The organism is Pseudomonas sp. TH37 (assembly GCF_016650735.1).
GTDB classification, from domain to species: Bacteria; Pseudomonadota; Gammaproteobacteria; order Pseudomonadales; family Pseudomonadaceae; genus Aquipseudomonas; species Aquipseudomonas farris.
In genome coordinates, this window is sequence record NZ_JAEKFD010000003.1 from 399,551 (window position 1) to 456,516 (window position 56,966).

52 protein-coding genes, 4 tRNA genes and 1 pseudogene (1 of these 57 cut by a window edge) are annotated in these 56,966 nt (G+C 59.2%); 39 read left to right on the plus strand and 18 right to left on the minus strand.

The window, feature by feature from the left end:
• Positions 1-2,027, plus strand: the 3' portion of a protein-coding gene (locus tag JFU11_RS11010; RefSeq protein ID WP_201060617.1) for an autotransporter outer membrane beta-barrel domain-containing protein. The gene continues 268 nt to the left of window position 1, outside the view; only the last 2,027 of its 2,295 coding nucleotides appear in the window; its start codon lies off the left edge, out of view; the stop codon is at positions 2,025-2,027.
• 280 nt (positions 2,028-2,307) lie between these two features.
• On the opposite strand, the gene xopAW is transcribed toward JFU11_RS11010, so the two are convergent.
• The 3 genes from xopAW to JFU11_RS11025 all read right to left on the minus strand — a co-directional run bounded on the left by xopAW (position 2,308) and on the right by JFU11_RS11025 (position 5,196).
• Positions 2,308-3,150, minus strand: a complete 843-nt coding sequence (gene xopAW, locus JFU11_RS11015) for a XopAW family type III secretion system calcium-binding effector (RefSeq protein WP_123723036.1) — start codon at positions 3,148-3,150, stop codon at positions 2,308-2,310.
• A 235-nt stretch (positions 3,151-3,385) separates the two neighbouring features.
• On the minus strand, positions 3,386-4,438 hold the full coding sequence (locus JFU11_RS11020; protein ID WP_201060618.1) for a HAMP domain-containing sensor histidine kinase: 1,053 nt from the start codon (positions 4,436-4,438) through the stop codon (positions 3,386-3,388).
• Entirely contained in the window at positions 4,438-5,196 is a 759-nt protein-coding gene (locus JFU11_RS11025; RefSeq protein WP_052964899.1) for a response regulator, read from the minus strand. The genes JFU11_RS11020 and JFU11_RS11025 overlap by 1 nt, the downstream gene beginning before the upstream one ends.
• Before the next feature lie 292 nt (positions 5,197-5,488).
• On the opposite strand from JFU11_RS11025, the gene pyrF reads away from it, so the two are divergent.
• Positions 5,489-6,187 carry an orotidine-5'-phosphate decarboxylase gene (pyrF, locus tag JFU11_RS11030; RefSeq protein ID WP_008011684.1) on the plus strand — a complete coding sequence of 233 codons (699 nt, stop codon included), beginning with the start codon at positions 5,489-5,491 and terminating at the stop codon, positions 6,185-6,187.
• Between the two features lie 129 nt (positions 6,188-6,316).
• Here the strand turns inward: pyrF and JFU11_RS11035 are convergent, their stop codons facing one another.
• Complete coding sequence (locus JFU11_RS11035) at positions 6,317-7,321, minus strand: NADP-dependent oxidoreductase (RefSeq protein WP_201060619.1); 1,005 nt, start codon at positions 7,319-7,321, stop codon at positions 6,317-6,319.
• A gap of 236 nt (positions 7,322-7,557) precedes the next feature.
• Here JFU11_RS11035 and JFU11_RS11040 point away from each other — a divergent pair, with 236 nt between their 5' ends.
• From JFU11_RS11040 to JFU11_RS11050, 3 genes are all read left to right on the plus strand, one after another.
• On the plus strand, positions 7,558-8,319 hold the full coding sequence (locus JFU11_RS11040; protein ID WP_201060620.1) for an SDR family oxidoreductase: 762 nt from the start codon (positions 7,558-7,560) through the stop codon (positions 8,317-8,319).
• A 326-nt stretch (positions 8,320-8,645) separates the two neighbouring features.
• Positions 8,646-10,022, plus strand: a complete 1,377-nt coding sequence (locus JFU11_RS11045) for a PLP-dependent aminotransferase family protein (RefSeq protein WP_201060621.1) — start codon at positions 8,646-8,648, stop codon at positions 10,020-10,022.
• A 178-nt stretch (positions 10,023-10,200) separates the two neighbouring features.
• Entirely contained in the window at positions 10,201-12,165 is a 1,965-nt protein-coding gene (locus JFU11_RS11050) for a methyl-accepting chemotaxis protein (protein ID WP_201060622.1), read from the plus strand.
• Between the two features lie 70 nt (positions 12,166-12,235).
• On the opposite strand, the gene JFU11_RS11055 is transcribed toward JFU11_RS11050, so the two are convergent.
• Positions 12,236-12,994: a hypothetical protein gene (locus tag JFU11_RS11055; RefSeq protein WP_187326507.1), complete on the minus strand. Its 759-nt coding sequence runs from the start codon at positions 12,992-12,994 to the stop codon at positions 12,236-12,238.
• 394 nt (positions 12,995-13,388) lie between these two features.
• Here JFU11_RS11055 and JFU11_RS11060 point away from each other — a divergent pair.
• The 4 genes from JFU11_RS11060 to JFU11_RS11075 all read left to right on the plus strand — a co-directional run bounded on the left by JFU11_RS11060 (position 13,389) and on the right by JFU11_RS11075 (position 13,801).
• A tRNA-Glu gene (locus tag JFU11_RS11060) sits at positions 13,389-13,464 on the plus strand.
• Between the two features lie 2 nt (positions 13,465-13,466).
• Positions 13,467-13,542: transfer RNA gene (locus JFU11_RS11065), tRNA-Gly, on the plus strand.
• Between the two features lie 104 nt (positions 13,543-13,646).
• Positions 13,647-13,722: transfer RNA gene (locus JFU11_RS11070), tRNA-Glu, on the plus strand.
• 3 nt (positions 13,723-13,725) lie between these two features.
• Positions 13,726-13,801 (plus strand) — tRNA-Gly (locus JFU11_RS11075).
• 278 nt (positions 13,802-14,079) lie between these two features.
• Here JFU11_RS11075 and JFU11_RS11080 read toward each other — a convergent pair.
• On the minus strand, positions 14,080-14,946 hold the full coding sequence (locus JFU11_RS11080; protein WP_201060623.1) for a DNA-binding response regulator: 867 nt from the start codon (positions 14,944-14,946) through the stop codon (positions 14,080-14,082).
• Between the two features lie 409 nt (positions 14,947-15,355).
• Here JFU11_RS11080 and JFU11_RS11085 point away from each other — a divergent pair, with 409 nt between their 5' ends.
• The 11 genes from JFU11_RS11085 to JFU11_RS11135 all read left to right on the plus strand — a co-directional run bounded on the left by JFU11_RS11085 (position 15,356) and on the right by JFU11_RS11135 (position 25,292).
• Positions 15,356-15,547 carry a Flp family type IVb pilin gene (locus JFU11_RS11085; protein ID WP_123723044.1) on the plus strand — a complete coding sequence of 64 codons (192 nt, stop codon included), beginning with the start codon at positions 15,356-15,358 and terminating at the stop codon, positions 15,545-15,547.
• 29 nt (positions 15,548-15,576) lie between these two features.
• Positions 15,577-16,107, plus strand: coding sequence for a prepilin peptidase (locus tag JFU11_RS11090; protein WP_123723045.1), 531 nt, complete (start codon positions 15,577-15,579; stop codon positions 16,105-16,107).
• 2 nt (positions 16,108-16,109) lie between these two features.
• The gene (locus JFU11_RS11095) at positions 16,110-17,444 is read left to right on the plus strand and encodes an AAA family ATPase (protein WP_123723046.1); all 1,335 of its coding nucleotides are present in this window, start codon (positions 16,110-16,112) and stop codon (positions 17,442-17,444) included.
• A 15-nt stretch (positions 17,445-17,459) separates the two neighbouring features.
• On the plus strand, positions 17,460-18,266 hold the full coding sequence (gene cpaB, locus JFU11_RS11100) for a Flp pilus assembly protein CpaB (protein ID WP_123723047.1): 807 nt from the start codon (positions 17,460-17,462) through the stop codon (positions 18,264-18,266).
• 71 nt (positions 18,267-18,337) lie between these two features.
• Positions 18,338-19,681: a TadE/TadG family type IV pilus assembly protein gene (locus tag JFU11_RS11105; RefSeq protein WP_123723048.1), complete on the plus strand. Its 1,344-nt coding sequence runs from the start codon at positions 18,338-18,340 to the stop codon at positions 19,679-19,681.
• 8 nt (positions 19,682-19,689) lie between these two features.
• Positions 19,690-20,169: a TadE/TadG family type IV pilus assembly protein gene (locus tag JFU11_RS11110; RefSeq protein ID WP_123723049.1), complete on the plus strand. Its 480-nt coding sequence runs from the start codon at positions 19,690-19,692 to the stop codon at positions 20,167-20,169.
• Positions 20,169-20,663, plus strand: coding sequence for a TadE/TadG family type IV pilus assembly protein (locus JFU11_RS11115; RefSeq protein WP_123723050.1), 495 nt, complete (start codon positions 20,169-20,171; stop codon positions 20,661-20,663). The genes JFU11_RS11110 and JFU11_RS11115 overlap by 1 nt, the downstream gene beginning before the upstream one ends.
• Positions 20,657-21,877 (plus strand): AAA family ATPase, encoded by a 1,221-nt coding sequence (locus JFU11_RS11120; protein ID WP_123723051.1) that lies wholly within the window; start codon positions 20,657-20,659, stop codon positions 21,875-21,877. Before JFU11_RS11115 ends, JFU11_RS11120 begins: the two co-directional genes overlap by 7 nt.
• A 3-nt stretch (positions 21,878-21,880) precedes the next feature.
• Complete coding sequence (locus JFU11_RS11125; protein ID WP_201060624.1) at positions 21,881-23,314, plus strand: CpaF family protein; 1,434 nt, start codon at positions 21,881-21,883, stop codon at positions 23,312-23,314.
• Entirely contained in the window at positions 23,311-24,297 is a 987-nt protein-coding gene (locus tag JFU11_RS11130) for a type II secretion system F family protein (RefSeq protein WP_201060625.1), read from the plus strand. Before JFU11_RS11125 ends, JFU11_RS11130 begins: the two co-directional genes overlap by 4 nt.
• Before the next feature lie 29 nt (positions 24,298-24,326).
• A complete protein-coding gene (locus tag JFU11_RS11135; RefSeq protein WP_123723054.1) occupies positions 24,327-25,292 on the plus strand; it encodes a type II secretion system F family protein in 966 nt (321 codons plus the stop codon).
• 904 nt (positions 25,293-26,196) lie between these two features.
• Here the strand turns inward: JFU11_RS11135 and JFU11_RS11140 are convergent.
• The 6 genes from JFU11_RS11140 to JFU11_RS11165 form a co-directional block, all read right to left on the minus strand.
• Positions 26,197-26,466 carry a DUF3613 domain-containing protein gene (locus tag JFU11_RS11140; RefSeq protein ID WP_201060626.1) on the minus strand — a complete coding sequence of 90 codons (270 nt, stop codon included), beginning with the start codon at positions 26,464-26,466 and terminating at the stop codon, positions 26,197-26,199.
• An 18-nt stretch (positions 26,467-26,484) separates the two neighbouring features.
• Positions 26,485-27,195 carry a tetratricopeptide repeat protein gene (locus JFU11_RS11145; protein ID WP_123723056.1) on the minus strand — a complete coding sequence of 237 codons (711 nt, stop codon included), beginning with the start codon at positions 27,193-27,195 and terminating at the stop codon, positions 26,485-26,487.
• A gap of 113 nt (positions 27,196-27,308) precedes the next feature.
• Positions 27,309-28,538 carry a type II and III secretion system protein family protein gene (locus JFU11_RS11150; RefSeq protein ID WP_123723057.1) on the minus strand — a complete coding sequence of 410 codons (1,230 nt, stop codon included), beginning with the start codon at positions 28,536-28,538 and terminating at the stop codon, positions 27,309-27,311.
• A gap of 743 nt (positions 28,539-29,281) precedes the next feature.
• On the minus strand, positions 29,282-29,839 hold the full coding sequence (locus tag JFU11_RS11155) for a hypothetical protein (RefSeq protein ID WP_201060627.1): 558 nt from the start codon (positions 29,837-29,839) through the stop codon (positions 29,282-29,284).
• Between the two features lie 82 nt (positions 29,840-29,921).
• Complete coding sequence (locus JFU11_RS11160; protein WP_123723060.1) at positions 29,922-30,725, minus strand: putative hydro-lyase; 804 nt, start codon at positions 30,723-30,725, stop codon at positions 29,922-29,924.
• Between the two features lie 91 nt (positions 30,726-30,816).
• Positions 30,817-31,764, minus strand: a complete 948-nt coding sequence (locus JFU11_RS11165; RefSeq protein ID WP_123723061.1) for a LysR family transcriptional regulator — start codon at positions 31,762-31,764, stop codon at positions 30,817-30,819.
• A 274-nt stretch (positions 31,765-32,038) separates the two neighbouring features.
• Between JFU11_RS11165 and JFU11_RS11170 the strand changes: the two genes are divergently transcribed.
• Positions 32,039-33,322: an MFS transporter gene (locus JFU11_RS11170; RefSeq protein ID WP_038983634.1), complete on the plus strand. Its 1,284-nt coding sequence runs from the start codon at positions 32,039-32,041 to the stop codon at positions 33,320-33,322.
• Positions 33,323-33,442: 120 nt separating this feature from the next.
• Positions 33,443-34,684, plus strand: coding sequence for an OprD family porin (locus JFU11_RS11175; protein WP_201060628.1), 1,242 nt, complete (start codon positions 33,443-33,445; stop codon positions 34,682-34,684).
• A gap of 65 nt (positions 34,685-34,749) precedes the next feature.
• Here the strand turns inward: JFU11_RS11175 and JFU11_RS11180 are convergent, their stop codons facing one another.
• The 3 genes from JFU11_RS11180 to JFU11_RS11190 all read right to left on the minus strand — a co-directional run bounded on the left by JFU11_RS11180 (position 34,750) and on the right by JFU11_RS11190 (position 36,880).
• A complete protein-coding gene (locus JFU11_RS11180) occupies positions 34,750-35,388 on the minus strand; it encodes a LysE family transporter (RefSeq protein WP_052964877.1) in 639 nt (212 codons plus the stop codon).
• A gap of 1 nt (position 35,389) precedes the next feature.
• Positions 35,390-36,160, minus strand: a complete 771-nt coding sequence (locus JFU11_RS11185) for a 2OG-Fe(II) oxygenase (RefSeq protein ID WP_123357826.1) — start codon at positions 36,158-36,160, stop codon at positions 35,390-35,392.
• A 93-nt stretch (positions 36,161-36,253) separates the two neighbouring features.
• Entirely contained in the window at positions 36,254-36,880 is a 627-nt protein-coding gene (locus tag JFU11_RS11190) for a hypothetical protein (protein WP_201060629.1), read from the minus strand.
• 90 nt (positions 36,881-36,970) lie between these two features.
• Between JFU11_RS11190 and JFU11_RS11195 the strand changes: the two genes are divergently transcribed.
• Entirely contained in the window at positions 36,971-37,969 is a 999-nt protein-coding gene (locus JFU11_RS11195) for a LysR family transcriptional regulator (RefSeq protein ID WP_201060630.1), read from the plus strand.
• A 68-nt stretch (positions 37,970-38,037) separates the two neighbouring features.
• Here the strand turns inward: JFU11_RS11195 and JFU11_RS11200 are convergent, their stop codons facing one another.
• A complete protein-coding gene (locus JFU11_RS11200; protein ID WP_007905217.1) occupies positions 38,038-38,445 on the minus strand; it encodes a PA2817 family protein in 408 nt (135 codons plus the stop codon).
• 109 nt (positions 38,446-38,554) lie between these two features.
• Positions 38,555-41,002, minus strand: coding sequence for an acyl-CoA dehydrogenase (locus JFU11_RS11205; protein ID WP_201060631.1), 2,448 nt, complete (start codon positions 41,000-41,002; stop codon positions 38,555-38,557).
• A gap of 248 nt (positions 41,003-41,250) precedes the next feature.
• On the opposite strand from JFU11_RS11205, the gene JFU11_RS11210 reads away from it, so the two are divergent.
• The 4 genes from JFU11_RS11210 (at position 41,251) to JFU11_RS11225 (ending at position 44,419) form a co-directional block, all read left to right on the plus strand.
• Positions 41,251-41,910 carry a transglutaminase family protein gene (locus JFU11_RS11210; RefSeq protein ID WP_123723066.1) on the plus strand — a complete coding sequence of 220 codons (660 nt, stop codon included), beginning with the start codon at positions 41,251-41,253 and terminating at the stop codon, positions 41,908-41,910.
• 43 nt (positions 41,911-41,953) lie between these two features.
• Complete coding sequence (locus JFU11_RS11215) at positions 41,954-42,577, plus strand: glutathione S-transferase (protein WP_123723067.1); 624 nt, start codon at positions 41,954-41,956, stop codon at positions 42,575-42,577.
• Between the two features lie 133 nt (positions 42,578-42,710).
• Complete coding sequence (locus JFU11_RS11220) at positions 42,711-43,643, plus strand: ABC transporter ATP-binding protein (protein WP_123723068.1); 933 nt, start codon at positions 42,711-42,713, stop codon at positions 43,641-43,643.
• A complete protein-coding gene (locus JFU11_RS11225; protein WP_052964869.1) occupies positions 43,640-44,419 on the plus strand; it encodes an ABC transporter permease in 780 nt (259 codons plus the stop codon). The genes JFU11_RS11220 and JFU11_RS11225 overlap by 4 nt, the downstream gene beginning before the upstream one ends.
• 171 nt (positions 44,420-44,590) lie before the next feature.
• Here JFU11_RS11225 and JFU11_RS11230 read toward each other — a convergent pair whose 3' ends face one another.
• Positions 44,591-45,106 carry a DUF2062 domain-containing protein gene (locus JFU11_RS11230; protein ID WP_123723069.1) on the minus strand — a complete coding sequence of 172 codons (516 nt, stop codon included), beginning with the start codon at positions 45,104-45,106 and terminating at the stop codon, positions 44,591-44,593.
• Between the two features lie 136 nt (positions 45,107-45,242).
• Here JFU11_RS11230 and JFU11_RS11235 point away from each other — a divergent pair.
• From JFU11_RS11235 to JFU11_RS11290, 12 genes and pseudogenes are all read left to right on the plus strand, one after another.
• A pseudogene (locus JFU11_RS11235) lies at positions 45,243-47,477 on the plus strand (DNA internalization-related competence protein ComEC/Rec2).
• A gap of 96 nt (positions 47,478-47,573) precedes the next feature.
• Positions 47,574-48,209, plus strand: coding sequence for a MotA/TolQ/ExbB proton channel family protein (locus JFU11_RS11240; protein WP_008067747.1), 636 nt, complete (start codon positions 47,574-47,576; stop codon positions 48,207-48,209).
• Positions 48,206-48,634, plus strand: a complete 429-nt coding sequence (locus JFU11_RS11245) for a biopolymer transporter ExbD (RefSeq protein ID WP_007904055.1) — start codon at positions 48,206-48,208, stop codon at positions 48,632-48,634. Before JFU11_RS11240 ends, JFU11_RS11245 begins: the two co-directional genes overlap by 4 nt.
• The gene (lpxK, locus tag JFU11_RS11250) at positions 48,634-49,644 is read left to right on the plus strand and encodes a tetraacyldisaccharide 4'-kinase (protein WP_201060633.1); all 1,011 of its coding nucleotides are present in this window, start codon (positions 48,634-48,636) and stop codon (positions 49,642-49,644) included. Before JFU11_RS11245 ends, lpxK begins: the two co-directional genes overlap by 1 nt.
• Positions 49,645-49,669: 25 nt before the next feature.
• On the plus strand, positions 49,670-49,855 hold the full coding sequence (locus JFU11_RS11255) for a Trm112 family protein (protein ID WP_003174668.1): 186 nt from the start codon (positions 49,670-49,672) through the stop codon (positions 49,853-49,855).
• Positions 49,852-50,616, plus strand: coding sequence for a 3-deoxy-manno-octulosonate cytidylyltransferase (kdsB, locus tag JFU11_RS11260; RefSeq protein WP_123723071.1), 765 nt, complete (start codon positions 49,852-49,854; stop codon positions 50,614-50,616). Before JFU11_RS11255 ends, kdsB begins: the two co-directional genes overlap by 4 nt.
• The gene (locus JFU11_RS11265) at positions 50,616-51,080 is read left to right on the plus strand and encodes a low molecular weight protein-tyrosine-phosphatase (protein WP_201060634.1); all 465 of its coding nucleotides are present in this window, start codon (positions 50,616-50,618) and stop codon (positions 51,078-51,080) included. The genes kdsB and JFU11_RS11265 overlap by 1 nt, the downstream gene beginning before the upstream one ends.
• On the plus strand, positions 51,077-52,096 hold the full coding sequence (gene murB, locus JFU11_RS11270) for a UDP-N-acetylmuramate dehydrogenase (protein ID WP_123723073.1): 1,020 nt from the start codon (positions 51,077-51,079) through the stop codon (positions 52,094-52,096). The genes JFU11_RS11265 and murB overlap by 4 nt, the downstream gene beginning before the upstream one ends.
• 236 nt (positions 52,097-52,332) lie before the next feature.
• Positions 52,333-52,803 carry a (2Fe-2S)-binding protein gene (locus JFU11_RS11275; RefSeq protein ID WP_038982082.1) on the plus strand — a complete coding sequence of 157 codons (471 nt, stop codon included), beginning with the start codon at positions 52,333-52,335 and terminating at the stop codon, positions 52,801-52,803.
• Positions 52,800-55,121 carry a xanthine dehydrogenase family protein molybdopterin-binding subunit gene (locus JFU11_RS11280; RefSeq protein WP_201060635.1) on the plus strand — a complete coding sequence of 774 codons (2,322 nt, stop codon included), beginning with the start codon at positions 52,800-52,802 and terminating at the stop codon, positions 55,119-55,121. Before JFU11_RS11275 ends, JFU11_RS11280 begins: the two co-directional genes overlap by 4 nt.
• Positions 55,121-56,104, plus strand: a complete 984-nt coding sequence (locus tag JFU11_RS11285; RefSeq protein ID WP_201060636.1) for an XdhC family protein — start codon at positions 55,121-55,123, stop codon at positions 56,102-56,104. The genes JFU11_RS11280 and JFU11_RS11285 overlap by 1 nt, the downstream gene beginning before the upstream one ends.
• Positions 56,101-56,694, plus strand: coding sequence for a nucleotidyltransferase family protein (locus JFU11_RS11290; RefSeq protein ID WP_123723076.1), 594 nt, complete (start codon positions 56,101-56,103; stop codon positions 56,692-56,694). Before JFU11_RS11285 ends, JFU11_RS11290 begins: the two co-directional genes overlap by 4 nt.
• Positions 56,695-56,966 lie beyond the last annotated feature (272 nt).

A 56,966-nucleotide genomic window follows, 5' to 3' on the forward strand; every position in this document is an offset into this window, starting at 1 on the left:
GACGTCTGGGTAATGCCGGGGTTTCGATCACCAATGCCAGTGGCAACCTGACCGATGCCACAGTGACCGGAACCCGAATGGGCATGCTCATCAATCGGGTCAGCGGAACCACTACCGGTTCGAACGTAGTGATCAGCGGCAGCCGGATCACCGGCATAACGGCCGGGATCGAAACCGGTGGCGGCAGTCTCATTCAATTAACCGATACTCAGGTGACCGGTAGCGGGCCGACCGGCATCGGTCTGAACTCGTTTGGCGCAGATGTCAGGGCCGCAGGTGGCAGCATCACCGGTGGTGCGACCGGTGTTCGACTGCGGGCTGACGCAGAAGGTGTGGGAGGGGGCGCCAATCTGTCGTTGAGCAATGTCCAGGTGCAGGGGCAGACCGGGTCGGCGATTCTCGCTGATGCCGGCGTGACCACACAGATACAAGTGCTGAACAATACCCGTCTGCTCGCCGGCAACAACATTCTGCTCGACGTGAAGGACGCCTCGACCGTCACCATGACCGTCGCCAACAGCACCCTGCAAGGCAACATCAACATCGACGGCAACAGCACTGCCAACCTCACCTTCGATCAGGGCCACATGACCGGTGATGTGGTGTTGGTCGATGACCCCTCAACAGCCACCGTCACCCTGCAAAACAATTCGACGTTCACCGGCCGCCTGGACCAGGTCAACGGCGTGACGATCAACAGCGGGTCGACCTGGACGCTGACCGGCAATGACACCGTGGGTGCGCTGGCCATGGGCGGCGGTAATCTCAAGTTTGGCCCCGACGATCAACCCGATACGTTTTACCAACTCAATGTCGGGACGCTGGTCGGTAATCCGGGCACCAACCTGATCATGATGAAAGGTAACTTCGCCAGCGGCGAGCACGATTTCCTCAACGTAACCGGAGTGGCCACCGGTGATTTCGGCTTGGCGGTCAGTGCGTCCGGTCTGGATGCCGTTTCGCCTCAGGCGTTGACTCTGGTGCGTACCGGCAGTGGGCCTGCTCAATTCTCCCTGGTCAATGGGCCGGTGGCGCTGGGCGCCTGGTCCTACCAACTGGCCAGTCGCTCTAACGGCGAAGCCACTGAGTGGTACCTGGACCCGACCACCAAAACCGTCAGCCCCGGCGCGCGTTCGGTGTTGGCGTTGTTCAATGCCCCGGCGACCATCCTGTACGCCGAGGGCGCGACCTTGCGCAGCCGGATGGGTGAGTTGCGCTTCAACGGTGGCGATTCGGGCTTCTGGATGCGCACTTACGGCAACAAATACAATGTCGCCGACGGTTCCGGCGTGGCGTATCAGCAGACCCAACAGGGTCTGTCCCTCGGTGCGGATGTGCGCTTGGGTGACAGCCAGTGGCTGGCGGGTGTGATGACCGGTTACAGCCATTCCGACCTGAACATCGAGCAGGGCACTTCCGGGACGATCAAGAGTTACTACCTGGGGCCTTATGTGACCTGGCTGGATGACGAGAGTGGCTATTACTTCGACGCTCTGCTCAAGTTCAACCGTTTTCACAACGACGCCAAGGTCGGCATGAGCGACGGCACCCGGGCCAAAGGCGATTACACCAGCAACGGCGTCAGCGCTTCAGCGGAGTTCGGGCGCCACATCAAGCTGGAGCAGGACTACTTCATCGAACCCTACGGCAAACTGACGACTGCCGTGATTCAAGGCAAGAACTACGACCTGGACAACGGCATGCACGCCGACGGCGATCGCACCCGCTCGGCGCTCGCCGAAGCCGGCATGACCGTTGGCCGCAACTTCGCCCTGGGCAATGGCCGCGTGGTTCAACCCTATGTGCGTGCAGCGGTGCTGCATGAATTCATCAACAATAACCGGGTCACGGTCAACGAGAACAACGTGTTTAATAATGACTTGTCCGGTACGCGCGGGCAGTTTGGAGTGGGGGTGGCGCTGGCGCTGTCCGAGGCGTTCCAGGTGCATGCCGATTTTGATTATGGCAAGGGCGAGCATATTGAGCAGCCGTATGGGGTGAATGTGGGGTTGCGTTATAACTTTTGAGTTATTAGTGCCAAGCTTAAAGCCCCTGAAAAAAACGCCTCGTAGTGACGAGGCGTTTTTTTACTTGAGACCCACACCCAATGTATGGGGGCCGTTCGCATACGTACCCACAGGTGCTTCCCCACCTGTTATTACGCCTGCGCGGGGGAGAGGCTGACTACTGTCAAATCTGATAGTAGCGATGAGTGGTTAGGTCCGTCGGGTCCCAAACAACGAAAAAAGCCCATTGAGCCTGTGGAGGTCAATGGGCTTTTTGCCGGGCTTGGAGATCTATCGCGACTCAAGTCGCCTCGTTCAGGTATTTGCCCACGGTCGCCACGTTGTCGAGCGAGTACTGTTTGCTCAGGTTGGCGATCATTTTGTTCAGGGCTTCGGTCACGTTGAACTGGTTGGTGGAGCTGTCAGTGTTCTGCTCGCGACCGGTTTGCAGGGCGGTTTTCAGTTCATCGCTGCTGACGCCACCGCTGCTGTCGCTATCCAGGATCTTGAGCAATGCGGCGCTGGTGTCGGTGCTGGTCGACGAGGTGCTGTCGCTGGCCAGGGCGCTGCTCAGTTCGGTGGCGGTGACACTGCCGTCGCTGTCGGTATCGAGCTGGCTGAACAGCTCTTCGCTGGACATCTGCTGAGGTGGCGGTGGCGGTGGGGTCAGGCTGGCGACGAGTTCGTCCTGGCTGACGGTGCCGTCTTCGTTCTTGTCCAGGGCCGAGAAGATTTCTGCGCTGTCGGCCGTGCTGCCGGCGCTGGTGAGGCCGTTGCTCAGCTCATCGCTGCTGATGGCGCCGTCGCCGTCTGTGTCCAGAGCGCTGATCAGCGCGTCGGCCAGTTCGGTGCTCGGTGCCTGATCATGCGGCGGCGGAGGGGCCATCGCGGCCATTTCTTCGCTGCTCAGGCTGCCGCTTTCGTCGCTGTCCAGGTCGCTGAAGTTTTTGCTCAGGCTGACCAGCAGACCGTCATCGGTTTTCTGCGACAGGGCGCTCGTGAGCTCGTCCTGATCCACCGCGCCGTCGCTGTTGCTGTCGAGTTTGGCGAGCAGTTCTTTCTGGAATTGCTGGCTGCGGGCGCTGTTGGTGGAGGTGCTGCTGGTGCTGGTATAGCTCGTGTAGTTGCTGACACTACCGATCATTGTGCTCACTCCTTGGAATGGGAAAACCGGTGAGTGCACCGGCTCATGCAGCCTCAAGGGGTGAGTTGTCGTGGGTATGTGAGGTTTGTACCGATTGGTACACACAAGTAATTGGCCGGGCTCAGATCCTGTGGGAGCGGGCTTGCCCGCGATGAGGCCGGCACATTCAACATCGATGTTGGCTGTCAGACTGCTATCGCGGGCAAGCCCGCTCCCACAGGAGAGTCGTTGTGACTTAGAGGCGGGGTAGGCGGATGACCGCCGTCAGGCCTCCACCGGAGGTCTCTTCCAGGCTCAACTGCCCGCCCAGACGCTCCGCTGCTTCCCGGGCGATGGTCATGCCCAGGCCGACGCCGCCGGAGTTGCGATTACGTGAACCTTCCAGGCGAAAGAACGGTTCGAACACCGCTTCACGTTTATCCGCTGCGATACCCGGGCCATGGTCGATGACCCGGATCACCAGCTCCTCGCGGCTGTCCTCAAGCGTGATCAGCGCGTCCCCGGCATAACGCAGGGCGTTGTCGAGCAGGTTATTGATGCACGAGCGCAAGGCCATCGGCTGAACCTGCAACGGGGCGCAATGGCCGCTGGCCTGGACGTTGGAACCCTGGTCCTGGGCGTTTTCACTCAGGGATTCCACCAACGCCTGCACGTCCATCCATTGTGGCGCTTCGCTGGTGCGCTGTTCGTGCAGGTAGGTGAGGGTGGAATCGAGCATGCTGATCATGTCGTCCAAGTCCTGACGCATCTGGCCTTGCAGCTTGTCGTCGTCGATCTTCTCCAGTCGCAGCTTGAGTCGCGACAGCGGCGTGCGCAGGTCATGGGACACCGCGCCAAGCATCCGCGAGCGCTGCTGCATTTGTTCAAGAATGCGTTGCTGCATCAAATTGAAGGTGTGGGCCGCTTGCCGCGCTTCCCGTGGGCCGGACTCATCCAGCGGTGGACTGTCGAGATTTTCACTCAGGCGCTCGGCGGCGTCGCTCAGGCGTTGAATCGGACGGGTCAGCAGCTTGGCGCCGTACCAGGCGGCGATGATCAGCGAGACAAACTGAAAGGTCAGCGGCACCAGCGGCCCGCCAAACCAAGGCCGTGGCGGCCGGTTGCCGAAGCGCGGGTCCGATGGTGGGCGTTGTCCGTCGAAGCGCTCGGAAAACTCCGACGGCGGAGGAGGGGGAGGCGGTGGACCGTAATGCTTGAACCAGAGGAACGCCAACAGGTGCGCCAGTACGATCGCCAGCAGCAGCACGCCAAACAGGCGGCCGAACAGCGTATCGAAGCGCGCACGCATCAGCCGATGTCTCGTGCGTCGAACAGATAACCCTCGCCGCGAACGGTCTTGATCAGTTGTGGGGCTTTCGGGTCGTCACCGAGTTTCTGGCGCAGGCGCGAGACGAGCAAGTCGATGCTGCGATCAAACGCTTCGATCGAGCGACCACGGGCGGCGTCCAGTAGTTGTTCGCGGCTGAGTACCCGGCGCGGACGTTCGATGAACACCCAGAGCAAACGGAATTCGGCGTTGGACAACGGCACCACCAGGCCATCGGCGGCGATCAACTGGCGCAGCACGCTGTTGAGGCGCCAGGTGTCGAAGCGAATATTCGCACGCTGTTCGGTACGATCATCGCGCACCCGACGCAGAATGGTCTGAATCCGTGCGACTAGCTCTCGCGGCTCGAATGGCTTGGCCATGTAGTCGTCGGCACCCAGTTCCAGGCCGATGATCCGGTCGGTGGGTTCGCAGCGGGCGGTGAGCATCAGGATCGGGATGTCCGATTCGGCGCGCAACCAGCGGCACAGCGACAAACCGTCTTCGCCCGGCAGCATCAGGTCGAGCACCACCACGTCGAAATGCTCGGCTTGCAGGGCCTGACGCATGGCGGCGCCATCGGTGACGCCGCTGGCGTGGATACTGAACCGGGCCAGGTAGTCGATCATTAATTCACGGATCGGGACGTCATCGTCTACGATCAGGGCGCGAATGCTCCAGCGTTTATCGTCGGCCGGCGCTTTTTGATCGTCGTTCTGAGGTGCTGGGGAGTTGTGCATGCGTGCGTTCATCTGCCAGATAGGCTGCCAACCACAAAGATAGGCTGCGAGGTTGTGGCTTCAGCATAGGCGTCCGGCCGTGAGGCGGGAAGTGCTGTAGGACCTGTTGCGGCTGCCGAGGGTAGCGTTGAAGGGTGTTGTGGGCGTGTCATGTATGTACCGAACTCGACACAATTGCTGCAGTAGCTAGTCTTGTCTTGACCGCGACGACGAATTACCGATCATCGGGTCCCGCAGCGGCGCTGGTTCCGCTACAATGCGCGCCGATTTCGACTTGCCTGAGAGCCCACTCATGTCCGCCTGCCAGACGCCTATCATCGTCGCCCTGGATTTCCCTACCCGTGACGCCGCACTGAAGCTGGCCGATCAATTGGACCCGAAGCTGTGCCGGGTCAAAGTCGGTAAAGAACTGTTCACCAGTTGCGCCTCGGAAATCGTCGGCACCCTGCGCGACAAAGGCTTCGAAGTGTTCCTGGACCTCAAGTTCCACGACATTCCGAACACCACCGCCATGGCCGTCAAGGCCGCCGCGGAAATGGGCGTGTGGATGGTCAACGTGCACTGCTCCGGTGGTCTGCGCATGATGGCTGCCTGCCGTGAAGTGCTCGATCAGCGCAGCGGCCCGAAACCGCTGTTGATCGGCGTGACCGTGCTGACCAGCATGGAGCGTGAGGATCTGGCGGGTATCGGCCTGGACATCGAGCCACAGGAGCAGGTGCTGCGCCTGGCCGCGCTGGCGGAAAAAGCCGGGATGGACGGTCTGGTCTGCTCGGCCCTGGAAGCCCGGGCCCTGAAAACCGCTCACCCGTCGCTGCAACTGGTGACCCCGGGGATTCGCCCGGCGGGCAGCGCCCAGGACGATCAACGCCGCATCCTGACCCCGCGTCAGGCGCTGGAGGCTGGTTCCGATTACCTGGTGATCGGCCGTCCGATCAGCCAGGCGGCGGATCCGGCGAAGGCGTTGGCGGCCGTGGTCGCAGAGCTCGCTTAAACGCCACTAAACCTGAGGGAGCGGGCTTGCCCGCGATAGCGGTGTATCAGACAACATTGATGTTGACTGACACGCCCTCATCGCGGGCAAGCCCGCTCCCACAAGGTTTTGTTGTCGTCAGGTGATACGTTAAACCTTCAAAACCAACTTCCCGAAATTCTCGCCGCTGAACAATTTCATCAGCGTCTCCGGGAATGTTTCCAGTCCTTCGACAATATCTTCTTTGCTCTTGAGCTGCCCCTTGGCCATCCAGCCGGCCATTTCCTGCCCGGCAGCGCCGAACTGCGCGGCGTAGTCCATCACCACAAAGCCTTCCATCCGCGCGCGGTTGACCAGCAGCGCCAGGTAGTTGGCCGGGCCTTTGACCGCTTCCTTGTTGTTGTACTGGCTGATGGCGCCGCAAATCACCACCCGCGCCTTCATGTTCAGGCGGCTCAACACGGCATCGAGAATATCGCCGCCGACGTTATCGAAATACACGTCGACGCCTTTCGGGCATTCGCGCTTGAGGCCGGCCTGCACGTCTTCGTTTTTGTAGTCGATGGCACCGTCAAAACCCAGCTCGTCGATCAGGAACTTGCACTTATCCGCGCCGCCGGCAATGCCGATCACCCGGCAACCTTTGATCTTGGCAATCTGCCCGGCAATGCTGCCCACCGCACCGGCCGCGCCCGACAACACTACGGTGTCGCCGGCTTTCGGCGCACCGACATCGAGCAGGGCGAAGTAGGCGGTCATCCCGGTCATGCCCAGCGCGGATAAATAGCGCGGCAGCGGTGCCAGTGTCGGATCGACTTTATAGAAACCTCGTGGTTCGCCGAGGAAGTAATCCTGCACGCCGAGGGCGCCGTTGACGTAGTCCCCCACGGCGAAACCCGGATTGTTCGAGGCGATGACTTTGCCTACACCCAATGCACGCATGACTTCGCCAATGCCGACCGGAGGGATGTAGGACTTGCCCTCGTTCATCCAGCCACGCATGGCCGGGTCCAGGGACAGGTATTCGTTCTTGACCAGGATCTGACCCGCCGCCGGCTCGCCGACCGGTACTTCTTGATACGTGAACGTCTCACGGGTGGCTGCCCCTACGGGGCGTTTGGCGAGCAGGAACTGGCGATTGGTCTGGGTAGTCATGACAGGCACTCAAGATGAATGAAGTCTTGTTGATAGACCTTCATTGGCGATGCTGCAAGGTTGGCTGACGCTGCGAATGCACATCGATCCAGTGCAGTGATAGTCACGGCGCCGGTTCTATCACTGCAACTCATGGGTGCCCAACCGGCCTTCTGATAGTGCTGCCGTGCCATACGCCCCTATGACTAGACTGGGCACACGCGATCCCCCGCATTCTTCCCTCCGAGGACATAACAATGAGCATGACGTTTTCCGGCCAGGTCGCCGTTGTAACAGGCGCGGCCAATGGTATTGGCCGCGCGACCGCTTTGGCGTTCGCCGCTGAAGGTTTGAAGGTGGTGGTCGCCGATCTGGACGCGGCCGGTGGTGAAGGCACTGTGGCGCTGATTCGCACCGCGGGCGGTGAAGCGACTTTCGTGCGCTGCAATGTCACTGTGGAAAGCGATGTAAAAAATCTGATGGACGAGGTCGTGAATACCTACGGCCGTCTCGACTATGCCTTCAACAACGCCGGTATCGAAATCGAGAAAGGCAAACTGGCCGACGGCACGATCGATGAGTTCGACGCGATCATGGGCGTCAACGTCAAAGGCGTCTGGCTGTGCATGAAGTATCAGTTGCCGTTGCTGCTGGCCCAGGGTGGCGGCGCGATCGTCAACACCGCTTCGGTGGCCGGCCTGGGCGCTGCGCCGAAAATGAGCATCTACGCCGCCTCGAAACACGCGGTGATCGGCCTGACCAAATCGGCGGCCATCGAATACGCCAAGAAAAAGATTCGCGTGAATGCGGTGTGCCCGGCGGTGATCGACACCGACATGTTCCGTCGAGCCTATGAAGCGGACCCGAAAAAGGGCGAGTTCGCCAACGCCATGCACCCGGTCGGGCGTATTGGCAAAGTCGAAGAAATTGCCAGCGCGGTGCTGTACCTGTGCAGTGACGGCGCGGCATTCACCACTGGTCATTCGCTGGCGGTGGATGGTGGGGTTACGGCGTTTTAATGTTCCAGTTCGCGATGAAACTCTTTGTAGCAGCTGCCGAGCCCGCGAGGCTGCGTTCGGCTGCGAAGCAGTCGTGACTCCGGTCGACGCGGTCTGCCTGACGCACCGCAAGTACTGATTTTACGACTGCTTCGCAGCCGAACGCAGCCTTCGGCAGCTGCTACAGATCGCATTACGGCTTATCGATCGGCACCGGCTCCCTGAATACGCCGGTCATTGTGTTTCAAATGGTTAGAACCGAGGGTTTTGGCGGCGTTGTCGCACATCCCCCGGAGCGCTCCTGTGATTAACTGTTTTCCGCAAAACTGACAGGAGTTTGCTTGCTCATGGAGTTGAGAATCGATCGACAGGCATTGGTGCCTGTCGTGCAGCAAATCGTCGACGCACTGGCCGACTGGCTCCGTTGCGACGAGGTATCGCCGGGAACGCGTTTGCCTTCCGTGCGGCAAATCGCGCGAATCAATCTGCTCAGTCAGTCCAGTGTCGTCGAGGCCTGTGAACGGCTTGTGGCTCAAGGTGTACTGGCGACGCGCAACGGCGCGGGTTTCTTTGTCGCGGCTACGGCGCTGACCGCTCAGGGGCAACGGGATTTTCCCTGGTCCGAAGGGGTTGAGCAGCAGAGCGGCCTCGTCGACGAACTGAAACTGGGTTGCGGCGGATTACCCGAAAGCTGGCGCGAGACTGACGACCTGAGCTACGCCATACGCCAGGTCAGCCGCACCGACATGGCCGGGTTGTTCAACTACAGCACGCCACTGGGCTTGCCTGCTTTGCGCCAGCAGATCCTCAAACGGTTGAAGCAGCTGAGTATCGAGGTGAATGAAAGCCGAATCCTGACCACGGCGGGGGCCAGTCATGGGCTCGATCTGATTGTGCGTACTCTATTCAAACCGGGCGATTGCGTGGTGGTGGAGAGTCCCGGTTATTCGATGCTGTTCGAGCTGCTCAGGCTGCACGGGGTCAGCATGATTGAGGTGCCACGAACCCCTCGCGGGCCCGATACCGAAGCACTCGAGGCATTGTTGTTGAAGTACAAACCCCGTGGCTTGTTCATCAACAGCTTTTATCACAACCCCACCGGCAGCAGTTTGACCCCGGGGGTGGCTCAGAAGGTCCTGCAACTGGCCAAAAACCATGGCGTGCTGGTGATCGAAGACGACGTCTATGCGGATTTTCACAGCGGTCCCGGCACACGCCTTGCGGCGCTGGGCATCGATGACAACGTGATCTACGTCAGCAGCTACTCCAAAACCCTCAGCAGTTCGTTGCGGGTCGGCTTTGTAGTGGCCAGTGCCGATGTGATTTCGCGACTGGCGCAGGTCAAGATGATCAGCAGCATGGGGGCTTCGCGGTTTAGCGAGTCGGTGCTGGCTTGCCTGTTGGCCAGTGGTGCCTATCGCAAATTGGTGCAGCGTCAGCGCCAGCGTTTAAGCACTGGCAGGGAAGCGGCCTTGCAGGTGCTCGAAGACGCGGAGTGGGAGGTTTTCGGCAAACCGGCGGGCGGCCTGTTCATCTGGGCACGGTCGCGCAAGTCTGACTACGCTCAGGTGCGAACTCAGGCACGGCGCTTCGGTGTCCTGCTGTCTTGCCCAACGGCGTTCAGTCCGACCGGCAAGGCTCATGACTGGCAGCGCATCAACGTTGCTTATGCCTGTGATCCTCGCGCACGGGCATTTTTTCAGGCCACCGCCAGGGTCTGTTGACGTTTGGTGACGAACCGCGTTGCGATGCCAAGCGTCAACAGACCCTGAGGATCGACCTCAAGCGTTCTGAAAGCGACGCGGGCGTAGCTTTTTGCCATTATTCCGACGCCGGAGACTTGTGTTGGCACAAGCCCGTTGCGAATCTGCATCAACAGACAATGGCAGGGGACTAAGCGCAATGATTTCGGCCGTGCAAGGACGTTTTGCCAACCTCGGTATGGCGAAAAAACTGGGTGTCGGGTTTGTACTGGTACTGCTGTTGACAGCCTTGGTGGCGGCCATCGGCGTATGGTCCCTGCAAACCATCAGTCAGCGCTTCGACGGGCTCAAGCAGATGTCGTCGCTCAACAGCGGTTTGCTCAAGGTGCGTTTGCTTGAGCAGGAATACGCCTTGCACGGTAATCCGAAAACCGCGGACGCCTTGCGCGCCGGGGTAGACGCTCTGATCGCCCTGGCCACTCAGCTCAAGGCCCAGTCAGCGGCCAACGTGCCGGTGATGAATGACGTCGAGCAATCTCTGAGTGCCTATCGCAAGGCGTTTGATGAGTTCGTCTCACTGAGTCAGGCCAAGGACCTGGCACTGGAAATGGCCAGTTGGTCGGTGTCCAGCGTGGCCAATAACCTGGACGTGCTGCAGGCCGGGCTCGCCGATGATGGTGCCTATACCTTGAAGGAATCCGAGGGCAAGGACGGCGCGCAATTCATCGAGCAGGCCAATCAGGTCAGCCAGGTTTCGCGGCTGATGTTGCAGGCCATGAACGAAGCGCGCGTACGCCTGGACCAGAGCCGCAAGGGCGACGACAGCGGCGGGCAAGGCAAGATTGAGCAAGCCGATCAGGCACTGACCCAGGCCGAGCAACTGAAAACCACGATCAAGGATGAGGGTTACCAGACCGTCCTCAATGAAGTGTCCGGTCACATCGCCGGTTTCAGTGAAAAACTTGCCGAATACACCGGCTTATTGGCGCAGGAAAAGACCGTCTACGAGCAACTTCACCAGCGCGCCGCTCAAGTGGTGGAGCGGGTGGATCAGGCCTACCTTGCCGAAGATCAGTCGATGCAGGCAGAGCTGAAAAAGAACTCGCTGTTGATCATCGGCTCCTCGGCGCTGGCCCTGCTCGTGGGGCTGATTGCTTCGTGGGTAATTACCCGGTTGATCGTTACCCCACTGCGCAGTGTTATCCGTGTTGCTCAGCAGATTGCTGCGGGCGATTTGAGTGCAACGATTGAAGTGACCCGCCGTGATGAGATCGGCCAGTTGATGCAAGCCATGCAGCAAATGGGCGCAGGGCTCAGCAATATCGTCAGTGGTTTGCAGGCCGGTATCGAACAGCTGGCAAGCTCTGCTCAATCGCTGTCGGCGGTGACCGAGCAGACCAACCTTGAAGTCAGCAGCCAGAAGGAAGAAACCGAGCAGGTCGCCACCGCGATGAATCAGATGACCGCCACGGTGCACGACGTCGCACGTAACGCGGAAGAGGCCGCCCAAGCGGCGCAGACTGCCGACGGCAAGGTCGAGAGCGGTCAGCAGGTGGTGCGTCAGAGCATGGCGCGAATCGAACAATTGGCGGACTCGGCCACCTCGGCCAGCTCCAGCATCGAAAGCCTCAGTGCGGAAATCCAGAACATTGGCACGGTGCTCAGCGTGATCAAAAGCGTTGCCGAGCAGACCAACCTGTTGGCGCTCAATGCGGCCATCGAGGCGGCGCGGGCCGGTGAGCAGGGCAGGGGCTTTGCGGTGGTGGCCGATGAAGTTCGGGCATTGGCCAAACGAACCCAGCAATCGACCGAGGAAATCGAACGGCTGGTCAGTGCCTTGCGCTCGGCGGCGCACTCGTCGGTGCAGCAGATTCAGAACAGTGGCGAGTTGGTGAAGCTGGCGGTGAGCGATGCGTTGCAGACCGAGAGCGCCTTGGGGAGCATTGCGGCAGCGGTGTCGTTGATTCAGCAGATGAACCAGCAGATTGCGGCGGCTGCGGAAGAGCAGAGTTCAGTCGCCGAGGAGATCAATCGCAGTGTCACCAGTATCCGCGCCAGTGCGGATCAGTCGTCGTTGGCGATGCGCGGCAATGCGGTGTCGAGTATTGAGTTGGCGCAGCTGGGGGTTGAGCTGAAGGGGATGGTGGGGCACTTCAGGCTGTAGGGGCTGCCCTCCATCAATCCCAACGCAAAAAAAAGCCACCTGACCCGGTGGCTTTTCAGCATTTGCATGATCAGTCGTAGATCGCTTTTTTCTTCCAATCGGCATCAGCCTCGACGTCTTTGAGGCCTTCGGTCAATTGGTTCACCTCGCCTTCAACCGGAGCAATCTTGTCCATGACCTGGGCGTTGGCGCGGGCCAGGAGCTTTTCCAGATATTCCAGCTGTTCTGCGTAAACCTGCGGTTCCTGTTGTTTGCGCAGGTATTGCACGCCACGTTCGAAGGCGAGTCGAGCCTGACCGGGCTGGTTCTGTTGCAGAGAATGCTGGCCCAGGTTGTTGAAGAATTCGATGTGCAACAGGACCAGGATGTGACGGACCTCGCGGATCCAGCGTTTGGCTTCGTTGGTCGGCAGGAAACCGTCCTGTGCCGCGCGGGTGATCTGGCCATGCAGGGCTTCGAGCAGGAAACGCACGTCTTTGGCTTTGGCTTCGGTCTGGATCGGAGCCGGCGGGTTGTTGACCGGGATCGATTCGCCCTGGGCGACGAGGCCACTCAGCTCGGTAATCCGTGCTTTCAACGTGGCGTTGGTTTTTTCCAGGTTCAGCAGGCGCTGGCAGACGTTCAGTTCCAGACGGGTCAACAGCAGCTTGAGCGCCGGCGTCATCAATTGACCGGGGAAGGTCTCGGTGATTTCGCCGCAGCGACGCAGGCGGTCGTTGAGTTCAACCTTGGTGCGGGCCCTTTCCAGCTTGTTGTTTTCCACCACATGGTTCATGTAGCCAATGGCGATCAATAGTGCGATCCCGGCTACAACTAGCAGGGTGATCATGAGTGGTGTCACCGGTAAGACCTCTTTATGGGGTTCGCGTGCGAGTCGAGTGTAGTGGCTTGGCATTTGGGCGCCTAGCGCCGCTCGACGGGTTGAATCGGTTATGGCTCTGCTTATATCGGCCGTATTGCTGCATATATAAGTAAATAGCGTGCGAGGTGCACATTGCCATCATCTCGGCGCGGACTATAGCGTCTTGATGGATGCCAGAATATAGGCGCCCAGGGTCAGGCGACGGAAAAGCCTGAATCGCTGCTGAAAGCAGGGCGAAGTCATTGATTTAAATAAATTTATATCTGGGGGTTGACGACCCCTCAATCCATCCATAGAATGCGCGCCACTTACAGCGTAAAGCACACAGCGAAACGCGGTAGGGAGTGAATGTTGTACGTGTGTCCCCTTCGTCTAGTGGCCTAGGACACCGCCCTTTCACGGCGGTAACAGGGGTTCGAGTCCCCTAGGGGACGCCAATGCGGGAATAGCTCAGTTGGTAGAGCACGACCTTGCCAAGGTCGGGGTCGCGAGTTCGAGTCTCGTTTCCCGCTCCAGTTTTAAACGGCTTTGCTTTCGGGCAGGGCTGAGTGAAACCAGAACCAAATCTTCGGATGCGGATCTGGGCACCGAAACACACACCATGTGTTCCGGGCAGCGTGTCCCCTTCGTCTAGTGGCCTAGGACACCGCCCTTTCACGGCGGTAACAGGGGTTCGAGTCCCCTAGGGGACGCCATTTGCGGGAATAGCTCAGTTGGTAGAGCACGACCTTGCCAAGGTCGGGGTCGCGAGTTCGAGTCTCGTTTCCCGCTCCAAATTCAAAAAAACGCCGCTCATTGAGCGGCGTTTTTTTATGCGCGTTATTTGTCATTTGCATTAATTGGAATAAAAACCTTTGGGGCATCCGTAGCAGCTGCCGAGCTCGCGAGGCTGCGTTCGGCTGCGAAGCAGTCGCGAATCGGTCTGACACGGTCTGTCTGACGCGCCGCGAGTGCTGATTTTACGACTGCTGCGCAGCCGAACGCAGCCTCGCAGGCTCGGCAGCTGCTACAAAGGAGTGTCGGCTAAAATTGGTTGCGCATGAAAAACTGCCTCAACTTCCGAGGCTCTGCACCAGGCTTTCGAGCACTTCAGCGGTTGTATCCTCCAGCGCCGGTTGCGCGGCTACGGCTCTAAGTTGGCAGGTCAAACGGTATTCGCTGGGCGTGCAGTTGACGAACTGCTTGAAGGCGCGAGCGAAGTAGGACGGGTCCTTGAAGCCAGCCTCATAGCCGATGCTGGTAATAGGCATCTGGCTGTTGTCGAGCAGTTGCTTGGCGAAGCTCATGCGCTTGTCCAGGATGTAATCGGTGAAGCCAACGCCATTGGCTTCCTTGAACAGGCGGCTGAAGCGAAAGGTCGTCATACCGCAGCGCTTCGCCAAATCCCTCTGATCGATGCTGTCCCGAAAGTGCTGATCGATGTACAGCATGATGTTGCTCAGCGCCTGGTGTTTTTGGTGCCCCGAGGTCAGGCGGATGCTGTCCGGCAGGGTCGGAGAGTGATCAATCAGCGATGTCTGGCCTTGGCCGTTGATGTTTCGGCGCAACTCGCACAGCTGCACCACTGCCGTCAGGTAGCGCTTTTTCTCAGTACCTGAGAGCGGGAGCACCATGTATTCCCAGACACTGGAGCGCATGGCCCAGACGGCCAGTTCTTCTGAATGTTGGATGGTGAACATGGTGATCGGGATGGTGGGGGTGGTGCGTTTGATCTCCAGCAACAGCCTCAAGCCCGGTGTGTCGGGGCGATCAAAATGGATGCAGATCATGTCTGCCTGTTCCCCGTGGGGCAACACGGAGTTTTTCGCCAATTTGCAGTCGCAGGTACCCTCGAACTGCGCGATGAGTTCCTTCGTGGAACGATCGTGGGTCAGATCGAACCACAGTAGCGATGGCCTTCTGGTCAAATTGGACGTCATGTCTCTACTCTGGGGTTCTTAGCGCCGCTCTTCGCTGAGTAGTATTGCTAACGTTCGATCACTTTGCAGACTAAATGCTTATAAGGAACTCATGCTTTAGTTCTATGCGCTCTATATTTCGTTTGAAAATCGACCCTGCCCGATTGTTTGTTAGCGTGGAATCAATGCCCCAAGCCTCAACCGCTCGTCGCTTGTGAATCAACGACAATCGCACTCGCAAGTCATTTCCTTCTTTACCCCGTCATTCCTTCCAAAAGCCAACTAACGGTAGTTGGCACCACCCGCAAAAAAGTCCTAGTGATGTGCAAAATCTTCCTAACGCCTATGCCTTGCCCCTGACTAGTGTTGCATCCAGGCAGAGCAAAACGCACTGCCTCAGAAAAAACAACATTCGAGTGAGGTGGGCAAAATGATCATGCAAACAATCAAGGCTTCGGTAGTGAAGTTCGCCAAAGACGAAGACGGCCTGACCATTGTGGAGTACGCGGTGGCAGGTGGGTTGATCACAGTAGCTGTGGTCGGGGCGTTCACGCTTCTCGGCGGGGTTGTGGATACCAGAATCCGGGCTATTTGTAACGCCATTGTTCCTGGCTCCTGCTAATAACAACAACTCTGTTAGGGAGATGCGCAATGTCCATGGAACAGCTGGTAGCGACCGTTGTGCTGATAGGACTGCTGGGCGTGGCGGTGGTGAGCGACTTGCGTCGCCACCGCATTCCCAACCTGCTGATCCTGGTAGGTCTGGCCTTGGGATTGGCCGGCCAGACTTATTCAGGTGGGATTAGCGGGATGGGGGACGGCCTGATGGGCCTCCTGATCGGTTTTGCGCTGTTCCTGCCCATGTATGCCCTGGGCGGCATGGCTGCCGGTGACGTCAAGCTGATGGCCATGGTTGGCAGTTTCCTACCCCCCCATTACGCCTTGTGGGCTGTGTTCTTCAGTCTGCTATGGGGAGGCTTGTGCGGTTTCCTGATCGTGCTGATGCGCGGTCAATTATTGCAAACCCTGGGACGTTATCGGTTGATGCTTCGGGCGCGGGCCTATATGACCCCGAGCTCGGACGAGGTGGCCGGTAAGCCCTTTCCTTATACGGTTGCGATCCTGCTCGGGACGTTGAACAGCGTCTACTGGCAACTCGTTGCCGGTGGATTTGGAGGTTAGTCATGCACGTCATCGTCGATAGTGATGCCTACCCCAGCGAACGAGAAGCGGTGCAGCGGTTGGCTCCTCAGCCCTGCACTATCCGCGAGACTGGTCTGAGCGACAGTTTCCTCGGCGAGTTGGTGTGCAAGCATTTGCATGACGCCGGCGTGCTGGACATGTCGCGGCTGGTGGAGCGCCTGGCGCTGACCGGCGCCGTACTTGAAGAGGTCCTGGCGTTCCTGCGCAAGGATGGCCGTGTTGAAGTGCTCGGCCAAATGGGCCCGCAAACAACGGGCGGGCAGATGTTGCGTTATGGCCTGACCGAACGCGGTCGCAGTGCTGCCCGCGACGCTCTGTCGCGCAGTGGCTACATCGGCGCGGCACCTTTTCCGGTGAGTACCTATCGGTCCCTGATCAAAATCCAGACCATTCACCACGGTCGCATCACTGCCAATGAAATGCACAGGGCCCTCGCCGGCGTAGTGCTCACGGAAGGGATGCTCGATCAGCTGGGCGTGGCCCTGAACTCCGGTCGCGCAATCATGATTTATGGCCCCGCGGGTACCGGCAAGACGTATGTCAGCAGTCGGCTGATTCGTCTGTTCGCCGAGGCCATCTGGGTGCCGCATGCCATCGTTATCAACGAGTCAGTGATCGAGATTTACGACCCGCAGGTGCATCAGCGTCTGGATGACAACAGTCAACAGAACAATCTGATGCTCAACGAAGGGATCGACCGTCGACTGCTGTGCTGCAAACGCCCTATCGTTATTACGGGCGGCGAGTTGAGCATGGAACAGCTGGACGTTCGCTATGACTCCTCGACCCGTCAGTACCAGGCCGCCTTGCAGCTCAAGGCCAGTAATGGCCTGTTCATCATCGACGACATGGGACGCCAGCGCATGGCGCCCGCCGAGCTGTTGAACCGCTGGATCGTACCGATGGAAGAGAAACGCGATTTCCTCAACCTGGGCGGCGGTCGGCATTGCGAGCTGCCGTTCGATCTGATTCTGGTGTTCTCCACCAACCTCAATCCTCTGGAACTGGCCGATGAGGCCTTCCTTCGCCGGATTGGCTACAAACTGCAATTCGGTTACCTGAAGCCTGAGGAGTACGAAAAGATCTGGCGTCAGGAAAGCGAGCGTCTGGGTATTCCTTTTGACCCGCTGCTGCTGCGGTATGTCCTGCAAAGACTTTATGCAAGTGAAGGCATGCCCCTGGTGCCTTGCCATCCCCGCGATCTCCTGAACATGGCGCTCGATCGTCAGCGTTATATGGGTGGTTCCGGACCATTGTCACCGCAAGAGTTGGAATGGGCCTGGCACAACTACTTCGTCCAGCTCGACTTTCTTTGATACGGAGATACTGACATGAGCTCTCGTACTCTTACCCTGGTAGGCGTTTCCCTGGTCATGGGCCTTGGTGCTGCATGGATGGCCGACTCCTGGCTGAGCGCCCGGCTCAATGCCAGCCCGGATGACCACCTACGAAGCGTGGTGGTCGCCACGGTAGAAATTCCATTCGGGCAGATGGTCGAGGCCCAACAGGTCACGACCATGCGCATGCCCATGGACACGATTCCAGACGATGCCTTCGACTCCACCGACAAAGCAGTGGGCAAGATCGCGACGTTCGACATCCTGAAGGGCGACATCATGCGCGGCGCGCGCCTGAGTGAGCATTTGGGGGGCAGCACCCTGGCTTCATTGATTGCGACAGACAAACGTGCCATATCGGTACGCGTGGACGATGTGGTCGGCGTGGGCGGATTCCTCTTGCCGGGTAACCGGGTCGATGTGCTGGCAACCAAACGCACTGATGGCAGCGGCAACAACGCCGTGTCCAAGACCATCCTCGAGAACTTGCGGGTGTTGGCGGTGGACCAGACGGCGGGTACCGACAAGACCCAACCGGTGGTGGTGCGCGCAGTAACGCTTGAGATGACGACCGCAGAGGCTGAAACCCTGGTCACCGCGCAAACGGAAGGGAAATTGCAACTGACCCTGCGCAATCCGCTGAACGCCGAGAAAAAAATCGCGACCGTTGCGCCTGCCGCACCGGTCATGGCGATGGCCGCTGCCCCGGCGCCAAAACGCGTGGTGCGCCGCGGCAATGGCGAGGTTGGTGGGGCTATCACCATTATCCGTGGGACCCAAGCCAGTGTAGTCAAACGTTGACAGGGCGGTAGGGTGCCTGGGCACCAGGTATTGGCAGCCGATCCGAGTCAGTTTCGGCAAATGAGGGCTTGATGATGAATCTTCGTATTCGGCAGCCGTTCACTGCGACGCCAAGGCGCCAGGCTGGATCGGTGAGCGTGTTGATGGTAATCGCGTTAGCGGCGATTTTAATGATGGCGGGTTTGTCCCTCGACGTGGGCCACATGTTGTTGAACAAAACGCGCCTGCAGAATGCTGTAGACGCCGCCGCCCTGAGCGGTGCCAAAACCCTGAGCCAGGTGGAAGGTGGTAGCAACCCTGCCAGCGTAACGCGCACTGCCGCGCTCAATACGCTGGCGCAAAATGCCAATGCCATGGGTAATAGCGAATTGGCCACGGCGATGGTTGGCAACGCAGGCTTCGCGGTAGTGGAACTGGCAAGCAGCGTCTATGGCCCATTTACCTATCCGGGGCCTGCGGATGCCAAATATGTTCGGGTATCGGTACCGAACTATGGCCTGACAGGATTTTTCTGGAACTTCGTCCAGACATTCGGCACTAGCGGCTTGGGGAACAAAGCAGTGTCGGCGATCGCCACCGCAGGCCCCAGCCCTACCAGCCCCTGTGATCTCGCACCTTTGATGGTCTGTGGCGATCCGGCTCAATACGACCCGGACGCCGGTATGTTCTGGGGCTTCCAATTTGGTGATTTGCAAGTATTGAAGTCGGCTGCCGGCAATTCGTCCCCCATTGGTCCAGGCAACTTTCAGTTGCTCGATTTTGGTTCGGGCGGCAGTTCGGTCAGGACAGATATGGCCGGAGGCGGCTCAATCTGCCGCAACGTGGGGGAAAATGTCCAGACCAAACCCGGCAACACGGTGGGCCCTGCGTCTCAAGGCTTGAATACGCGCTTCGGCATCTACAACGGCCCGGTCAGTGCCTCGGCCTATCCGCCCGACCTGGTGACCACGTCCAGCAATCCCGCGATCACTTACGACGACTCAGTTTCCCCACCACAAATGAAATACCAGGGGCAAACCGTCACCTCGAACAACGGCGATCTCACGGCGGGCGGCAACGCGATACAGGACTACAACGACTGGCGTGTGAGTGCTGCGGCCTGTGTGGCAGGGTCCGGCAGTGGCTGTCAGAGCAATGGGGTGTTCGAGCGCCGGATGCTGAAAATCGTGGTGGGCAACTGCACCGGCCAACAGGGCGGTACCACCTCGATCCCTGTCCTGGGTTTTGGTTGCTATTTCGTGGTGCAGCCAATGAGTAACGGCGGCACGGAAGCGCAGATCTTCGGCCAGTTTGTGAAGGAGTGCGAAGGCGACAATGTGCCCGGTCCTAATCCGACGAACGATTCCGGCCCACAGATCATTCAGCTCTACAAAACCTATCTCAACGGCAGCGGCACTCCGAGCACAGACTCATAGGAGGCGTCATGAGACTTCACGCGATTAAACATCCGCGGCGCCAGCAGGGCCTGGCCATGGTGGAATTCACCCTGGCCCTGCCGGTGCTGCTGTTGCTGTTGCTGGCCTTCGGTGAGTTCGGCCGCATGCTCTACCAGTACAACGTACTGCTGCAGGCCAGCCGTGATGCCGACCGTTTCGTCGCCAGCCAAGCCTGGAACTCGACGCTCGGTGCGGTCTCCCTGAGCAATACGCTGCAGACCCAGACGAAAAACGTCGCGGTCTATGGCGTGCCTAGCCAGACCGGAACCCCAGTGATATCCGGATTGACGGCCAACAACGTGGTCGTCGCCGCCGTGGGCACCGACCATGTGCGAGTCACCATCACTTTTACATTCTGCCCGGTGATTGGCGGTGGCAATTGCACCGGATCGCTTCCCGGGTTTTTCGGTAATCCGATTGCGCTGAGCATTCCGCTGGTCGCCACCACTGTCATGAGGGCACTGTGATGAATCGCAAACGCATGCAAGGCACCTATGTGGTGGAGTTCGCCATCATCGGCGCGCTGATATTCACGCTGTTGTTCGGCGCGTTGGAAATCGGCCGCCTGTACTTCACGATCAATGCGCTAGATGAAGTCGTGCGCCGTGGTGCGCGCCTGGCGTCGGTGTGCAATATCAGTGATCCGGTGGTGTTGCGGCGGGCGATCTTCAATGCCGCGACCGACGCCGGTGCGAGCCAGATCATCACCGATCTGGCCACCACCAACTTGACGTTGACCTATCTGGACGTAGACGGCGCTCAGGTGGGCAACCCCGCCGACACGAGTGGAGTCAACGGCTTTCGTGCCATCCGCTACGTCCAGTTGAGCCTGCAAAACTTCGTTTTCAACCTGTTTATTCCCGGGTTCGGCGTGCCCATTACCTTGCCCACATTCAGGGCAACGTTGCCACGCGAAAGCCTCGGGCGTCATTCCGATTCCGGGGAGATCACACCATGCTGAATACCAAGGAAACGCCAGTCTCCAGCTCGACTGGCAAAGCCGGGCTCCGGTTGCTGATTAGCAGCCGTGATGCCACCTCTTTGCGCGATCTGCAGAGTGTCTGCCAGCGCATGCCCGGCCTTGAGGTGAGCACTCGCTTGGTGAGCAACGGGCATGTCGACCCGCTCTACGGTCTGGACCGCATGCCCGATCTGTTGCTGTTGCGCGTCAGCCATCTGTGGCGTGAGGAGCTGGCGGCGCTGTTGCTGCACCCGGCCCATGAACGTCCGCCGATGTTGGTCTGCGGTCTGCTGAGCGAACAGGAAGGCATGCGTATGGCGATGCAGGCCGGCGCCCGTGACGTGCTGCCCGAGCCCATCGCCGAGACGGAATTGGTTGCCGCCTTGAATCGGCTGGTCATGGAGGTTCGGACCGGCAGTGGGGCGGAAGGGAAATTGATCGCCGTGATGAGCGCCAAGGGCGGCTCCGGCGGAACCCTGGTGGCCTGCAACCTGGCCCAGCAGCTCAGCGCCAGGGGCGGCAGTACCCTGTTGCTCGATATGGATCTGCAATTCGGCAGCGTGACGCATTATCTGGATGTGGCGCAGTCGCACAGCCATCTGGAGGTGTTGCACCAGATCGACGGCATGGACAGCGTCGCGCTACGCGGTTTTTGCAGTCACTTCAGCCCCACCTTGCATGTGCTGGGTGGCCGGGCCGGTGAGCTGTGTCTGCCGCAAGATGCCCAACCCGAGCAACTTGACACCCTGTTGAAGTTGGCCCGCGCCAGTTATGACTGGGTGGTGATTGACCTGCCGCGGCAAATCGACCACCTCACCGGCTCCGTGCTGGAACAGGTGGATCGGGTGTACGTGGTGGTGCAACAGAGCGTCAGCCATTTGCGCGATGCCAGCTCCCTGGTGCGGATTCTTCGCGATGACCTGGGCGTGCGCGGGGATCAATTGCAGATAGTGGTCAACCGCTATGACAAGGCGGGAGCGATCAGTCTCAAAGATATCGGCGAGGCGCTGCGCTGCACCAATCTGTCGAAATTACCCAACGACTTCAACCTGGTCAGCCAGAGTCAGAACACTGGCGTGCCGTTGGGGCTGCATGCGCCGAGGGCAGCGATCACTGCCGCACTGCGCGACATGACCGAGGACCTGGTCGGTCAACAGGTAGCCGGGAACAAAGGCTTACTCAAACGCGCCTTCAACCGTTTTTTCGGGGGATGACCCATGATCAGCGACTTTCGTAACCGCTTGCGCAAACAGTCCGCTAAACCCGCCTCATCGTCGGCGACCGACGACCTGCTGGACCCGGCAGAGGAAATAATGGCGTGGGAACGTGCGGTACCGGATGTTCTTTACGAAACCAGAAGCCAGGTCACCCCGGTGGAAGCCGAGTGGCGGGAAAAGATCTACCAGCAGTTGCTCAAAGTCATGGACCTGTCTTTGCTGGACTCCCTTGAACAGGCCGAGGCCTCGCGGCAGATTCGAGATATTTGCCAGCGCTTGCTCGATGAGCATTCGGCGCCAGTGAGTACCTCCAGTCGCCAGTTGATCATCAAGCAGATCACCGACGAGGTGCTCGGCCTGGGTCCCCTGGAACCGTTGCTGGCCGATCACAGCGTGTCCGACATTCTGGTCAACGGTTTTGCCTCGGTCTATGTCGAGCGCTTCGGCAAACTGCAACGGACCGATGTGCGCTTTCGCGATGATCAGCATTTGCTGAACATCATCGACCGCATCGTTTCCAGCCTGGGTCGTCGTATCGACGAGTCCTCGCCATTGGTGGACGCCCGGCTCAAGGACGGTTCGCGGGTCAATGCGATTATCCCGCCGCTGGCCATCGACGGTCCGAGCATGTCGATTCGCCGCTTTGCGGTGGACCTGCTCAATACCGACAGCCTGATCTCGGTGGGGACGTTGACCCCGGCCATTGCCCTGCTGCTCAAGGCGATTGTCCGTGGACGCTTGAACGTGCTGATTTCCGGCGGTACCGGCAGCGGCAAGACCACCATGCTCAACGTGCTGTCCAGTTTCATTCCACAGAACGAGCGGATCGTCACCATCGAAGATTCGGCTGAACTGCAACTGCAGCAGCCTCATGTAGTGCGCCTGGAAACCCGGCCTTCGAATATCGAGGGGCGTGGCGAGGTGAGTCAGCGGGAGTTGGTACGCAACAGCCTGCGGATGCGCCCGGATCGCATTGTGATCGGCGAAGTGCGCGGCGCGGAGGCGCTGGACATGCTGACGGCCATGAACACCGGTCACGACGGCTCCTTGACCACCATCCACGCCAACACCGCACGCGATGCGTTGGGGCGAATCGAGAACATGGTGTCGATGACCGGGGCGACCTTCCCGATCAAGGCCATGCGTCAGCAGATCGCTTCGGCCATTGATGTGGTGATCCAGCTGGAACGTCAGGAAGACGGCAAGCGCCGACTGGTCAGCGTGCAGGAGATCAACGGCATGGAAGGCGAGATCATCACCATGACCGAAATATTCTCTTTTGCGCGCCAAGGCATGGGCGAAAACGGTGAGGTGCTCGGTGATTATCGCCCCAGCGGCATGATCCCGGCCTTCCGCGATGTACTGGCCAAGCGTGGCATCGAGTTGCCGCTTAACATGTTCAGGCCTGAGTGGATGGAGGCGCGGCAGTCATGAACAATATTCCTGGTGAATTCATTCTGATGTTCCTCGGCATGGTGTTTATTGCCGCGTTCCTCCTGTCCCAGGGCGTGGTGGTGCCGGTGTTTGGCGAGGCCGGCAAGATGCGCAAGCGCATCCGCGGCCGCTTGCATGTACTGGAGAAGGCCAACAATCTGCCTAACATGCAGACAGTGTTGCGGCAGAAATACCTGACGCGCCTGTCGCCACTGGAGGCCATGCTTGAGCAGTTGCCTTTTATGGCGAACCTGACACAGGTGATCGAGCAGGGCGGACACGAATACCGGGCGTATCGGGTGCTGTTGCTCGGGCTGTTCCTGGGCGTCTGTGCGGGCATTTCGATCTGGATGATCTCGTCAGTCTGGTGGATGGCGCTGCTGGTGGGCTTCGGGGTGTTCTGGTTACCCGTGCTGAAAATTTTTCGTGACCGTGGCAAACGTTTCGCTGAGTTCGAGGAAGGCCTGCCGGATGCGCTGGATGCCATGTGCCGTGCCCTGCGCGCCGGACACCCGTTCAACGAAACCTTGCGCCTGGTCGCCGAGGAGCACAAGGGGCCGGTCGCTCATGAGTTCGGTATGACCTTCGCCGATATCAACTATGGCAACGATGTACGCCGGGCCATGCTCGGCCTGCTGGAGAGAATGCCGAGCATGACGGTGATGATGCTCGTGACCTCGATCCTTATTCACCGCGAGACCGGCGGCAATCTGACTGAAGTACTGGAGCGTCTGAGTCGGCTGATTCGCGGGCGCTTTCGCTTTCAGCGCAAGGTCAAGACCTTGTCGGCCGAAGGGCGGATGTCCGCCTGGATACTGGTGGCCATTCCTTTCGTGCTGGCGGCGGTGATCGTAATCACCAGCCCTAACTACTTGCCTTTGCTACTCAATGACCCGATCGGCCATAAGCTGATATTTGGGGCTTTTGGTTCCATGTTGGTCGGGATTTTCTGGATTCGCAAAATCATACGGATTCAGGTTTAAGCCTTATTCACCATGTGGAGGTGCAGGTCATGGACTATTTGCTGGGGTTGTTCAATCGAGTGACAGGCAATGAGGAGATGGCGCGCCTGTTGTTTGTCGGTGCGATGAGTCTGAGTGCAGTACTCGCGATCGTTACCGTGGTGCTACTGCTGTTGGGGCTGCAGGACCCCGTACAGCGTCGTCTGGCGCTGATCAAACGCGGTCATTCAGGAAGTACATCCGGGCAGGACGCACCGGGTAATCTGCAATTATTGCTGGAACGGGTCGGCCAACGCTTTGGCTCGACTGATGGCGCTCAAACGTCTGCCACCCAAACCCTGTTGACGCACGCTGGTTATCGCTCACAATCGGCTGTTCAAATGTACTGGGCGGTGCGTTTGCTGTTGCCATTGATATTGGTAGGCCTTGCGCTGTTGGTGTTGCCGATAATCCCCAAACTTTCTCTGATTACGGGGTTGTTGATAGTGTTAGCGGCGGCTGCTGTCGGCTGGCTGGTACCCGCGCTGTATGTCGGAAAACGCAAGCAGGCTAGGCAGGGCAGGCTGCGTGCCGCTTTTCCAGATGCCCTGGACCTGATGGTGGTCTGTGTGGAGTCGGGCCTGGCCTTGCCTCTGACGATCGAACGGGTGGCTGAAGAAATGTCAGTCAGTCAGGTTGAACTGGCTGAAGAACTGGCCTTGGTCAATGCGCAAATCCGCGCGGGCATTTCCAGTACCGAGGCGCTCAAGCAACTGGCTGTGCGCACCGGTCTGGATGACGTCCAAGGGTTAGTCAGTCTGTTGGCGCAGAGCATCCGTTTTGGTACCAGCGTGGCCGATACTCTGCGCATCTATGCCGATGAGTTCCGTGACCGGCGTACGCAGGCCGCCGAAGAGGCGGGGGCGAAAATTGGCACCAAACTTATATTCCCGCTGATTTTCTGTCTGTGGCCGAGCTTCTTTCTGATAGCCATTGGTCCTGCCATGATCGGGGTACTCAAGACATTCGGGAAGTAACAAGGTCCTTGCTGTCGAACAGGATGGCCTTGCCAACCGAGCTTTTACACATCCCCTGTAGGAGCTGACGCAGGCTGCGATCTTTTGATTTTTCTGGCAGGCAATTCGTTGCCCAGGCCTCTGAATCAAAAGATCGCAGCCTGCGTATATCTGTTAATCACGACCTGGCATTGATTGTCGCGATACGCTCGGTGACAGGCTGGGCAAGGCGCAAGCGATAGTTACCAGACACCCCTTTAAGGAACACCGCGGTCAAGCGTAGGAGCTGGCGAAGCCTGCGATCTTTTGATTTTGATGGCCGAGAAGTTTCGCTGAAGAGCAAAAGATCGCAGCCTGCGGCAGCTCCTACAGAGATTGCGTACGTCTGTTAATCACGACCGGGCGCTGATTGTCGCGATACGTTCGGTGACAGGCTGGTCAAGGCGCAAGCAATGGTTGCCAGGTGCCCCTTCAAGGAACACCGACGCGGTCAGGCGTAGGAGCTGGCGAAGCCTGCGATCTTTTGATTTTGATGGCCGAGTGATCGTGGAAGAGCAAAAGATCGCAGCCTGCGGCAGCTCCTACAGAGATTGCGTACGTCTGTTAATCACGACCGGGCGCTGATTGTCGCGATACGTTCGGTGACAGGCTGGTCAAGGCGCAAGCAATGGTTGCCAGGTGCCCCTTCAAGGAACACCGACGCGGTCAGGCGTAGGAGCTGGCGAAGCCTGCGATCTTTTGATTTTGATGGCCGAGTGATCGTGGAAGAGCAAAAGATCGCAGCCTGCGGCAGCTCCTACAGGGTAATTCGGCCAGGCTTGGATAGTGTGTAGATGCCAATGCTTTCCTGCATGCGACGTCTGGCCCGGCTTTGCAGCCAGGCCACTCTGAACGACGCCAGAGGCTGATCACCCCTTGACGTGCCTCAGTTGCTGATGGTCATTTTTCCCGCTGCATCCTGATCAAAAAACTCCGGAATCGGGTAGAGGAAGCTGTTCAGCCAACGCTGCATGGCCAGGTCACGTTCGGTGGCCGAAGCGGTTTGCAGTTTGGGCGAAGCAACGATGCCGCGAATCTGTAGCTGCATCCACTGCTCGGTGCCTTTTTGCTCCTTCGAAGAGGGGCCTGGTTCAAAAGCCCAGGCACTGGTGGACAGGCAAGCCATGCACACGATCAACAGCCTCTTGGTATTCATCTCGACTCCTCGTACGTTTTACTTGGTCGCACTGGATGAGGCAGCGGCTACCTCAGTTCTGCGATTCCCCTCGGATGCCACTGCTTTTTTAGCAGAAGCCTTGAGTTTTTCCGCGCGGCTCTGAGCCTCTGCGACTTGCTGAGGACTCAAGCTGGCGCGGGTCACGAGTTCGGAAGCTGCCTTCCAGTTATCCTGATAGATCAACAGCGTCACCATATTCAGTGCCGCCAGTGAATTGGACTGTTTGAGCTCCATGGCAGTCATGAACTCAAAGCGTGCTTCAGGGATCCGTCGCTGATTGAGGTAGACCACCCCCAGGTCATTGCGCATCCTGTCGTCGGTGGGGGCCATCTTCACCGCTCGCTCAAGGTGAGTGGTAGCGTTGGCGTAATCATTTTTGGCCGCGGCCAACTGGCCCAAGCCATGTTCCCCGTCGGCGGCCAGACAGGTGCCGAGCAAGCTTTGATACAACGGCCCCGACTCGTTACGCCCCATCAAGCGCAGCACCCGGGCCTTGCGCAGGCGAACCTGAACCAGGTTGTCAGGCAAACCTTCCAGATTCGCCAGGCTGGCATACAAACGGCCCTCACTGACCATGTTATCGGCCAAGCTCAGGGCCAGCTCTTGATCCGAAGCGGGCTTGGCACACTCAGCCGGTCGCGACGACAAGCCATTGCTGGCACAACCTGTGAGCATTATTGTCGCCGCTATTGCAATGACTGCTTTCATCGAGTGTCCTCTGGCTACAACACGTTGAACGCCTGGCCAATGGCAATAAAGCTGGCTTGGCAAGCGTTCAAGATCACCGTTACGAGTGAGGTCGAGGCAAGTCTGATTCAGGCTCATTGCGAGAGCCCGGAGCGACTGTCGAAATCGCCATTTTCGAGGAAGAACATACGGTAGAAGTTCGGGTCGTAATTGCGCAGCTGCTCGCCAGGCAATGACGGTAGTTGTGCATTGGCAGCCAGTGGCTGGACCAGATGCGGGGTAACGATCATCAGCAGTTCACGCTCTTCACGGTTGATGCTGTTGTCGCGGAAGAACGCCCCCAGAATCGGGATGTCGCCCAGCCCCGGAAACTTGTTCACCTGGGAACTGTTGCGGGTGCTGATCAGGCCGCTGATGACGAAGCTTTCGCCGTCGGCCAGGGAGATGCTGGTGTCGGTACGTCGAATGGTCAGCGCCGGAACGATGGTGCCGGCGATGCTCACGGCGTTGGTGAAGTCCAGTTCACTGACTTCCGGTGCCACCTTCAGCGCGATACGGTTTTTCCCGATGATGGTCGGCGTCAGGGTCAGGCGGATACCGAATTCCTTGTACTCGATGGACACGTTATCGCTGCCGGAACTGGGCACTGGAATCGGCACTTCACCACCGGCCAGGAAGCTCGCACTCTGCCCGCTGAGCGCTACCAGGCTTGGCCGTGCCAGGGTGTAGGCGAAACCGCTGCCTTCCAGTGCGTTGATCGACACTAGAGTATCGCTGGACGCAAAAGCGAAGTTGAACATGCCGTTGTTCACCGGCACCGACGGCGTGACAATGCCGCCGACGGTGGGCAAGGTTCTCGGTGAGCCGAACAGGAAGTTGCCTTGGCGGCCAAAAATCGAGGCATTGGCTTCCTTGAGTTTGGTCCGGCTGACTTCAACGAAGCGGATGTCAGTTTGCACCTGGATCGGCAACAGCGGGTCTTCGGAAGGCACTGTCGAGACGCTGGTGAGCGCCGCGGTGGCCTTGCCCTTGACGAACACCATGCTTTGGCGCGGCGTTGTCGAACAGGCGGTCCAGACCATCAGGCTGGTGGTCCCCGGCGCCATACCGGTGAGCAAGAAGGCATTGGGGTTGTTGCCGCTGGGTTGCACGTCGGCGATTTTCGGATCGCCGACTGCCAGCTGTGTCACCGGGACGGGGACGCGCAGTTCATTCTGGAGCCCCTGACCGACCTCAAACGTTGTCGGCATATTATCCAGTTGCGAACAATTGGCCGGCGCGGCCTGAGCCGCATTCACGCTGAGGCCCGTCCAGAACAGGCCTTGGATAATTCGCTTGAAAGCGGGCACGGTACGATAGCTCATTAAGTGCATCCTCGCTGAATAGGCCATCTTTGAGGCTAACTAGGTTGCCTCGGATCACTACAAGGGGCCTTGGTCGGCCCTCTACCCCGCCAGACCCCTGACTAATGGCCCCGGCAATATTCCGTGGTGCTACATGCAAGCAACTGCAATACGCTGTTCTGACGGAACAACGAGCGACCTTCGCTATAACGGTTTTTAGTGATCCAGATACCTGAGCTGTCGAGCCGAACGATAGGCTCGGGCTCGACAGCAACAGCAGCTAAAGACGGCACTTTGCGCCGACCTGACTCCCCTAAAAAGCAACCGGCAATCAAAGCAAAGAGCCGGAAAATGCTTGCCAGGACCATAGTGAGGTAACTCCTTTTGCCATTCCGCTATCTGATCGCTGAACCTAACGTGGCATTTCGAACCGTTATGTCTTCTTCTTGTTTGAAAGGTAGTTCAACCAAGGCAAAGCGCCATGCTTTGAACGAAAACTTTCGATACAGATGCTGGTTTTTTTCTGAAAGCCACGGTCAGGCCACGCAATCATTGGTATTGCGCCAGATGCTGATGAAATAAGGGGTGCTTCACGGTCCCACGAGTTTTTCTTTGGGTTTTGCGCTGCATATTTCACAAAAACGCCACTCATTGAGTGGCATTTTCAGGCGTGCCGGTTTGTACTTTTCGAATGCAGACCAATAGTAACAACGGCATCTGGCGGGATATGACAAGGAAGCTGAATACGGCTGATTGTGTAGGCTCTACACCTGCGAAGTGCAGGTTGGAGTATTGGCCGTAACGTACTGGATCACCTCTTCAAGGGTGTCTATGGCAGGAGCATTGTTCACCAACGCTTGCGAACTGCACCATGGATAATCCAGTTGCGATACCCACTCCATGATGCAGTGCAGATCAGTCGCCGGCAGGGTTTTCATGTGCTCTATGGTGATGGTGAGCTTCTCTACAAGCCCCGACTCGGGGCTGAACTGCCACTCATACAGACCGCAACCGACGCGGGCTTCGCCGGAGCTCTTGTCGGACATGCCGACCAGCCATTTGCACTGGAATGCTCTGGCCTGCGGTTCAGGTGGGAGTCCCAGGCAAAAGGTATAGACGTTTTCGAAGGTCTGGCCGAATCGCCTGACCAGCACATCGCCGATGGGGCCAAGGCCTTCAACGTGGGGTGGAAACGAGATAGACCCGGTGTGCACGACCATGTCCAGGATCGCGTCTGGCGCAAAGGCCTGGGGTAACAAATGTGGGCGGTTACCGTCCTTGGCGTTTATGTACTGTCGAATCGATTGTTGAGCAGTGTTCATTGTTTGTCCGTGGCATCCATATCAGGTTGAAAACAGTCCAATCCAAGGCTCACGTTACTATTTCACGCGAGCCCGCACTCATTTACAAAGCACTATTCAAAACATCCGTTACCAGCATGCAGCCGGGGGCGTGGGTGATGCACAGTGGCGGACGCGAAGTTTGCACCACCGATTGCGGAGTCACACCGCAGGCCCAGAATACCGGGATTTCGTCGGCTTCGACTGGCACGGCATCGCCGTAGTCCGGGCTGCTTAGTGAATCGATGCCGATCAGCGCCGGATCACCGATGTGCACAGGCGCGCCGTGGACGTTGGGCATGCGTGCGGTGATCTGGATCGCCTGGATCGCCGCGGCGGCCTTCATCGGGCGCATGCTCACCACCAGCTTGCCGCTCAGGCGCGCGGTAGGGCGGGTGTCTATGTTCGTCCGGTACATGGCGACATTGCGCCCCAGATCGATGTGCCTGAGGGTGATGCCGGCATCCAGCAGCGGTTGTTCGAAGGAGAACGAGCAACCGATGGCGAAGGCCACCAGATCGTCCTGCCACAAATGCTCGATATCTGACGGTTCTTCGCTCAGTTCGCCATGGCGATAGACCCTGTATCGGGACACCTCGTGGCGGATATCAATGGCTGTGCCGAGATTGCGAAAATACGGATCACCCGGTTCGGTGACGTCGAGCACCGGGCAAGCCTGCCGATTGAGCGTGCAATAGCGGAGAAACTCGTTAGCCCAATCATTGGGCAGAATCACGATATTGGCTTGCACCCGACCTTGGGCCAAGCCGCTGGTGTGGCCCTGATATTGTCCGGCAGCGATGCATTGGCGCAAGGCCAGTGGAACGCTGTGCTTCAGTTGTTCGAAAGACAGGGTGGGTTGGCTCATCACGGCATCTCTTCAGGTTCGATGACCCTTTTTAGAAAACCATGACGATGGCGTCCAACCAGGAATGTTGTTACCCCGGGACAACTAAAAGTTATTCAAGAGTCCGTCGGCTGTTGAGACCGGGTGCCGGAACCATTCGAAGCGGGCCGACATCCGCAGCGTATTGGGACACCACTTGGCGGCTCATGTCGACGATGCTTTCGATCAATTCCAGGCCGACTCCGGCGCGCCATGAAGCCACGACATCCAGCTGCGGCAAGCGGGTGCCTGGTTCCAGCTGAATCAGCTCGCCGCTGGCCAAGGGCTTGGCCACCAGCGCGGCCGGCAAGGCGCCAATGCCGAAGCCGTCACGAATCAGCCGGGTCATGGCCGACACCGAGTTGACGCAACTGACGCGTGGCGTACCGATGCCATGGGCGTGCAGCAGGTTGAGCACATCCTGATGCGGCCGGGAGTTTTTGACGAAGGTGATGATGCGCTCACTGGCCATTTCGGCCAGTGAGGCATAGGGGCGGGCATAGATTGAGTTACTGGCGGCGATCCAGTGCATGGGGTAGTGCGCCAGTTCGAGGTTGCGCACACTTTCGTGGCGGATCAGGTCCGTCTGGAACACGATGTCCAGGTAGCCCTTTTGCAGCTGATCGCACAGATTGCGTGCGGCGTCGGCCGTGATCTCGATTTCCACGGCGGGGAAGGTCTGCATCAAGGTCGACATCAACGGGCTGAGCCAGGTGTGGATCACCGTATCCATCACACCGATGCGCACCAGGCCCTGTTGCGGGTTGGTGTTATCCAGTGAGTGTTTCAACGCTCGCTGAACCTCGAGCATCTGCTCGGCGTAGTCGAGCACCTTGAGACCTTCGAGCGTCAGCGACACACCGCGCGAATCGCGCACGAACAAACGCAGGCCCAACTCTTCTTCCAGCGAGGCAATCCGGCTGGAGATAGCGGCCTGAGTGCTGAACATTTTCTCTGCGGTGAGGCTGAAGCTTTGCAGGCGTGCGACCCAGACGAAGGTTTCGAGAAATTTGAGGTTCATGGCGGTTCTCGTGGTAGGGCGTTCACTGTTTTCCACAGAGAACCGTGGTGGGGGTGCAGTAATTGTTACTCCAGAGTTCGTCGCCGGGGGTATCAAATTTTCTTATGCATAACCTCGTTTTTTTCCCGTTTGACGCCGTTTGGCCTTGGCGCGAAGAATCCGCTCCACGACGCAGCCACTGCGTCTGCCCCCCACGACAACGCCTTCACAAAAAAATAATGAGGCGTGTCCGTCATCTTCGCTTGCTGCCGCAGGAACTCCCATGGAAAAGACCATGACTGACCACGTGCTTTCAGGTTCGGGCCGCACCGGCCCGTTCAGTTGGTACGGCCCCCTGTCGAAAAATGAAAAGCGTACCTTCTGGAGTTGCAAGATCGGCTATGCCCTGGATGGCATGGACACACAGATGCTGAGTTTCGTCATTCCAACCCTGATCGCAACTTGGGGCATCTCCAAGGGCGATGCCGGGATGATTGGCACTTGTACGCTGCTGGCCTCGGCGGCGGGTGGCTGGATCGCCGGAATACTGTCCGACCGTATCGGCCGAGTGCTCACCCTGCAACTGACGGTGCTGTGGTTCGCCTTCTTCACCTTCCTCTGCGGACTGGCACAGAACTACGAGCAACTGCTGGTGGCCCGGACTTTGATGGGCTTTGGTTTCGGCGGTGAATGGACAGCGGGTGCGGTGCTGATTGGCGAGGTGATTCGCTCCCAGGATCGCGGCAAGGCGGTGGGCATGGTGCAGGCCGGATGGGCGCTGGGGTGGGGGCTTACGGCATTGCTCTATGCCGGATTATTCAGCTTTCTGCCGCCGGAAGAGGCTTGGCGGGCGTTGTTCATGATCGGGTTGGTGCCAGCGCTATTCGTATTGGTGATCCGCCGACTGGTCAAGGAGTCGGACACCTTCGAGCAGGCCTGTATTGAGCGCAAGGCCAAGCCTGAAAAGGATTCGCGTTGGGCCTTCTTCGAAATTTTCGCGCCTCGGATGCTCAGTACCACCTTGCGCGCTTCGTTGCTGACCACTGGCGCGCTGGGCGGTTATTACGCGATCACCACGTGGTTGCCGACCTACCTGAAAACCGAGCGCGGCCTGAGCGTGCTCGGCACGGGCGGCTATCTGGCGATGGTGATCGTCGGCTCCTACATCGGCTATGTGACCAGTGCATTGCTGACCGATGCCATCGGTCGAAAGAAGAACTTCATCCTGTTTGCCGTCGGCTCCATGGCGATCGTTCTGGCCTACACCCAACTGCCCATCGACAACACCTGGATGCTCTGGCTGGGCTTTCCGTTGGGTTTCTTCGCTTCGGGCATTTTTGCCGGTATGGGCGCTTTTCTGACCGAGTTGTTTCCGACTCGCATGCGCGGTTCGGGTCAGGGCTTTTGCTATAACGCCGGGCGTTCCATTGCAGCGCTGTTTCCGTTGTTCATCGGTGCGCTGAGCGAAACGTTGCCGATTGGTACGGGGATCGGAATCTTCGCTGCCGGTGCCTATGGCGTGGTGATTCTGGCCGCGTTAAGCCTGCCGGAAACCCGCGGTCGCCAACTCGAATCCTGAACCACGACACGTCTGGGCAATTGTGCCCAGACGTCGCTGATCCATTGCTAATCGACAAACATCGGTCGCGATCGCAACGCCCCCGAGAGGGCTCGCTCGCGTCCGAAACAGGAGCACGGCATGCACTATTCGCTTTCCACCCAACGGTTGTACCTCCCGGTCGGCACATTGCTCGGTTTGAGCTTGTTTGGCGCACCGGCCGCTCAGGCGGATTTCATTGCCGACAGTAAAGGCAGCCTGGAAGCACGCAACTTTTACTTCAATCGCGATTTCCGCCAGGACGGCTCGCGAGACAAAGCCGAGGAATGGGCGCAGGGTTTTCTGTTGCGGATGGAGTCCGGGTATACCGCTGGCACGCTGGGGTTTGGTCTGGATGCGCTGGGCATGGCCGGTTTTAAACTGGACTCCGGCGGCGGCACGGCGGGCACCAATCTGTTGCCGCCGGATTTGTCGGGCGGCTCGCAGGATCGCTATGGCGAGTTGGGCCTGACCGCCAAAGTGCGTTTGTCCAAGAGCACCCTGAAGCTGGGGACGTTGCAGATCAAGGATCCGGTGGTGAACTCCAACGACACTCGCCTGTTGCCGTCAACTTTCAAAGGCGGCCTGGTCAATGTGCAGGAAATAGACCGTTTGAAGCTCACCGCCGGTCAACTCACGCAGATCAACTTTGTTGATTCCACTGACTATCAGGACATGACTGCCAATCGCATCGGCGGGCAAAGCGACAAGTTCCAGTTCGCCGGGGCTGACTATCAATTCCTGCCGAACCTGACAGCGCAGTACCGCTACGGCAAGCTGGAAAATATCTACCAGCAAAACTACCTCGGATTGGTCCACCTGCTGGATCTGGGGGCCGGTCAGTCGCTCAAGAGCGACGTGCGCTATGCGCGCAGCATTGAAGATGGCAACTTTCGTGACCTCGACAACCAGGCTCTCGGTGCGATGTTTACCTACAGCCTCGGCGGTCACGCGCTGGGCTTCGGCTACCAGCGCATGAGCGGCGACGATCCGTTTCCGTACATCGGACGCAGCGATCCGTACCTGGTCAACTTCGTGCAGATCAATGACTTCGCCAACGTTGACGAACACTCCTGGCAAACGCGCTATGACTATAACTTCGCCGCATTGGGTGTGCCGGGGTTGAGCTTTATGACCCGCTACATCTCGGGTGATAACGTGCAGCGCAGTGCTGCGGGTGAAGGCAAGGAGTGGGAGCGCGACACCGATATCGCTTACGTGTTGCAGGACGGTACGTTGAAAGGCTTGGGCTTTAAATGGCGCAACGCGTCGGTGCGTTCGAACTTTGGCAATGATCTGGATGAGAATCGCTTGATCGTCAGCTATACCCTGGCGCTTTGGTAAATGTCCGGGTTATCAAGCAAGCAATGAATCGACGGCCCGCTAGTCAGACTGGCGGGCCGTTTGTTTTACATCGACAGAATCAACCGGCCAGCGAACAGAATCAGGATCACCCCCATGGTTCGTTCGAACCAGTGCCCCATGCGCATGAACAGCAATCGCACCCGGGCACTGGAAAAAAACAGCGCCACGATCACGAACCACAAGGCATTCACGAAACACATCCACAGCCCGTACAGCGCCTGAATCTGCAGCGGCGTCGTGGCGCTGATGATGGTCGTGAAGATCGCCAGGAAAAACAGCGTGGCCTTGGGGTTGGTGGCGTTGGTCAGAAACCCCGTGCTGAAGGCCTTGAACAAGGTCTGCCGTTCAGCTGACGCTTCTGCACCCTTGTCGCCTTCAATTGCCGATTTGGGTTTGCTGCGTATCAAGCTCACGCCGAGGTACAAAATATAGGCACCCCCCACCACCTTGGCCACCGTCAACAACCAGGGCGTGGTATGCATCAACGCGCCGACGCCGAGCAAGGTGTAAAGCACATGCACGGAAATGCCCGCGCCGATACCCAGAGCCGTGCAGATGCCCACTAAGCGGCCGAAACGCACGCTTTGGCGAATGGTTACGGCGAAGTCCGGTCCGGGGGCGACCACGGCCAGAAAGTGGATCGTTGCCAGCGCCAGAAATTCGCCCAGGTAATTCGAAAACATCTCAGCTCCAGAAAGTCAGGGGTGAAGCATTGCCGCGATAGCCGACAAAGAAGGAAAGGCTCAATCGCGGGTCGTCCACCCCCGGGGTCACCGAGTGCATGCAGCGCGAATTGAACATGATGAAATCACCCGGCTCAGGACGAATCTCCAGGGTCGGAGGGCCGAGCAAGGCAGGGTCGATGCCGTAACTGTCGCCACGCATTTCGTCGAACTGGTCTGGGGAAATGTCGTGGTCCCACATCTGCAACGCGCCGCCCTCGGTCGGCATGTTCAGATAAACGTTGCAGGCGAACTGCGCTTCCAGGCTTCTGGCCTGGAAGCTGTCCGGGGCATCCTTGGCGAAAATGTCGTGATGGGCGAGGAAGCACACCCCGGGTTTCACGACCCGGGATAGCCCCACATACATCTTGCGGCCATAGAGATTTTCCAGATGCGCCCCCGCCGGCCAAGACTCGTCGAGCATGCAGCGCAACGTATCGACAGGAGAGGAGTAGGGCGCACAACGGCTGCGCAATTCGGCGATATTGCTGGTGGCGCGCTCGAAGTAATCCTCGATCAGCAGCGGCTGGTTTTCCGCTTCATAAAACGCCATGCCAATGCGACCGATGCTCGGCGCGTTGATGTAGCCTTCGAAGCCGGGGGCGAGGATCTTGTCGCCGATCTGGATCGCCAGCGGCCGAGGCAACAAGCCTTTGACGCGGATGGCGAGGACTTCTTCGTTGGCCAGTTTTTGTATGCACGTCTCATCGAGACGCTCGACGTCAAGCATCATGTCTTTAGGTCCATCTATCAGATAGTCAACAGAACCCGCGAACGCAGGTTCCCCCGGCGTCAGGCGATGACGGGGCCGACATCGCCCGAATGCTCAATCCACGCTGTAGTGGACTGACAGCGTTCCCTTTTTCTGTGAGATGGAAGCGATCGTGACCGTGCCCAAATCCTTCAGGCTCCGTACATGGGTGCCGCCGCAGCCGTAGGCGGGCAGTTCACCGAAGCCGATTTCCCGGGCGCCTTCGCGCAACGACGTCAGGCGCGGCAGGTCATGCGCGATCCATTGCTTGATGCCGTGTTGAATCGTCTGGGCATCGACCTCCTGCGCGCTTTCTGCCGGCTTGAACTGGACACGTCCTTCATCCGGCCAGTGATGAGCCTTGATCGGCATCCAGCCCATCGCCTGGACGAAGTGGCCGATCAGATGCCCCGCCGAATGCATGCGCGTGTTGAACCGGCGTCGTTGCTCGTCGACCCGAATCTGGATCATGCCGAGTTTTACCGGGTGGTCGACGAAGTGGATGATCCGGTCCGGATCCTGTACCACGCGCAGCACCTGACTTTCGCCGATCCAGCCGGTATCCCAGGGTTGCCCGCCGCCTTGGGGATGAAACAGTGTGGCGCGCAGCACTACTGCGAATTCGTTCTCGTAGGGCGTGCAATCCAGGACTTCCACATTGGCCTTGAGGTCATCACTATGGAAAAAGAGGCGAAGCGTCATATTCCATGCCCTTATTAAAGTTTCTATTTTTATTATATGAACCGTGGAATTGCGTGATAATCCGTTCAATCATCAAAGGACTGTTGCGCTGTGAGCATAAATCTTCCCCTGCCGCTGCTCGGTGAAATGGCGATTTTCGTCAAGGTTGTCGAGACCGGCAGTTTCTCCGAAGCCGCGCGTCAATTAGGTTCTTCACCCTCGGCGGTGAGTCGCAGCATTTCTCGGCTGGAGAAGGCACTCGCCACGCGGTTGCTGCAACGAACCACGCGCAAGCTGCGCCTGAGTGACGGTGGCGAAGAGGTGTTCAAGCGTTGCCAGGAGATGGTCAGCGCGGCGAAGTCGGTGATGGAAATCAGCGGTCAGTTCACCCATGAGGCAGAAGGGCTGGTGCGTGTCAGCGTGCCCAAAGCCGTCGGGCGATTCGTGATTCATCCACACATGCCGGAATTTCTGCGGCGCTATCCCAAAGTGAATGTGGAGTTGTTGCTCGAGGACCGTCAGGTGGATTTGATCGACGACAACGTCGATCTGGCGATCCGTATCACCGATCGCCCGCCTGCAGGGCTGGTGGGGCGGCAGTTGCTGACCATCGATCATTTGCTCTGCGCAACCCCGCAATACCTGGCCGAACACGGCACCCCGACTCATCCCCACGACTTGCTCAACCACAGCTGCATCTATCTGGGCGAAACCCCGAGCGATGCGCGCTGGAAATTCAAGAAAGGCAGCAAAGCCGTGACCGTCGGCGTGCGCGGACGTTATGCCGCCAATCACACGGGCGTGCGACTGGGCGCGGTATTGCAACACATCGGAATCGGCAGCCTGCCGTACTTCACCGCCCGTTATGCGCTGGAACAAGGGCTGATCGTGCAGGTACTGCCGGACTGGACTTTTCTGGCGTCCTACCACGGAGGCGCCTGGCTGCTGCATTCGCCAACCCGCTATCTACCGCCCAAGTTACGGGTGTTGATCGACTATCTGGTGGAATGCCTGGAGAAGGAGCCAACGTTGAGCAGGCCGGGCAAGCCAAGTGCATTGGGCACGGTCGCGGTGGCGTATGAGTTGCCGGAGAGTGATGGGTTGCTTTGATTTTCACGAACCAATAAAAAGGCCCGCATGTTCAACCATGCGGGCCTTTTGCATTACTGACTGTGGGATCAGTGCTTGCTGTCCTGGTTCGACATCGCCAGCAGCTGTTTTTCCTGATTCCAGTCGAACGGCTCGTCGTTCTGTTCGGCTTCGAAGCGACGTTCTTCGAGGGCCTGGTACAGGTCGATTTCATCATCGGGCATGTAATGCAGGCAGTCGCCGGCGAAGTACCACAGCAGGTCGCGCGGGACCAGGTGGGCGATTTGCGGATAACGAGTGATCACCTGACACAGAATGTCCTGGCCCAGGTATTGGCTTTCGATCGGGTCGACCGGCAGCAATGCACGCAGTTCGTCGAAGCGCTCCAGGAACAAGGCATGGCTTTCTTCGGGAACCTGTTCGGCCTCACCTACGGCGACCAGGATGCTGCGCAGGTGGTCGAGCAAGACGAGATGATCGGCAACGACGTTGGACACGAGATAAGTCCTCAAGAGCAAAACGGGCGCGAGAGTATAAAGCTCCTGCGCCCCTTTTTCACATGGTAAAGAGCCCCCATGATAGCGAGAAGACACACGGTCTGCTGGATCAGCGAACCTTGCCTTTGGCCAATACCAGCTCCTTGGGGTCGAAATCATCGACATCGATCACCTTGCGTCGTGCCACTTCTGCCTCGCGCAAAGTCTGGGCTTCAACCGGTTGCAAAACGCCGGCCTCCAGGGCGGTATCGATGAGAGATTCTCCGAGAGTGGGTTTGACCTGGCGACTTTTCAGCGCCGTATTGAGTTTTTTCTGTAGCGGTTTGGCGGCGTTCAGCAAATCGCAGGCGTGCTGCAGAGCACCGACCGAGTCTTCTGGTGATTGCGGGCGATAGCAGCCCCCCAGTAACTCCTCAAGCGTTGGATCGCCCTTGGGACGGCCGATGACGGCTGCGACGTTGGCCGCCAGTCTGTCCGACGGGCCTCTGTGGCGACGACCGAACGGGAACACCATCACCCGCAGCAGGCATCCAAGCACCTTGTTCGGGAAGTTGGTCAGCAGTTCGTCCAGCGCACGTTCGGACTGGCCGAGGCTCTCTTCCATGGCCCAGGCGAACAGCGGGTGCATATGCTCGGGCGAATCGAGATCGTGATAACGCTTGAGTGCGCCGGAGGCCAGATACAGATGGCTGAGTACATCACCCAGACGTGCGGACAGCCGTTCGCGGCGTTTCAGTTCACCGCCCAGCAGCATCATGCTCAGGTCTGCCACCAGGGCAAAGGCCGCGGCCTGGCGGTTGAGGGCGCGGAAATAGCCTTGGCTGAGTTTGTCCCCGGGCATGTGTTCGAAATGCCCGAGGCCGAGGTTCAGCACCAGGGTGCTGGCAGCATTGCACACGGCAAAACCAATATGGTCGAGCAGCAATGCGTCGAATTCGACCAGTGCCTGTTGTTTGTCTTCGCGATGGGCGAGGGCCATCTCCTTGAGTACGAACGGATGGCAGCGAATAGCACCCTGGCCGAAGATCATCAAACTGCGTGTCAGGATGTTCGCACCTTCGACCGTGACGGCAATAGGTGCACCTTGCCAGCTACGCCCCAGGTAGTTGTTCGGACCCATGATGATGGCCCTGCCGCCGTGAACATCCATGGCGTGGCTGATGCATTCGCGACCGCGTTCGGAGAGGTGGTATTTGATAATGGCCGAGGGTACTGACGGCTTTTCGCCGAGGTCGACCGCGTTGGCGGTGAGCATCCGTGCGCTGTCCATCAGCCAGGTGCTGCCGGCGATCCGCGCCAGCGCTTCCTGAATCCCTTCGAAGGCTGACAGCGGTGCGTTGAATTGTTCGCGAACCTGCGCGTATTGGCCTGTCACCAGACTGGTGAACTTACCCGCAGCGGTACCGATGGCAGGCAGCGAAATGGAACGCCCGACTGACAGGCAGTTCATCAGCATCATCCAGCCTTCGCCGAGCATCTCCTGACCGCCGATAATGAATTCCAGCGGTACGAACACATCCTTGCCGGAATTCGGGCCGTTCATGAACGAGGCGCCCAGTGGCAGGTGACGGCGACCGATTTCTACACCGGGGGTCTGGCTCGGAATCAAGGCGAGACTGATGCCCAGGTCGACTTTGTCGCCCAGTAGATGATCCGGGTCATAGGCCTTGAAGGCCAGGCCGATCAAGGTCGCCACCGGGCCGAGGGTGATGTAGCGCTTTTCCCAGTTCAGACGCAGGCCGAGGGTTTCTTTGCCTTCCCATTCACCTTTGCAGATCACCCCGGTATCGGTCATCCCGCCGACGTTGGAGCCCGCCATCGGGCCTGTCAGGGCAAAGCAGGGGATATCGTCGCCACGGGCCAGCCGTGGCAGGTAATGATTGCGCTGTTCGTCAGTGCCGTAATGCAGCAGCAGTTCCGCGGGGCCGAGGGAGTTGGGTACCATGACCGTCGAGGCCAGGTCGCCGCTGCGGGTGGCCAGTTTCATCGCCACTTGAGAGTGGGCATAGGCCGAGAAGCCTTTGCCACCGTATTCCTTGGGAATGATCAGGGCAAAAAAGCCATGTTGTTTAATGTGATCCCAAGCCTTGGGCGGCAGATCCAGCAACTGGCCGATCTGCCAATCGCTGACCATGGCGCAGAGCTCTTCGGTCGGGCCATCGATGAAGGCTTGTTCCTCTTCGCTCAGTTGCGCTTTCGGATAGGCCAGCAGCTTGTTCCAGTCCGGGCGGCCGTTGAACAGCTCGCCGTCCCACCAGACCGTGCCAGCTTCAATGGCTTCACGTTCGGTTTGCGACATCGGCGGCAGGTTTTTCTGAAACCAGCTGAACATCGGCGCCGTGAAGAGTTTTCGGCGCAGATCCGGCAGCAACAGGAAAGCGGCCACGGCTGCGAGCATCACCCAGAAAATCAGCATCAGCCGGACGGGGGCATGGCTGAAGATGCCCATCGCCAGCAAATAGACAGCGATGATGCCCAAGGCGGGCAGAGGCGCAGTGCGGCGATGGGCCAGATAGGCAATCCCGACCACCAGAACCAGTATCCACAACAGCAGCATATTCAATTCTCCATGAAGCCAAGGGCAAAACCACTTTCAGAGCTTAGACGGCATCCATAAAAGTGGAGGTCAGAGCGATAGGTCTGAGTTTGTAGGAATCAACGGCTGAAACTTGTCAGTTATTTCGAGGGCAGACGGTTGAGCGCTGTTATCGACAGGGCAGCAAACGCTGATATTTGGCCGAAACGTCGTTATCTCTGTGCTGAAGGTGTCGCTAGACTCGTGGCTTCCCCCAGGAGATTGTTCCCATGCACGCATGTCTGAGCCCCGGCCGCTTTATCGATAGTGACCACCCCTCGGTGGTGGAGTTCGCCGAAAAACATCGTGGCGCCGGGCGCGATCCGCTTGAACAGGCGATCAATCTCTATTACGCAGTGCGCGAGGCCGTGCGCTACAACCCGTACACCTTCAGCCGCGATCCAGAGACCTTGCGCGGCAGCTATGCGCTGGCGGCGGGGGAGAGTTATTGCGTGCCCAAGGCCACGCTGCTGGCCGGTGCAGCCCGGCATTGCGGGATCCCGGCGCGTATCGGTCTGGCGGATGTGCGTAATCATTTGTCGACGCCGCGTCTGCTCGAATTGCTCAAGAGCGATGTGTTCGCCATGCATGGCTACACCGAGTTATATCTGAACGATCGTTGGGTCAAAGCCACGCCGGCTTTTAATCAACAACTCTGCGAACTGTTCAATGTCGCGCCGCTGGAGTTCGACGGGATCAATGACAGCGTGTTCCACCCCTTCAACCGTGACGGCGAGCAGCTGATGGAGTACCTGATCGATCACGGCCAGTTCACCGATGTGCCGGAAGCATTCTTTTTCGAACACCTGGAAAAGTGCTATCCGCATCTGTTCGACGAGCAACTGCCGGTGCTGCTGGGTGACATGCAGAGCGATTTGAGTCGCGCCTGATCCGGCGTATGCTGCCTGCGCATTCATCCAAAAAGGGGCGGTCATGCTGAAGATTTGGGGTCGGAAAAATTCGTCGAATGTCAGGAAGCCGTTGTGGGCGGCCGAAGAACTGGGCCTGGCCTATGAAGCCATCGATGCCGGCGGCGCCTTTGGCGTGGTCGACACGCCTGAGTACCGCGCGATGAATCCCAACGGCCGCGTGCCGGTGATCGAAGACGACGGTTTTGTGCTGTGGGAATCCAACACCATCGTCCGTTATCTGATGGCCCGTCATGCCAGCGATACGGCTTGGTATCCGACAGATCTGCAGGCCCGTGCCTCGGCGGAAAAGTGGATGGACTGGACCACCTCAAGTTTTGCCGCCCCGTTTCGCACGGTGTTCTGGGGCGTGTTGCGCACTCCGGAAGACCAGCAGGACTGGCCGGCCATCAAGGCCGCGATCAAAGAGTGCGACGGTCTGCTGTCGATGGCCGATCAAGCGCTGGCGGCCAAACCGTACCTGTCCGGCGATGAGATCGGCATGGGCGACATCCCATTGGGCTGCTTCATTTATGCCTGGTTCGAGATGCCGATCGAGCGTGCGCCGCAGCCTCATTTGCAGGCCTGGTACGAGCGCCTGAAACAGCGTCCGGCGTATCGCAAAGCCGTCATGACCGCGTTGACTTAATACTCACTATCGACACGCTTGACTGTACTTGTGCGGCAGCGACAAGCACCATTGCGCTCATGCGCCGCGGTTGCATTGCTCGCCGCCCGCCCTTATTTATTCCTTTCTTCCCTTCTTGGTGCGTAAATCCGATATGAGTTCCGCTCTGTCCATCCGGCAGTTAACCAAAACCTACGGCAACGGTTTCCAGGCCTTGAGTGGTATCGATCTGGACGTCGCCGAAGGTGACTTTTTCGCCTTGCTCGGCCCCAACGGCGCCGGCAAATCCACGACTATCGGCATTCTCTCGACCCTGGTGAACAAGACCAGCGGAACAGTGAATATCTTCGGTCATGACCTGGACAAGGAACCGGCGGCGCTCAAGCGCTGCATTGGTGTGGTGCCCCAGGAATTCAATTTCAACCAGTTCGAAAAGACGTTCGACATTGTCGTGACCCAGGCCGGTTACTACGGCATTCCGCCGAAAATCGCCAAGGAACGCGCCGAGCAGTACCTGACCCAACTGGGCCTGTGGGACAAACGCGATGTGCCGTCGCGCTCCCTGTCCGGCGGCATGAAGCGCCGACTGATGATCGCCCGTGCGCTGGTTCACGAACCGCGCCTGCTGATCCTCGACGAACCGACGGCGGGGGTAGACATCGAATTGCGTCGCTCGATGTGGACCTTCCTCACCGAACTGAACAAGAAAGGCATCACTATCATCCTCACCACTCACTATCTGGAAGAGGCTGAGCAGTTGTGCCGCAACATCGGCATCATCGACCACGGCACCATTGTCGAGAACACCAGCATGAAGCAGTTGCTCAGCCAACTGCATGTCGAAACCTTCCTGCTAGATATGAAGAACACCTTGCAAGTGGCACCGCAGTTGCTGGGTTACCCGGCCAAGCTGATCGACAGTCATACCCTGGAAGTTCAGGTCGACAAGGCCATGGGCATTACCGCGCTGTTCACCCAATTGGCGCAGCAGAACATCGAAGTGTTGAGCCTGCGTAACAAAACCAATCGCCTCGAGGAGTTGTTCGTGTCCCTGGTGGAGAAAAATCTGTCGAAGGTGGCGGTATGAGTTCCGAGCTGCAACCCAACCTCGTTGCCCTCAATACCATCGTTTACCGTGAGGTCAAGCGCTTCACCCGGATCTGGCCGCAGACCCTGCTGCCGCCGGCAATCACCATGGTTTTGTACTTTGTTATCTTCGGCAACCTGATCGGTCGGCAGATTGGCGACATGGGTGGCTTCACTTACATGGAGTACATCGTACCGGGGCTGATCATGATGTCGGTGATCACCAACTCCTACGGCAACGTGGTGTCGAGTTTCTTTGGCAGCAAGTTCCAGCGTTCCATCGAAGAATTGATGGTGTCGCCGGTGTCACCGCATACGATTCTGATCGGTTACACCTTGGGCGGCGTGCTGCGCGGGTTGATGGTCGGGATCATTGTGACCCTGCTGTCGCTGTTTTTCACTCATTTACAGGTGCATCACTTGGGCGTGACCGTTCTGGTGGTGGTGCTGACGGCGACGATCTTCTCGCTGCTGGGTTTCATCAACGCGGTATTTGCGCGCAACTTCGATGATATTTCGATCATCCCGACATTCGTGCTGACGCCGTTGACCTACCTGGGCGGAGTGTTCTACTCGATCAGCTTGCTGCCACCGTTCTGGCAGACAGTGTCACTGGCCAACCCGGTGCTGCACATGGTCAACGCTTTCCGTTACGGCATCCTCGGTGTGTCTGATATCAAGATCAGCGTGGCGATCACCTTCATGCTGATAGCGACTGTTGTGCTGTACATCGGTTGTGCGCGGTTGCTGGTGAGTGGGCGCGGCATGCGTACGTAAGGAAGGCCGAGTCGCCTTCATCGCGGGCAAGCCCGCTCCCACAGTGAATTGGCGTTGGCCACATTATTTGTGAGCGACACAGATCCCTGTGGGAGCGGGCTTGCCCGCGATGACGTCAGCCCAGGCACCGCAAAAAAAAACGGCCTCCGCATTGGAGGCCGTTTTACATTCTCACATTCGACTTTTCTTACGCCGCTTCCACTGCCGACTCACCCACCAGCGCCAATACATCATCACCAGGCAATAGGCGAGGGCACCCAGCACCAACCCCGTGACCACCGAACCGAGCAAGAACGGTTGCCACAGGCTCGAGAGTTCGCCGCTGATCCATTCCCAGGTCAGCTCATCCGGCAGGCTGCGGGCGGGGACGTCCATCAGCCAGGCGCCGGTCTGATAAGTGCAAAAGAACACCGCCGGCATGGTGATCGGGTTGGTCAGCCAGACCAGGCTGACAGCAATTGGCATGTTGCCGCGTACCACAATGGCAAGGATGGCCGCCAACAGCATCTGCAACGGGATGGGCAGGAACGCCGCGAACAGACCGACCGCCATGGCCCGCGCGACGGAGTGGCGATTGAGGTGCCAGAGGTTCGGGTCATGCAGCAGGGTGCCGAGAAAGCGTAAGGATTTGTGTTCCCTGATGCTGGTCGGATCTGGCATGTAACGTTTGAATAAGCGCCGGGGCATAAGGCTTCTCGGTCGGTTCAGGCGGCAAGTATGTCTGGATTCTACGAACCGCCCATTCAGACTTTGTGACAATTGATAACGACAGACGTGCGACGGACCGGCTAAGCCTAGGGCGGGGACTCTCAAGGACGGGCTTATGCGCACAGGGATGATGGCGCTGGCGTTGGGTCTGCTGGCCCTGCGTTTTTTACCGGTATTACCGCCGGCGGGGTTGTGGCTGTTGTTGCCGGTAGTGGGTTTGATGTTATTGCCGTTTCGCACCTTTCCCCTGGCATTTTTTCTGTTCGGTTTCAGTTGGGCGGGCGCGAATGCACAGTGGGCGCTGAATGATCGCCTGGCGCTGAATCTCGATGGCGAGACTCGCTGGGTCGAAGGTCGTGTGACCGGGTTGCCGCAGCAGGCCGAGGGCGTAGTGCGTTTCGAACTGACGGACAGTCAGTCGCGTCGCACCAGACTGCCTCGGCACCTGCGTCTGGCCTGGTATGGCGGGCCGCCCGTCAACAGCGGTGAGCATTGGCGGCTGGCCGTCAAATTGAAGCGTCCTGTCGGGTTGCTCAACCCGCATGCGTTCGATTACGACGCCTGGTTACTGGCCCGGCACATCGGCGCCACCGGGACCGTCAAGGACGGCCAGCGCCTGAGGGAGGCACAGTGGGCCTGGCGCGACGGCATCCGTCAGCGTTTGCAGGCCGTGGATGCCCAGGGGCGAACGGGCGCGCTGACGGCGTTAGTGCTAGGGGATGGCGCCGGGTTGAGTCGTGAGGACTGGCAGGTGCTGCAAGACACCGGCACCGTGCATTTGTTGGTGATTTCCGGGCAGCACATTGGTTTGCTGGCGGGCGTGATGTATCTGCTGATTGCCGGGTTGGCGCGTTACGGCTTATGGCCCAAGCGCTTGCCGTGGTTGCCATGGGCATGCGGACTGGCGTTCGCGGCGGCCCTCGGTTATGGGCTGCTGGCCGGCTTCGAAGTGCCGGTGCGCCGGGCCTGCCTGATGATCGGTCTGGTGCTGTTATGGCGACTACGGTTTCGTCACCTCGGCGCATGGTGGCCGCTGTTGCTGGCGCTTGACGGTGTTTTGCTACTGGACCCGCTGGCGAGCCTGCAACCGGGTTTCTGGTTGTCGTTTGCGGCGGTGGCAGTGCTGATTTTCACCTTTGGCGGGCGATTGGGTGCGTGGCGCTGGTGGCAGACCTGGACCCGCGCCCAATGGCTGATAGCGATCGGTCTGTGCCCGCTGCTGTTGGTGCTGGGGTTGCCGATCAGTCTCAGCGGGCCGCTGGCCAATTTGCTGGCGGTACCTTGGGTCAGCCTGGTGGTTCTGCCGCCGGCTCTGCTTGGGACGATGTTGTTGCCCGTTCCTTATGTGGGCGAAGGATTGCTGTGGCTGGCCGGCGGTCTGATCGATCTTTTGTTCAAGGCGTTGGCGTTGATGGCCGGGCAATTGCCTGCGTGGGTACCGGTGGCGGTCCCGTTGTGGATATGGGCGCTCGGTATGTTGGGGGCCTTTGTGCTGTTACTGCCGCGAGGCGTGCCGTTGCGCCCGTTGGGCTGGCCGATGTTGCTGTTACTGGTTTTTGCACCCCGGCACACATTGCCTGAAGGCATGGCCGAGGTCTGGCAGCTGGATGTCGGTCAGGGTTTGGCAATCCTGGTGCGTACCCGTCATCACACCTTGCTGTATGACGCCGGGCCACGGTTCGGCGATATCGACCTGGGAGAGCGGGTGGTGCTGCCATCATTGCGCAAACTGGGTGTGAACGGCATTGATCTGATGCTGATCAGCCATGCCGATGCCGATCACGCCGGCGGTGCGCGAGCGATTGCCAATGGAATACCGGTGAAGCAAATACTGAGTGGCGATCATCTGGCCCTGCCAGACGAACTGCACGCCGAGGGCTGCGAGAGTGGTCAGCAATGGGCCTGGGACGGCGTGAAGTTTCAACTCTGGCAGTGGCCGTCTGCCAGCGACAGCAATCAGAAATCCTGCGTGTTGCAGATCGAGGCCAACGGCGAGCGGTTGCTGCTGACCGGTGACATCGATGCCGCAGCCGAGCGGGCGCTGCTCGACGGTCCATTGGCGGTGCCGACAGATTGGTTGCAGGCTCCGCACCATGGCAGTCGCAGTTCGTCTTCAATGGCGCTGCTCAGCACCTTGCAGCCCAAAGCGGTGCTGATCTCCCGTGGCAACGGCAACTCTTTCGGCCATCCCCATCCCACGGTCGTGGCGCGGTATTAAAAGCGTGGTGTGGCGATCTACGACAGCGCCGAGCAAGGTGCCATTCGTCTGCAACTGGGGCGCTTCAAGCCGCCGTGGACGATGCTTCAAGAACGGCGCTTCTGGCGCGGTCCGCCACCATCCAGCCAGTAACCCGAACTATTGAAGCCCGACCGGATGCGACATCGCGGTCTTCGGTGCGTCCACCCCCTATGTTAGAGTGGCGCACTTTTCGAGGGGACTGTCACTGTGTGGGAATTGGTCAAATCCGGCGGCTGGATGATGCTGCCGATCATTCTGAGTTCCATCGCCGCCATGGCGATCGTCGCCGAGCGTCTCTGGACCCTGCGTGCCAGCCGCGTGACTCCGGAGCACTTGCTCGGGCAGGTCTGGGTCTGGATCAAGGACAAACAACTCAATAAAGAAAAACTCAAGGAACTGCGCGCCAACTCTCCGTTGGGCGAGATCCTGGCTGCCGGTCTGGCGAATTCCAGGCATGGTCGCGAGATCATGAAAGAGTGCATCGAAGAGGCCGCTGCGCGGGTGATTCACGAGCTCGAACGCTACATCAATGCCCTCGGTACCATCGCCGCCATGGCCCCGTTGTTGGGGTTGCTGGGTACAGTGCTGGGCATGATCGATATTTTCAGTGCGTTCATGGGCACGGGCATGGGCACCAACGCCTCAGTGCTGGCCGGTGGTATTTCCAAGGCACTGATCACCACTGCCGCAGGCCTGATGGTCGGCATCCCGGCCGTGTTCTTCCACCGTTTTCTGCAACGCCGCATAGATGAGCTGGTGGTGGGCATGGAGCAGGAAGCGATCAAGCTGGTCGAGGTAGTGCAGGGTGACCGCGACGTGGATCTGGCTGAGGGCAAAGCGTGAAATTCCGTCGTAAACCACGGGAAACGATAGACATCAACCTCGCGTCGTTGATCGACGTGGTGTTTATCCTGCTGCTGTTTTTCGTTGTGACCACCACCTTCACCCGTGAAACCCAGTTGCGCGTCGACTTGCCGGAAGCGGTCAGCGGTTCCCCGGCCGAGGACCAGCAGGCCAAACAATTGGACATCGCCATCAGCGCCGAAGGTGTGTTCTCCGTGAACAACCAGTTGTTGCCCAAGAATGACCTGACCAGCCTGATGGAAGCGCTACAGAAAGAATCCAATGGCGATACCAACCTGCCATTGTCCATCAGCGCCGATGGCAAGACGCCTCATCAGTCCGTCATCACTGCGATGGACGCTGCCGGCAAGCTCGGTTTCAGTCACTTGCGCATGACCACTGTCGAGGCGGCGCCGGCGTCCTGATGGCCATGTCCGATCGATTGCTCGCTGCGTGGTACGAAGGCCATCCGGCGCTGAAGCTGTTGCAGCCTCTGGAATGGCTGTATCGGCGCGTGGTTACCGGCAAGCGCAAGCGTTTTCTGGCGGGTGAAGGCGAGATCTATCAGCCGCCGGTGCCGCTGATTGTGGTCGGCAATATCACGGTGGGCGGTACCGGCAAGACACCGCTGATTTTGTGGATGATCGAGCATTGCCAGCGCAGCGGGCTGCGGGTCGGCGTGGTCAGCCGTGGCTACGGCGCCAAACCGCCGCAATTGCCGTGGCGGGTCAAGGCGGACCAAAGCGCGGACGTGGCGGGCGATGAACCGTTGTTGATCGTCCAGCGCACCGGCGTGCCGCTGATGATCGACCCGGACCGCAGCCGCGCAGTCAAAGCCTTGCTGGCGAGCGAGCCGCTGGACCTGATCCTCTCCGACGACGGCATGCAGCATTACCGGCTGGCCCGGCACCTGGAACTGGTGCTGATCGATGCCGCCCGGGGTCTGGGCAACCAGCGTTGCCTGCCGGCCGGGCCGTTGCGCGAACCGATTGAGCGTCTGCAAAGCGTCGATGCGGTGCTTTATAACGGCGCCACGGCCGACCGCATCGACGGTTTTGCCTTCCAGCTGCAACCCACCGCGCTGGTCAATCTGCAAAGCGGCGAACGCCGGCCTCTCGACCACTTCCCCGCAGGCCAGGCCATTCACGCCGTGGCCGGGATCGGCAATCCCCAGCGTTTCTTCACGACCCTCGAAACGCTACACTGGCGGCCAGTGCCGCATGCATTTGCCGACCACGCCGAGTACAGCGTGCAGGCCTTGAATTTCACACCGTCATTGCCCGTGGTGATGACGGAAAAAGACGCGGTGAAGTGCCGTGCCTTCGCCGCCGCCGATTGGTGGTACCTGGCGGTCGATGCTGCGCCATCGCCGGCCTTCGTGGCCTGGTTCGATACGCAGCTGGTGCGCCTGTTGCCGGCTCGTCTTTTGCCTTAACTCCGTTTCTATCCAGGGAATGTTCATGGACACCAAATTGCTCGATATTCTCGCTTGCCCGATCTGCAAAGGTCCGCTCAAGCTCAGCGCCGACAAAACCGAGCTGATCAGCAAGGGCGCTGGCCTCGCATACCCGATTCGCGATGGCATCCCGGTGATGCTCGAAAGTGAAGCGCGTACCCTGACCACCGACGAGCGCCTGGATAAATGACCACAGCCTTTACCGTTGTCATTCCATCGCGCTATGCCTCCACCCGTCTGCCGGGCAAACCTCTGCTGCTGATCGCCGGCAAGCCGATGATCCAGCACGTCTGGGAACAAGCGAGCAAAAGCAGTGCCCAGCGAGTGGTCGTTGCCACTGACGATGCGCGCATTGTCGAGGCCTGCAAAAGCTTTGGTGCCGAAGTGGTACTGACGCGCGAAGACCACAATTCCGGCACTGACCGTCTGGCCGAAGTCGCGGCGAAACTGGGCCTGGCCCCGGACGCTATCGTGGTCAACGTTCAGGGCGACGAGCCATTGATTCCGCCGAGCGTGATCGATCAGGTCGCCGCCAACCTGGCCGCCCACACCGAGGCGCGCATGGCCACCCTGGCCGAGCCGATCGAAGACGTGGAAACCCTGTTCAATCCCAACGTGGTCAAGGTGGTCAGCGACCTCAATGGCCTGGCGCTGACGTTCAGCCGTGCCACCTTGCCGTGGGCTCGCGATGCGTTCGCCAAGAGCCGCGAGCAATTGCCGGAAGGTGTGCCGTATCGCCGCCACATCGGCATTTATGCCTATCGCGCCGGTTTTCTGCATGACTTCGTCACTTGGGGCCCGTGCTGGCTGGAAAACACCGAGTCTCTGGAGCAACTGCGGGCGCTCTGGCACGGGGTGCGGATTCACGTTGCCGATGCGCTGATCGCCCCGCCTACCGGCGTCGATACCATTGAAGACCTCGAGCGCGTTCGTCGCTTGCTGGAGGCCTGATGCGGGTTCTGTTCGTCTGCCTGGGCAATATCTGCCGATCCCCGACGGCCGAAGGCGTATTGCGGCACAAACTGTGTGAGGCGGGGCTGGCCGATCAAGTCGAAGTGGCTTCCGCCGGCACTGGTGACTGGCATGTCGGCAAGGCCCCGGACAAGCGCAGCCAGGCCGCGGCCAAGTTGCGCGGTTATGACTTGTCGGCCCAGCGTGCGCAACAAGTCAGCCGTGCCGATTTCGCCACCTACGACCTGATTCTGGCGATGGACAACAGTAACCTGCGCCACCTCAAGGCCTTGCAACCGGACAAGGGCAAGGCCGAGCTGGATCTGTTCCTGCGTCGCTTCCAGTCGGAAATCGATGAAGTGCCGGATCCTTATCACGACAGTGACCAGGGGTTCGAAACGGTACTGGACCTGATCGAGCGCGCCAGCGATTTGCTGGTAATCGAATTGAAGGGGCGGTTATGAGTTTGCAGGTACATCCGCTGGTATCGCTCAAGCCGTTCAACAGCTTTGGCGTGGATGTTCAGGCCCGGCTGTTTGCCGAGGCCCATAGCGATGCTGATGTGCGCGAAGCCCTGGCCTATGGGTTGGAACATGATGTGCCCGTGCTGGTGATCGGTGGCGGCAGCAATTTGCTGCTGACCGCTGATGTGCAGGCACTGGTGCTGCGCATGGCCACACGCGGGATTCGCCTGCTGAGCGATGACGGCAACCAGGTGGTGATCGAAGCCGAGGCGGGCGAGCCGTGGCATCCGTTTGTGCAGCACACGCTGGCGCAAGGATTGTCGGGGCTGGAGAACCTCAGTCTGATTCCCGGCACTGTGGGCGCGGCACCGATGCAGAACATCGGCGCTTACGGCGTCGAGATCAAAGACGTTTTTGCCGGCCTGACGGCCCTTGATCGCCAAACCGGCGAGTTGCGGGATTTCACGCTGGCCGAGTGCAACTTTGCCTACCGTGACAGCCTGTTCAAACAGGAACCGGGGCGCTGGTTGATCCTGCGGGTGCGTTTCACCCTCAATCGCACCGCTCACCTGCACCTGGAATACGGGCCGGTTCGCCAGCGCCTGACGTCGCTGGGCATTGATCACCCGACGCCTACCGATGTCAGTCAGGCTATTTGCAGCATTCGCAATGAAAAACTCCCGGACCCGACGGTGCTCGGCAATGCCGGCAGCTTCTTCAAGAACCCCTTGGTGCCGGCGACATTGGTGGCGCAACTGAAGGAGCAATACCCGGAGCTGGTAGCCTACGCGCAACCTGACGGGCAAATGAAACTGGCGGCGGGCTGGCTGATCGAACGGGCCGGCTGGAAAGGCTTTCGCGACGGTGATGCCGGTGTGCATAAATTACAGGCGCTGGTGCTGGTCAACTACGGCGCCGCAACAGGCCTGCAATTGCTGAACCTGGCGCAACGCATTCAAAAAGACATTTCAGAACGTTTCCACGTCGACCTGGAAATGGAGCCCAATCGGTATTGAGGCTACGCTTTCACGGCTGATTCCAAAGCCCTGCACATCTTCAAATGTGCAGGGCTTTTTTGTTAATGCTGGGGTAACTTAGCTACCTAACGATGCATGCATTTGCTCCACCAAAGGCCCGGTGCAGACGTTGCCGTCTGCATAAGAGAGCCCATTAGCCTGAGTCGATCTGCGTGAAGGAACCCACGCGGCAGATTGCTCGACCCCATAACCTCTATAACTATGCGGGCGTGCCCATGATTACCCTGAAACTCAATGGACAAGATCATCAACTCGATGTCACCGAGGACATGCCGCTGCTCTGGGCGATCCGTGACGTGGCCGGCTACAACGGCACCAAATTTGGCTGCGGCATGGGCCTGTGTGGCGCCTGCACCATTCATATCGATGGCGCGCCTGCGCGCAGTTGCATCACGCCGATCGGCTCGGTAGTCGGCCAGAACGTCACCACCATCGATAACCTGCACGCCGACCCGGTTGGCAAAGTCGTCCAGCAAGCCTGGCTCGACAGCGCCGTGGCTCAGTGCGGTTACTGCCAGGGCGGGCAGATCATGTCGGCCACCGCCTTGCTGAAAACCAACCCGAACCCCAGCGACGAGCAGATTGAAGAGGCGATGGTCGGCAACATTTGCCGTTGCGGCACCTACAACCGGATCAAGACCGCCATCCGCCAGGCATCCACTCACCTGAAGGAGGCCAAGGCATGAGCCAGTTACCGAATGACTTTGCGCTGAGCAACCTCAGCCGCCGTGGTTTCCTCAAAGGCGTGGGCGCCACCAGTGCGCTGGTGCTGGCGGCAAGCTGGGGCTGGCAGGACGCCCTCGCGGCCGAAAAAGACAAGAAGTTCGGCGCTGACGGCATGCCCAATGGCTGGATCGATGATCCAAAGGTTTATGTCAGCATCGCCGCCGATGGCAGCGTGACCGTGGTTTGCAACCGCTCGGAAATGGGCCAGGGCGTGCGCACCAGCCTGACCATGGTGGTGGCCGATGAACTGGACGCCGACTGGGCGCTGGTCAAAGTGCGACAGGCACCGGGCGACGAAGTGCGTTTCGGTAATCAGGACACCGACGGTTCGCGCAGCATGCGTCACTGGTACGAGCCGATGCGCCGTTGCGGTGCTGCCGCGCGGACCATGCTTGAGCAAGCCGCTGCCGCGCAGTGGAAAGTGCCGGTTAGCGAGTGCCATGCGCAATTGCATAAAGTCATTCACCAACCGACCGGTCGTGAACTGGGCTACGGCGCTTTGGCCGCTGCTGCCGGGGCACTGGCAGTGCCGGCCCGCGACAGCCTGCGGCTCAAGCAACCCTCGGAATTCCGTTACATCGGCAAGGAAGGCACCAAGGCCATCGACGGTGCGGACATCGTCAATGGTCGCGCGGTATACGGCGCCGATGTGCATTTCGACGGCATGCTCTTCGCCACCATCGCGCGTCCAGCGGTCTACGGCGGCAAGGTCAAATCCTTCGATGCCAGCGCCGCGATGAAAGTCCCGGGCGTGATCAAGGTCCTGCAAATCGAAAGCCGTCCATTGCCGTCCGAGTTTCAGCCTCTGGGCGGTGTGGCCGTGGTGGCCAGCAATACCTGGGCGGCGATCAAGGGCCGCGAAGCGCTGAAAATCGAGTGGGATGACGGCCCCAACGCCAGTTATGACTCGATCGCTTATCGCAAGGAACTCGAAGCCGCGTCTCTCAAACCTGGCAAAGTGGTACGCAATACCGGCAGCATCGACCAGGCCATGAGCAGCGCCGACAGCACCCTCGAAGCCTCTTACTACCTGCCGCACCTGGCACAATCGCCAATGGAGCCGATGGTCGCCATCGCCCGTTTCAAGGACGGCGTGTGCGAAGCGTGGGCCCCAAGCCAGGCCCCGCAAGTCACCCGCGAACGGATCGGCGAGCGCCTCGGCATTCCATTCGATAACGTCACGTTCAACGTCACCTTGCTCGGCGGCGGTTTCGGTCGCAAATCCAAGCCGGACTTCGTCGTTGAAGCGGCGATCCTGGCCAAGGAGTTCCCGGGTAAGGCGGTGCGGGTGCAATGGACCCGCGAAGACGACATCCACAACTCCTATTTCCACACTGTGTCGGCCGAATACCTGAAGGCCAGCCTGAACAAGGACGGTCTGCCGTCCGGCTGGCTGCACCGCACGGTGGCGCCGAGTATCACCGCGCTGTTCGCGCCGGGGATGAACCATGAGGCGGCTTTCGAGTTGGGCATGGGCTTTACCAACATGGCTTACGCGATCCCCAATGTGCGCCTGGAAAACCCTGAAGCGACGGTCCATACCCGGGTCGGTTGGTATCGCTCGGTGTCGAACATTCCCCACGGCTTTGCGATTCAGAGCTTTGTCGATGAACTGGCCCACAAGGCTGGCCAGGATCCGCTCAAGTACCAGATCAAACTGCTCGGCCCGGACCGTCAGATCGATCCGCGCACCTTGAGTGAAGAGTGGAACTACGGTGAATCCCCCGAACGTTACCCGATCGATACCGCACGGATGCGCACCGTGCTGGAAACCGCCGCCAAAGCGGCCGGTTGGGGGCGTGAGTTGCCCAAGGGCCGAGGCTTGGGCCTGGCAGTGCACTATAGTTTTGTCACTTATGTGGCGGCGGTGATCGAGGTTGAAGTCAAAGACGATGGCACGTTGATCGTGCACAAGGCCGACATCGCCGTGGATTGCGGCCCGCAGATCAACCCTGAGCGGATTCGCTCGCAGTTCGAAGGCGCCTGCGTGATGGGCCTGGGCAACGCGGTGTTGGGGGAAATCAGCTTCAAGGACGGTAAGGTTCAGCAGGACAATTTCCACATGTACGAGGTGGCGCGCATGTCTCTGGCACCGAAAGAAGTCGCCGTGCATCTGGTCACGCCACCGGGCGATGTGCCGTTGGGTGGAGTCGGTGAACCAGGTGTGCCGCCGATCGCGCCAGCGCTGTGCAACGCGATCTTTGCGGCCACCGGCAAGCGCATCCGTAACCTGCCGGTACGCTATCAGCTGCAGGGTTGGCAGAAGGCGCAAGCCTGATGGACAGCGTCGATCTGAACGTCCTGCGCAGCGTGCTGGAATGGCGCCGCGCCGGTCAGCGGGTGATGTTGTACAGCGTGGTCCAGACCTGGGGCACCGCGCCCCGGGCACCTGGTGCCATGCTGGCCTTGCGTGAAGACGGCGTGGTGATTGGCTCGGTGTCCGGTGGCTGTGTCGAGGATGACCTGATTGCCCGGCTGCACGATGGCCGTATCCCGGCCGACGGGCCGCCGGTGCAGTTGATTACCTATGGCGTCACCCGTGAGGAGGCCGCGCGGTTTGGTTTGCCATGCGGCGGCACATTGCGCCTGACCGAGGAGCGCGTCGGCGATCCGGCGTGGATCGCCGAATTGCTGACGCGCTGCGAGGCGCATGAAATCGTTGCCCGTGAGCTGAACCTGGCGACCGGTGATGTGGTTTTGCAGTCAGCGAGCAAGACCGATGCGCTGGTGTTTGACGGGCAGACCTTGCGCGCCATTTATGGTCCGCGCTGGCGGTTGTTGCTGATCGGCGCCGGCCAACTGTCGCGCTACGTTGCCGAGATGGCGCGGCTGCTGGATTTCGAAGTGCTGATCTGCGATCCGCGCACCGAGTTCGTCTATGGCTGGGAAGAGCAACACGGTCGCTTCGTCCCGGGCATGCCCGATGAAGCGGTGCTGACCATCCAGACCGACGAGCGCACGGCCATTGTCGCGCTGACCCACGATCCACGCCTGGATGACATGGCGCTGCTCACGGCCCTGGACTCCAAGGCGTTTTATGTCGGTGCGCTGGGTTCGCGGGTCAACAGCCAGAAGCGCCGGGACAACCTGGCTCAGCTAGGCTTGTCACAACAGGCCATCGAGCGCTTGCACGGCCCGATCGGTTTGCACATCGGCAGCCATACACCGGCGGAAATCGCCTTGTCGCTGCTGGCCGAAATTGTGGCGATCAAGAACGGCGTCGAGCTGAAACAGAAGAAGCCGTTGCAGGAGGGCGTATGAGCGACCCCATCGGCGTTATCGTAGTGGCCGCGGGGCAGGGCAGTCGGTTTCGACAGGTAGCGGGTGACGATAAGGACAAGCTGCTGGTGGACTGCACCGGTCGTGATGGCGTCACCGTGCATTCGGTGATCGAGCAGGTGCTGGTGAATCTGCCCGCCGCGGTTGAGAAGCGCGTGCTGGTGACCACGGCGGATCGCCCGCAAGTGATTCGTATGGCTCAGGCCTATGGTTGCGAAATTGTGCGGATCGAGTCGACCGGTCTGGGCGACAGCATTGCGGCGGGTGTGGCGGCGTGCTCGCAACTCGCTGGTTGGCTGATTGTGCTGGGGGATATGCCGTTTATCCTGCCGTCCAGCATTGAACAGGTTGTTGCGAATATTGCGGAGGATGCGATCAGCGTGCCGGTGCATGAGGGGCAATATGGGCACCCGGTGGGGTTCGGGCGAAGCTTCGGTCCGGGATTGATGGCATTGACCGGTGATCACGGCGCCAAGTCGCTGTTCGCACAGGCGAGGGTGGTCGAAGTGGCGGTGGAGGATCCCGGGGTGTTGTGGGATGTGGATGTGCCTGAGGCGCTGGTTTTTCAATAACGGTTGTCAGCGGGATTGCATTCGCACTTTCCTCGGAATAATCGGCTCTTCCATTCGCCCATTCGTATTTATCGATGGGTGCCAGATATAAAACTCGTTATTCAGCGGGTTCTATCCGACATACGATCATGTGGCGTGTGATGTTCACAGTTGGGGTGAACATCCGGTCAGTACTCATTAGAAAAAAAAGAGCCTAGATGATAAAGCACTATATGGATGCGTCGGTCAGTGTCAGTCCTTTGGAGCTGGACAGTGATATTCAGGAGTTGGGA

Coding starts and splice junctions, on each gene's coding strand:
- xopAW (WP_123723036.1), bottom strand. CDS start 3,150: ATGATCGGTAGTGTCAGCAACTACACGAGCTATACCAGCACCAGCAGC.
- JFU11_RS11020 (WP_201060618.1), bottom strand. CDS start 4,438: ATGCGTGCGCGCTTCGATACGCTGTTCGGCCGCCTGTTTGGCGTGCTG.
- JFU11_RS11025 (WP_052964899.1), bottom strand. CDS start 5,196: ATGCACAACTCCCCAGCACCTCAGAACGACGATCAAAAAGCGCCGGCC.
- pyrF (WP_008011684.1), top strand. CDS start 5,489: ATGTCCGCCTGCCAGACGCCTATCATCGTCGCCCTGGATTTCCCTACC.
- JFU11_RS11035 (WP_201060619.1), bottom strand. CDS start 7,321: ATGACTACCCAGACCAATCGCCAGTTCCTGCTCGCCAAACGCCCCGTA.
- JFU11_RS11040 (WP_201060620.1), top strand. CDS start 7,558: ATGAGCATGACGTTTTCCGGCCAGGTCGCCGTTGTAACAGGCGCGGCC.
- JFU11_RS11045 (WP_201060621.1), top strand. CDS start 8,646: ATGGAGTTGAGAATCGATCGACAGGCATTGGTGCCTGTCGTGCAGCAA.
- JFU11_RS11050 (WP_201060622.1), top strand. CDS start 10,201: ATGATTTCGGCCGTGCAAGGACGTTTTGCCAACCTCGGTATGGCGAAA.
- JFU11_RS11055 (WP_187326507.1), bottom strand. CDS start 12,994: ATGATCACCCTGCTAGTTGTAGCCGGGATCGCACTATTGATCGCCATT.
- JFU11_RS11080 (WP_201060623.1), bottom strand. CDS start 14,946: ATGACGTCCAATTTGACCAGAAGGCCATCGCTACTGTGGTTCGATCTG.
- JFU11_RS11085 (WP_123723044.1), top strand. CDS start 15,356: ATGATCATGCAAACAATCAAGGCTTCGGTAGTGAAGTTCGCCAAAGAC.
- JFU11_RS11090 (WP_123723045.1), top strand. CDS start 15,577: ATGTCCATGGAACAGCTGGTAGCGACCGTTGTGCTGATAGGACTGCTG.
- JFU11_RS11095 (WP_123723046.1), top strand. CDS start 16,110: ATGCACGTCATCGTCGATAGTGATGCCTACCCCAGCGAACGAGAAGCG.
- cpaB (WP_123723047.1), top strand. CDS start 17,460: ATGAGCTCTCGTACTCTTACCCTGGTAGGCGTTTCCCTGGTCATGGGC.
- JFU11_RS11105 (WP_123723048.1), top strand. CDS start 18,338: ATGATGAATCTTCGTATTCGGCAGCCGTTCACTGCGACGCCAAGGCGC.
- JFU11_RS11110 (WP_123723049.1), top strand. CDS start 19,690: ATGAGACTTCACGCGATTAAACATCCGCGGCGCCAGCAGGGCCTGGCC.
- JFU11_RS11115 (WP_123723050.1), top strand. CDS start 20,169: ATGAATCGCAAACGCATGCAAGGCACCTATGTGGTGGAGTTCGCCATC.
- JFU11_RS11120 (WP_123723051.1), top strand. CDS start 20,657: ATGCTGAATACCAAGGAAACGCCAGTCTCCAGCTCGACTGGCAAAGCC.
- JFU11_RS11125 (WP_201060624.1), top strand. CDS start 21,881: ATGATCAGCGACTTTCGTAACCGCTTGCGCAAACAGTCCGCTAAACCC.
- JFU11_RS11130 (WP_201060625.1), top strand. CDS start 23,311: ATGAACAATATTCCTGGTGAATTCATTCTGATGTTCCTCGGCATGGTG.
- JFU11_RS11135 (WP_123723054.1), top strand. CDS start 24,327: ATGGACTATTTGCTGGGGTTGTTCAATCGAGTGACAGGCAATGAGGAG.
- JFU11_RS11140 (WP_201060626.1), bottom strand. CDS start 26,466: ATGAATACCAAGAGGCTGTTGATCGTGTGCATGGCTTGCCTGTCCACC.
- JFU11_RS11145 (WP_123723056.1), bottom strand. CDS start 27,195: ATGAAAGCAGTCATTGCAATAGCGGCGACAATAATGCTCACAGGTTGT.
- JFU11_RS11150 (WP_123723057.1), bottom strand. CDS start 28,538: ATGAGCTATCGTACCGTGCCCGCTTTCAAGCGAATTATCCAAGGCCTG.
- JFU11_RS11155 (WP_201060627.1), bottom strand. CDS start 29,839: ATGAACACTGCTCAACAATCGATTCGACAGTACATAAACGCCAAGGAC.
- JFU11_RS11160 (WP_123723060.1), bottom strand. CDS start 30,725: ATGAGCCAACCCACCCTGTCTTTCGAACAACTGAAGCACAGCGTTCCA.
- JFU11_RS11165 (WP_123723061.1), bottom strand. CDS start 31,764: ATGAACCTCAAATTTCTCGAAACCTTCGTCTGGGTCGCACGCCTGCAA.
- JFU11_RS11170 (WP_038983634.1), top strand. CDS start 32,039: ATGACTGACCACGTGCTTTCAGGTTCGGGCCGCACCGGCCCGTTCAGT.
- JFU11_RS11175 (WP_201060628.1), top strand. CDS start 33,443: ATGCACTATTCGCTTTCCACCCAACGGTTGTACCTCCCGGTCGGCACA.
- JFU11_RS11180 (WP_052964877.1), bottom strand. CDS start 35,388: ATGTTTTCGAATTACCTGGGCGAATTTCTGGCGCTGGCAACGATCCAC.
- JFU11_RS11185 (WP_123357826.1), bottom strand. CDS start 36,160: ATGATGCTTGACGTCGAGCGTCTCGATGAGACGTGCATACAAAAACTG.
- JFU11_RS11190 (WP_201060629.1), bottom strand. CDS start 36,880: ATGACGCTTCGCCTCTTTTTCCATAGTGATGACCTCAAGGCCAATGTG.
- JFU11_RS11205 (WP_201060631.1), bottom strand. CDS start 41,002: ATGCTGCTGTTGTGGATACTGGTTCTGGTGGTCGGGATTGCCTATCTG.
- JFU11_RS11210 (WP_123723066.1), top strand. CDS start 41,251: ATGCACGCATGTCTGAGCCCCGGCCGCTTTATCGATAGTGACCACCCC.
- JFU11_RS11215 (WP_123723067.1), top strand. CDS start 41,954: ATGCTGAAGATTTGGGGTCGGAAAAATTCGTCGAATGTCAGGAAGCCG.
- JFU11_RS11220 (WP_123723068.1), top strand. CDS start 42,711: ATGAGTTCCGCTCTGTCCATCCGGCAGTTAACCAAAACCTACGGCAAC.
- JFU11_RS11225 (WP_052964869.1), top strand. CDS start 43,640: ATGAGTTCCGAGCTGCAACCCAACCTCGTTGCCCTCAATACCATCGTT.
- JFU11_RS11230 (WP_123723069.1), bottom strand. CDS start 45,106: ATGCCCCGGCGCTTATTCAAACGTTACATGCCAGATCCGACCAGCATC.
- lpxK (WP_201060633.1), top strand. CDS start 48,634: ATGGCCATGTCCGATCGATTGCTCGCTGCGTGGTACGAAGGCCATCCG.
- JFU11_RS11255 (WP_003174668.1), top strand. CDS start 49,670: ATGGACACCAAATTGCTCGATATTCTCGCTTGCCCGATCTGCAAAGGT.
- kdsB (WP_123723071.1), top strand. CDS start 49,852: ATGACCACAGCCTTTACCGTTGTCATTCCATCGCGCTATGCCTCCACC.
- JFU11_RS11265 (WP_201060634.1), top strand. CDS start 50,616: ATGCGGGTTCTGTTCGTCTGCCTGGGCAATATCTGCCGATCCCCGACG.
- murB (WP_123723073.1), top strand. CDS start 51,077: ATGAGTTTGCAGGTACATCCGCTGGTATCGCTCAAGCCGTTCAACAGC.
- JFU11_RS11275 (WP_038982082.1), top strand. CDS start 52,333: ATGATTACCCTGAAACTCAATGGACAAGATCATCAACTCGATGTCACC.
- JFU11_RS11280 (WP_201060635.1), top strand. CDS start 52,800: ATGAGCCAGTTACCGAATGACTTTGCGCTGAGCAACCTCAGCCGCCGT.
- JFU11_RS11285 (WP_201060636.1), top strand. CDS start 55,121: ATGGACAGCGTCGATCTGAACGTCCTGCGCAGCGTGCTGGAATGGCGC.
- JFU11_RS11290 (WP_123723076.1), top strand. CDS start 56,101: ATGAGCGACCCCATCGGCGTTATCGTAGTGGCCGCGGGGCAGGGCAGT.